General features: G+C 67.7%; 52 protein-coding genes and 1 pseudogene (2 of these 53 only partly in view). 28 read left to right on the top strand and 25 right to left on the bottom strand.

The window, feature by feature from the left end; all coding sequences use genetic code 11:
* Positions 1-628 carry the 3' portion of an NAD(P)-dependent oxidoreductase gene (locus G539_RS0104800; protein WP_029074194.1) on the top strand. The gene continues 17 nt to the left of window position 1, outside the view, so 628 of the gene's 645 nt are visible here — the last part of the coding sequence; its start codon lies off the left edge, out of view; its stop codon occupies positions 626-628.
* Between the two features lie 64 nt (positions 629-692).
* On the opposite strand, the gene G539_RS0104795 is transcribed toward G539_RS0104800, so the two are convergent.
* Positions 693-1862, bottom strand: coding sequence for an Mrp/NBP35 family ATP-binding protein (locus G539_RS0104795; protein ID WP_029074193.1), 1170 nt, complete (start codon positions 1860-1862; stop codon positions 693-695).
* 696 nt (positions 1863-2558) lie between these two features.
* On the opposite strand from G539_RS0104795, the gene G539_RS26040 reads away from it, so the two are divergent.
* The 4 genes from G539_RS26040 (at position 2559) to G539_RS0104775 (ending at position 7133) form a co-directional block, all read left to right on the top strand.
* Positions 2559-3842, top strand: coding sequence for a porin (locus G539_RS26040; protein WP_051231081.1), 1284 nt, complete (start codon positions 2559-2561; stop codon positions 3840-3842).
* Positions 3843-4174: 332 nt separating this feature from the next.
* Entirely contained in the window at positions 4175-4924 is a 750-nt protein-coding gene (gene recO, locus G539_RS0104785) for a DNA repair protein RecO (protein ID WP_029074191.1), read from the top strand.
* Positions 4925-5083: 159 nt separating this feature from the next.
* Positions 5084-5533: a redox-sensitive transcriptional activator SoxR gene (gene soxR / locus G539_RS0104780; protein WP_029074190.1), complete on the top strand. Its 450-nt coding sequence runs from the start codon at positions 5084-5086 to the stop codon at positions 5531-5533.
* Positions 5534-5654: 121 nt separating this feature from the next.
* Complete coding sequence (locus G539_RS0104775) at positions 5655-7133, top strand: MFS transporter (RefSeq protein WP_051231080.1); 1479 nt, start codon at positions 5655-5657, stop codon at positions 7131-7133.
* A gap of 64 nt (positions 7134-7197) precedes the next feature.
* On the opposite strand, the gene G539_RS0104770 is transcribed toward G539_RS0104775, so the two are convergent.
* A complete protein-coding gene (locus G539_RS0104770; protein WP_029074188.1) occupies positions 7198-7518 on the bottom strand; it encodes a hypothetical protein in 321 nt (106 codons plus the stop codon).
* 210 nt (positions 7519-7728) lie between these two features.
* Between G539_RS0104770 and G539_RS0104765 the strand changes: the two genes are divergently transcribed.
* The 3 genes from G539_RS0104765 (at position 7729) to G539_RS23685 (ending at position 10214) form a co-directional block, all read left to right on the top strand.
* Complete coding sequence (locus G539_RS0104765) at positions 7729-8424, top strand: DUF1045 domain-containing protein (protein WP_029074187.1); 696 nt, start codon at positions 7729-7731, stop codon at positions 8422-8424.
* The gene (locus G539_RS0104760; protein ID WP_156911799.1) at positions 8421-9560 is read left to right on the top strand and encodes an alpha-D-ribose 1-methylphosphonate 5-triphosphate diphosphatase; all 1140 of its coding nucleotides are present in this window, start codon (positions 8421-8423) and stop codon (positions 9558-9560) included. The genes G539_RS0104765 and G539_RS0104760 overlap by 4 nt, the downstream gene beginning before the upstream one ends.
* Before the next feature lie 204 nt (positions 9561-9764).
* Positions 9765-10214, top strand: coding sequence for a nuclear transport factor 2 family protein (locus G539_RS23685; RefSeq protein WP_084639817.1), 450 nt, complete (start codon positions 9765-9767; stop codon positions 10212-10214).
* A gap of 43 nt (positions 10215-10257) precedes the next feature.
* On the opposite strand, the gene G539_RS0104750 is transcribed toward G539_RS23685, so the two are convergent.
* Both G539_RS0104750 and G539_RS0104745 read right to left on the bottom strand, forming a co-directional pair.
* Positions 10258-10734: a L,D-transpeptidase gene (locus G539_RS0104750; RefSeq protein ID WP_029074185.1), complete on the bottom strand. Its 477-nt coding sequence runs from the start codon at positions 10732-10734 to the stop codon at positions 10258-10260.
* A 166-nt stretch (positions 10735-10900) separates the two neighbouring features.
* Entirely contained in the window at positions 10901-11350 is a 450-nt protein-coding gene (locus G539_RS0104745; RefSeq protein ID WP_029074184.1) for a L,D-transpeptidase, read from the bottom strand.
* A gap of 287 nt (positions 11351-11637) precedes the next feature.
* On the opposite strand from G539_RS0104745, the gene panB reads away from it, so the two are divergent.
* The 4 genes from panB to G539_RS23680 all read left to right on the top strand — a co-directional run bounded on the left by panB (position 11638) and on the right by G539_RS23680 (position 16067).
* Positions 11638-12456, top strand: coding sequence for a 3-methyl-2-oxobutanoate hydroxymethyltransferase (gene panB / locus G539_RS0104740; protein ID WP_029074183.1), 819 nt, complete (start codon positions 11638-11640; stop codon positions 12454-12456).
* A 214-nt stretch (positions 12457-12670) separates the two neighbouring features.
* Entirely contained in the window at positions 12671-13348 is a 678-nt protein-coding gene (locus G539_RS0104735; protein WP_029074182.1) for a tetratricopeptide repeat protein, read from the top strand.
* 136 nt (positions 13349-13484) lie between these two features.
* The gene (gene der / locus G539_RS0104730; protein WP_029074181.1) at positions 13485-14897 is read left to right on the top strand and encodes a ribosome biogenesis GTPase Der; all 1413 of its coding nucleotides are present in this window, start codon (positions 13485-13487) and stop codon (positions 14895-14897) included.
* A 60-nt stretch (positions 14898-14957) separates the two neighbouring features.
* On the top strand, positions 14958-16067 hold the full coding sequence (locus tag G539_RS23680; protein ID WP_051231078.1) for a hydroxyacid dehydrogenase: 1110 nt from the start codon (positions 14958-14960) through the stop codon (positions 16065-16067).
* Positions 16068-16229: 162 nt separating this feature from the next.
* Here the strand turns inward: G539_RS23680 and G539_RS0104720 are convergent, their stop codons facing one another.
* The 5 genes and pseudogenes from G539_RS0104720 to alr form a co-directional block, all read right to left on the bottom strand.
* Positions 16230-16967: an SDR family NAD(P)-dependent oxidoreductase gene (locus G539_RS0104720; RefSeq protein ID WP_029074180.1), complete on the bottom strand. Its 738-nt coding sequence runs from the start codon at positions 16965-16967 to the stop codon at positions 16230-16232.
* Positions 16968-17062: 95 nt separating this feature from the next.
* The gene (purF, locus tag G539_RS0104715; protein ID WP_035829991.1) at positions 17063-18529 is read right to left on the bottom strand and encodes an amidophosphoribosyltransferase; all 1467 of its coding nucleotides are present in this window, start codon (positions 18527-18529) and stop codon (positions 17063-17065) included.
* Positions 18530-18749: 220 nt separating this feature from the next.
* A pseudogene (locus G539_RS0104710) lies at positions 18750-19307 on the bottom strand (CvpA family protein); the annotation flags it as partial.
* A gap of 54 nt (positions 19308-19361) precedes the next feature.
* Positions 19362-20819 carry a DNA repair protein RadA gene (gene radA, locus G539_RS0104705; protein ID WP_029074177.1) on the bottom strand — a complete coding sequence of 486 codons (1458 nt, stop codon included), beginning with the start codon at positions 20817-20819 and terminating at the stop codon, positions 19362-19364.
* Entirely contained in the window at positions 20819-21949 is a 1131-nt protein-coding gene (alr, locus tag G539_RS0104700; protein ID WP_029074176.1) for an alanine racemase, read from the bottom strand. Before alr ends, radA begins: the two co-directional genes overlap by 1 nt.
* A 182-nt stretch (positions 21950-22131) precedes the next feature.
* Here alr and G539_RS0104695 point away from each other — a divergent pair, with 182 nt between their 5' ends.
* Positions 22132-22536 (top strand): VOC family protein, encoded by a 405-nt coding sequence (locus G539_RS0104695; protein ID WP_029074175.1) that lies wholly within the window; start codon positions 22132-22134, stop codon positions 22534-22536.
* Between the two features lie 8 nt (positions 22537-22544).
* Here G539_RS0104695 and G539_RS0104690 read toward each other — a convergent pair whose 3' ends face one another.
* The 6 genes from G539_RS0104690 to rpsF form a co-directional block, all read right to left on the bottom strand.
* Complete coding sequence (locus G539_RS0104690) at positions 22545-24032, bottom strand: replicative DNA helicase (protein ID WP_035829988.1); 1488 nt, start codon at positions 24030-24032, stop codon at positions 22545-22547.
* A 228-nt stretch (positions 24033-24260) separates the two neighbouring features.
* A complete protein-coding gene (locus G539_RS0104680) occupies positions 24261-25520 on the bottom strand; it encodes a cyclopropane fatty acid synthase (RefSeq protein WP_029074173.1) in 1260 nt (419 codons plus the stop codon).
* 222 nt (positions 25521-25742) lie between these two features.
* Positions 25743-26300, bottom strand: a complete 558-nt coding sequence (gene rplI / locus G539_RS0104675) for a 50S ribosomal protein L9 (protein WP_029074172.1) — start codon at positions 26298-26300, stop codon at positions 25743-25745.
* Positions 26301-26337: 37 nt separating this feature from the next.
* The gene (locus tag G539_RS0104670) at positions 26338-27288 is read right to left on the bottom strand and encodes a DUF2232 domain-containing protein (RefSeq protein WP_156911797.1); all 951 of its coding nucleotides are present in this window, start codon (positions 27286-27288) and stop codon (positions 26338-26340) included.
* A gap of 181 nt (positions 27289-27469) precedes the next feature.
* The gene (rpsR, locus tag G539_RS0104665; RefSeq protein WP_029074170.1) at positions 27470-27733 is read right to left on the bottom strand and encodes a 30S ribosomal protein S18; all 264 of its coding nucleotides are present in this window, start codon (positions 27731-27733) and stop codon (positions 27470-27472) included.
* Positions 27733-28191, bottom strand: coding sequence for a 30S ribosomal protein S6 (gene rpsF, locus G539_RS0104660; RefSeq protein WP_029074169.1), 459 nt, complete (start codon positions 28189-28191; stop codon positions 27733-27735). The genes rpsR and rpsF overlap by 1 nt, the downstream gene beginning before the upstream one ends.
* Before the next feature lie 330 nt (positions 28192-28521).
* Between rpsF and G539_RS0104655 the strand changes: the two genes are divergently transcribed.
* From G539_RS0104655 to G539_RS0104640, 4 genes are all read left to right on the top strand, one after another.
* Entirely contained in the window at positions 28522-30276 is a 1755-nt protein-coding gene (locus G539_RS0104655) for an alkaline phosphatase (RefSeq protein WP_029074168.1), read from the top strand.
* 286 nt (positions 30277-30562) lie between these two features.
* On the top strand, positions 30563-31024 hold the full coding sequence (locus G539_RS0104650) for a hypothetical protein (protein WP_029074167.1): 462 nt from the start codon (positions 30563-30565) through the stop codon (positions 31022-31024).
* 8 nt (positions 31025-31032) lie between these two features.
* The gene (locus G539_RS0104645) at positions 31033-31722 is read left to right on the top strand and encodes an ABC transporter ATP-binding protein (protein WP_029074166.1); all 690 of its coding nucleotides are present in this window, start codon (positions 31033-31035) and stop codon (positions 31720-31722) included.
* Positions 31719-32984: an FtsX-like permease family protein gene (locus tag G539_RS0104640; RefSeq protein ID WP_029074165.1), complete on the top strand. Its 1266-nt coding sequence runs from the start codon at positions 31719-31721 to the stop codon at positions 32982-32984. Before G539_RS0104645 ends, G539_RS0104640 begins: the two co-directional genes overlap by 4 nt.
* Positions 32985-32992: 8 nt before the next feature.
* Here the strand turns inward: G539_RS0104640 and G539_RS0104635 are convergent, their stop codons facing one another.
* The gene (locus G539_RS0104635) at positions 32993-33334 is read right to left on the bottom strand and encodes a hypothetical protein (protein ID WP_245576793.1); all 342 of its coding nucleotides are present in this window, start codon (positions 33332-33334) and stop codon (positions 32993-32995) included.
* Between the two features lie 293 nt (positions 33335-33627).
* Here G539_RS0104635 and G539_RS0104630 point away from each other — a divergent pair, with 293 nt between their 5' ends.
* The 6 genes from G539_RS0104630 (at position 33628) to mltG (ending at position 40057) form a co-directional block, all read left to right on the top strand.
* Positions 33628-34848 carry an MFS transporter gene (locus G539_RS0104630; protein WP_029074163.1) on the top strand — a complete coding sequence of 407 codons (1221 nt, stop codon included), beginning with the start codon at positions 33628-33630 and terminating at the stop codon, positions 34846-34848.
* A 293-nt stretch (positions 34849-35141) separates the two neighbouring features.
* Positions 35142-36080: an ACP S-malonyltransferase gene (gene fabD / locus G539_RS0104625; protein ID WP_029074162.1), complete on the top strand. Its 939-nt coding sequence runs from the start codon at positions 35142-35144 to the stop codon at positions 36078-36080.
* 35 nt (positions 36081-36115) lie between these two features.
* Positions 36116-36853 (top strand): 3-oxoacyl-[acyl-carrier-protein] reductase, encoded by a 738-nt coding sequence (gene fabG, locus G539_RS0104620; protein ID WP_029074161.1) that lies wholly within the window; start codon positions 36116-36118, stop codon positions 36851-36853.
* A gap of 270 nt (positions 36854-37123) precedes the next feature.
* Positions 37124-37360, top strand: coding sequence for an acyl carrier protein (locus G539_RS0104615; RefSeq protein WP_018184237.1), 237 nt, complete (start codon positions 37124-37126; stop codon positions 37358-37360).
* 72 nt (positions 37361-37432) lie between these two features.
* Entirely contained in the window at positions 37433-38695 is a 1263-nt protein-coding gene (gene fabF, locus G539_RS0104610) for a beta-ketoacyl-ACP synthase II (RefSeq protein ID WP_029074160.1), read from the top strand.
* A gap of 96 nt (positions 38696-38791) precedes the next feature.
* Positions 38792-40057 carry an endolytic transglycosylase MltG gene (mltG, locus tag G539_RS0104605; protein WP_029074159.1) on the top strand — a complete coding sequence of 422 codons (1266 nt, stop codon included), beginning with the start codon at positions 38792-38794 and terminating at the stop codon, positions 40055-40057.
* A gap of 250 nt (positions 40058-40307) precedes the next feature.
* On the opposite strand, the gene G539_RS0104600 is transcribed toward mltG, so the two are convergent.
* Together G539_RS0104600 and G539_RS0104595 are read right to left on the bottom strand one after the other, a co-directional pair.
* Entirely contained in the window at positions 40308-40727 is a 420-nt protein-coding gene (locus G539_RS0104600) for a GFA family protein (RefSeq protein WP_029074158.1), read from the bottom strand.
* A 140-nt stretch (positions 40728-40867) separates the two neighbouring features.
* Positions 40868-42532: an FMN-binding glutamate synthase family protein gene (locus G539_RS0104595; protein ID WP_051231077.1), complete on the bottom strand. Its 1665-nt coding sequence runs from the start codon at positions 42530-42532 to the stop codon at positions 40868-40870.
* A gap of 176 nt (positions 42533-42708) precedes the next feature.
* Between G539_RS0104595 and G539_RS0104590 the strand changes: the two genes are divergently transcribed.
* The 3 genes from G539_RS0104590 (at position 42709) to G539_RS23675 (ending at position 44704) form a co-directional block, all read left to right on the top strand.
* Positions 42709-43596, top strand: a complete 888-nt coding sequence (locus G539_RS0104590; RefSeq protein ID WP_029074156.1) for a YicC/YloC family endoribonuclease — start codon at positions 42709-42711, stop codon at positions 43594-43596.
* A gap of 10 nt (positions 43597-43606) precedes the next feature.
* The gene (gmk, locus tag G539_RS0104585; protein WP_029074155.1) at positions 43607-44251 is read left to right on the top strand and encodes a guanylate kinase; all 645 of its coding nucleotides are present in this window, start codon (positions 43607-43609) and stop codon (positions 44249-44251) included.
* A gap of 87 nt (positions 44252-44338) precedes the next feature.
* Entirely contained in the window at positions 44339-44704 is a 366-nt protein-coding gene (locus G539_RS23675; RefSeq protein ID WP_051231076.1) for an MliC family protein, read from the top strand.
* Positions 44705-44754: 50 nt separating this feature from the next.
* Here the strand turns inward: G539_RS23675 and rsmA are convergent, their stop codons facing one another.
* From rsmA to lptF, 6 genes are all read right to left on the bottom strand, one after another.
* Positions 44755-45525 (bottom strand): 16S rRNA (adenine(1518)-N(6)/adenine(1519)-N(6))-dimethyltransferase RsmA, encoded by a 771-nt coding sequence (rsmA, locus tag G539_RS0104575; protein WP_245576803.1) that lies wholly within the window; start codon positions 45523-45525, stop codon positions 44755-44757.
* A 62-nt stretch (positions 45526-45587) separates the two neighbouring features.
* Positions 45588-46643, bottom strand: a complete 1056-nt coding sequence (gene pdxA, locus G539_RS0104570; protein WP_029074153.1) for a 4-hydroxythreonine-4-phosphate dehydrogenase PdxA — start codon at positions 46641-46643, stop codon at positions 45588-45590.
* Positions 46644-46649: 6 nt separating this feature from the next.
* Positions 46650-47573 carry a SurA N-terminal domain-containing protein gene (locus G539_RS0104565; RefSeq protein WP_029074152.1) on the bottom strand — a complete coding sequence of 308 codons (924 nt, stop codon included), beginning with the start codon at positions 47571-47573 and terminating at the stop codon, positions 46650-46652.
* A gap of 122 nt (positions 47574-47695) precedes the next feature.
* Positions 47696-50119, bottom strand: a complete 2424-nt coding sequence (locus tag G539_RS23670) for an LPS-assembly protein LptD (protein WP_210162779.1) — start codon at positions 50117-50119, stop codon at positions 47696-47698.
* Positions 50119-51285, bottom strand: a complete 1167-nt coding sequence (locus G539_RS0104555) for an LptF/LptG family permease (RefSeq protein ID WP_029074151.1) — start codon at positions 51283-51285, stop codon at positions 50119-50121. Before G539_RS0104555 ends, G539_RS23670 begins: the two co-directional genes overlap by 1 nt.
* Positions 51286-51288: 3 nt before the next feature.
* Positions 51289-52476 (bottom strand): LPS export ABC transporter permease LptF, encoded by a 1188-nt coding sequence (lptF, locus tag G539_RS0104550; protein WP_029074150.1) that lies wholly within the window; start codon positions 52474-52476, stop codon positions 51289-51291.
* A gap of 318 nt (positions 52477-52794) precedes the next feature.
* Between lptF and G539_RS0104545 the strand changes: the two genes are divergently transcribed.
* Both G539_RS0104545 and G539_RS0104540 read left to right on the top strand, forming a co-directional pair.
* On the top strand, positions 52795-54300 hold the full coding sequence (locus G539_RS0104545) for a leucyl aminopeptidase (RefSeq protein ID WP_029074149.1): 1506 nt from the start codon (positions 52795-52797) through the stop codon (positions 54298-54300).
* Positions 54301-54370: 70 nt separating this feature from the next.
* Positions 54371-54820: a DNA polymerase III subunit chi gene (locus G539_RS0104540; protein ID WP_029074148.1), complete on the top strand. Its 450-nt coding sequence runs from the start codon at positions 54371-54373 to the stop codon at positions 54818-54820.
* A gap of 232 nt (positions 54821-55052) precedes the next feature.
* Here G539_RS0104540 and G539_RS0104535 read toward each other — a convergent pair whose 3' ends face one another.
* Positions 55053-55837 carry the final stretch of an ABC-F family ATP-binding cassette domain-containing protein gene (locus tag G539_RS0104535; RefSeq protein WP_029074147.1) on the bottom strand. Its footprint extends 1105 nt past the window's final position, so 785 of the gene's 1890 nt are visible here — the last part of the coding sequence; the start codon falls outside the window, past its right edge — the gene reads right to left on this strand; it ends in the stop codon at positions 55053-55055.

Raw genomic sequence — 55837 nt, 5'->3', positions numbered from 1 at the left:
CGGCGCGACCGGTTTCGTGGGACAGGCCGTCGTCGCCGAGGCCTTGGCGCGTGGCCATCAGGTCGGCGCCATCGCCCGCCATCCGGAAAAGCTCGCAGACGCCCCGGGCCTCGCCCGCATCGCCGGCGACGTGCGCGACGCCGATGCCGTGGCGAAGCTTGTCGCGGGATATGACTATGTCGTCAGCGCCTACAACCCCGGCTGGACCAATCCCGATATCTACAAGGACTATGTGAAGGGCGCGGCGGCGATCGTCGCGGGCGCGAAGCAGGCCGGCGTGTCGCTGCTCGTCGTCGGCGGCGCCGGCAGCCTCGAGGTTTCGCCCGGCGTGCAGGCGGTCGACCTGCCGGAATTCCCGGAAGCGTGGCGCGCGGGCGCGAAGGCGGCGCGCGACGGCTTGAACGCGATCCGCAAGGAGACGGTGCTCGACTGGACCTTCCTGTCGCCGGCCGCGATCATCGAGCCGGAGGCACCGCGCACCGGCCGCTACCGGCTTGGCGCCGACAACCCCGTCGTCGACCCGGCCACCGGAACCTCGCATGTCGCGCTCGCCGACCTCGCGGTCGCGATCGTCGACGAGGTGGAGCAGCGCCGCCATGTCCGCCAGCGCTTCACCGTCGGCGTCTGACAAGAAAGAAAAGGCCGTCCGGAGCGATCCGGACGGCCTGAACTGCCTATAAGGGGCCGCCGCCCTATTCGATGACGATCGCCGGCGCCGGGCGGGCGCCGCCCTTCGCGTTTTCCCAGACCTTGGTGGCGATCGCCTTGTAGATCGCCGCATGCGGGCCGTCCGGATCGGTCGCCACGACCGGCTTGCCGGCATCCGACGTCTCGCGGATCACCATTTCGATCGGCACGGCGCCGAGGAACGGCACACCAAGCCGGGCCGCCTCGCGCTCCGCGCCGCCATGGCCGAAGATGTCGTAGCGCTTGCCCGTATCCGGGGCGATGAAATAGCTCATGTTCTCGACGATGCCGAGGACGGGCACGTCGACCTTCCTGAACATGGCGAGGCCCTTGCGCGCATCGATCAGCGCCAGGTCCTGCGGCGTCGAGACGATGACGGCGCCGGCGAGCGGCACCTGCTGCGCCATGGTGAGCTGCGCGTCGCCCGTGCCGGGCGGCATGTCGACGATGAGCACGTCGAGCGGCGCCCAGGCGACCTCGCGCAGCATCTGCGTCAGAGCCGACATCACCATCGGCCCGCGCCAGATCATCGGCGTCTCCTCCTCGACGAGGAAGCCCATCGACATCGCCTTCAGCCCATAGGCCTCCATCGGCTTCAGCGTCCGGCCCTCGATCGCCTCGGGCCGGCCGGAAAGGCCGAGCAGGCGCGGCACCGACGGGCCATAGATATCGGCGTCGAGCAGGCCGACCTTCAGCCCGTTGGCGAGAAGGCCGAGCGCCAGGTTGACCGCCGTGGTCGACTTGCCGACGCCGCCCTTGCCGGAAGCGACGGCGATGATCGCGCCGACGCCGGGAATGCCGGGCTTGGCCGACGAGCCCGGCTGCGGCGCCGGGCGCGGCGGATGGGCGGCGGGTGAGGAATGGGCGTGGGCGCGAGCCGGCGCCGGCCGGGGCGGCGGCGCCGAGGTCGCCATGCTGTTTCCCCTGCGCTCGGCGGTCAGGATGACGAGCGTGCTCTCGACGCCGTCGATCGCGTTCACGGCGGCGGCTGCCTTCGCCCGCAATGGCTCCATCTCATGCGCGCGCGCCGCGTCGACGGTGATCGAGAACATCACCTTGCCGCCATTGATCAGGATGTCGGAGACGAGCCCGAGGCCGACGATGTCGCCCGTGCCGTCCGGGCCGGCGACGGCGCGGAGGCTGGCGAGGATCCTCTCTTGGTCGAGGGCGGTCATGGCGGCGTGTCCTTCTTCTTGTGGTGGCGCCCGCCCTTAAAGCACAGCCGGCGCGCCGGCGCACCGGTTTCGCGCCGAAGCGCGGACCGGTCGCTCGCCCAGGTCCGGTTGGCCGTCGAATCCCGGCGCAAGAGGAGTGGCGCAAGACTACTGGGCCGGAAGCCGGGAGGCGGGGCCGCAAGGCTGCGCATCCGATCGCGAAGCGCCCTGCGCGGTCGGGGCGGTGCGTCACATTTCGAGCGTGGAATCAGGCGCGAATCCGGCGCTGCGAAGGCCGGGATATCAGCGCAACGGGCTGGCGCGGCGCGCGCCCCAGCAAATGCGGGGATCCTCGGCGGTCCGATCGATTGCCCCGATAGTCGAATGAAAACAAGTCTCTAGCCGGGGGCTGTCGGCTCAGTTCTTAACGAGGCCTTAACCACAGGCGTCACACGGAAGCCATGCTGTGTGGCATTTCTGTCATAGCGCCCGATCACGCTTTCGCTATGATCCAACTCACGGAATCACGAGAAGAGATTCCGGCCACATCTGCCGGCCACCCTGGGGTGGGGGTCAATAAAAAGTAGATGGGGCTGAAACGGGGATTAGGACGGACTTCATACGAGCTAGCGAGAAGGGGTGATCCGAAAGGGTCTACTCGATAGCGACGAGAAGAATGGAATACTCTCCTGGTTTTACCTTTTTGGAGGTCAGGATATGAACTTTAAGACCCTTCTCCTCGGCTCTGCGGCCGCCATGCTCGTGGCTGGCAGCGCTCAGGCGGCGGATCTCACGGTCGCCGAGCCGGTCGACTACGTGAAGGTCTGCGACGCTTTCGGCACGGGCTTCTTCTACTCCCCCGGCACCGACACCTGCATCAAGGTCGGCGGCTACGTCAAGTTCGGCACGTCGTTCGGCGACCGTTCGGACCTCTACAAGCGCAATGGCGACCCGATCCGCTTCAACGGCGCCTATCCGGACAGCAACTGGGGCAACTTCTACACGGAAGCCTCGGTCCAGCTGACGGCTTCGTCGGTCACCGAATACGGTAACCTGACCGGCTTCCTCGACTTCCGCGCTGCCACCAGCAATTCGCCGGGCAACAGCGGCCAGACGATCGATCAGTACCTGAACAACACGACGAAGTCGGCTTACGTCGACAGCGCCTACCTCGAGCTCGGTCCGCTCAAGGCTGGTTACTTCACGTCGCTGTTCGACTTCGGCCGTGGCTATAACGACACCGGCATGTTCGGTTCGGACTCGACCGTCGACCACATCCAGCTGACCTACGCCGTCAACGGCTTCGGTCTGGCGATCTCGGTCGAAGACAGCCGTGACCGTGGCCAGTTCGCCAACGGCGTCGTCAATGACCCGGACTTTGGTTTTGTCGGCTACGACCTCGAGACGGACAACGTTCCGGACGTCGTCGGTGCTGTCACCTACGCTTCGGGCATCTTCTCGGCCAAGGTCGCTGCCGCCTACACCAACCAGGCGGTTACGGCTGACTACGCCAACGGCATTCTCGATGGCGACTCCGGCTGGGCAGTCGGCGGTGGTCTCGAGATCGCTCTCGACAGCTTCTCGGCCGGCGACCGCTTCTTCGTGTCGGCTGCCTATGGCGACGACGCCAACTCGTACACCGGCATCGCCGGCGGTACCTCTGTGGCGGGCTTCGCTGGCGTCGGTCTGAACGCTGTTGCAAGCGCTCTTCCGGGTTCGAGCTGGTCGGCCCTGGCTTCGTACAAGCATGTTTGGACCCCGCAGCTGTGGTCGTCGCTCTCGGGCGGCTATGCCAGCTATGATGGCTCGGACTTCATGGACGGGACCACCCTCGACGCCTGGCGCGTTGGCTTCACCACCGCCTACACCCCGGTCAAGGGCCTCGACATCGTCGGCGACGTCTTCTACACGGACATCGACCTCACGGACGATTTCGACTCCGACAACAACGCCGACGGCAATGGCTGGACGTTCAACCTGTTCCTGAAGCGCTCCTGGTAATCCCAGGCTCGATTGAGTGACACGAGGCCCGGCGGAGAAATCCGCCGGGCCTTTTCGTTTTCAGGCATGCGCTTTTGGCTTCGGATTGGCCGCGCGGTGGCAGGTTCCTTCACCTCTCCCTGAGGGAGAGGTCGGAGCGAAGCTCCGGGTGAGGGTTTAGGGAACCATCCGGTGAGGCTGTAAACCCTCACCCGCCGGCCAGCGGCCGTCGACCTCTGCCTCAGGGAGCGGTGAAGGAAGGGTGTCCCGGAAGTTATGAGCCAGATACTCAGGAAGGCCGTCGCCCCATCGCCATGCGTGAATCTTCCCTTCGCACCCGCTAGAATGCGCCGATGGAATGGACCGATCAGGGCCTGGTGCTGGGCGTGCGCCTGCATGGCGAGACGAGTGTCGTGCTCGAGCTGATGACGCCCGCGCGCGGGCGGCATCTCGGCCTCGTGCGCGGCGGCCGGTCGCGCCGGCTTGCGCCCGTGCTGCAACCGGGCAACAGCGTCGCCGTCACTTGGCGCGCCCGGCTCGACGAACATCTCGGGCTCTTCACCGTGGAGCCGCTGGTCAGTCGGGCCGCCCGACTGATCGGCGATCCCGGCACGATCTTCGCCTTGCAGACGCTGACCGGTCATCTCCGCCTGCTGGCCGAGCGAGAGCCGCATCCGGCGCTGCATTCGGCCGTGGAATCCGTCCTCGATCTCGTCGCCGCGACCGAACATCCGCAACTCCTCGATCTAGCCGCCTTCATCGCCCGCTTCGAGCTCGTGTTGCTCGAGGAGCTCGGCTATGGCCTCGAATTGTCCGCCTGCGCCGCGACGGGCGCGCGTGACGAACTCGCCTATGTCTCGCCGAAATCCGGCCGTGCCGTCAGTCGGGCGGGAGCGGTCGGCTACGAGGATCGCCTGCTGCCGCTCGCGCCGTTCCTGACCGGCGGCCCCTCGAATGGCGGCCCGGAGGAGCTGCGCGATGCGTTCCGCCTGACCGGGCATTTTCTCGCGCGTCATGTCTATCGTCCGCGCGGCCTCGCCGAGCCGGTCGCGCGCCGCGAATTCATCGGCCAGATCGATCGTTTGGCCACACTGACGGCGTAAGGGCCGCGCGCCCATCCGGCGTGCTCCATCTTCATCGTCCCTGCGAGATGGCACTCGGTCTCCCAGATCGCGGCCGCATGGCGGAGCAGGGGAAGGTCCGGCCGCTTGCTCATTTCGTGGATCCGGTCGAGACTATCCTCGATATTGATCGAGGTTTCGATGAGCGCTCAGAACGACGTCCTGACGGTCGGCGACGTGGCGCGGCGCAGTGGCGTCGCGGTCTCGACCGTGCATTTCTACGAGGCGAAGGGCCTCATTGCTGGCTGGCGCACGGCCGGCAACCAGCGTCGCTATCATCGTGCCGTGCTGCGTCGCATCGCCATCATCCGCATCGCCCAGCGCGCCGGCATCCCGCTCGTCGCCATCCGCGAGGCGCTGGCCGACCTGCCGGATGACCACGTGCCGAACGCGCGCGACTGGCGACATTTCACGGAAACCTGGCGAGACATGCTGGAAGCGCGCATCCTCGCGCTGATGCAATTGCGCGACCAGATCTCGAGCTGCATCGGCTGCGGCTGCCTGTCGCTGGAAGAATGTCCCCTGCGCAATCCGGACGATGCGCTGGGCGCGGACGGACCGGGACCGCGCCGGCTGGTGCCGCGACCCTGATCGGGATCCGCGTCGCCGGAGCTTCCGAGGTGACCGGGGCAGGGCGCTTGACCTAAACCATGCTTTAGGTTCTATAAGCCGAGTCGGCTGGCGACATTCGATCGCCTGATGGAGTGCCGATATGAAGGAAGACCTGGAAGATCCGCGCCTGTTCGAGGCGGCGGGAACCGCGCTCGTGGTGGTGGCGCCGGCGCCGGCGGCCGCTCCGGCCGGATGGGGCGAGCTGCTCGGCGGCCGCAATGGCGTCTATGCGCTGGCGTTGGCCGGCGGCGTCACGCTGCATGCCGTCAACATCTATATCGCGACGACGGTGATGCCGACCGTGGTGGCCGAAATCGGCGGTCTCGATTTCTATGCCTGGACGACGACGCTGTTCGTCGTGGCGTCGATCCTCGGTGCCGCGCTGACGGCCCGCCTGCTGCAATCGGCCGGGCCGCGCGGCGCCTATGTGGCGGCGACGCTGATCTTCGCGGGCGGTACGCTGGTCTGCGCGTTTGCGCCCTCCATGCCGGTGATGCTGGTCGGGCGCAGCGTGCAGGGGCTCGGCGGCGGGTTTCTCTATGCGCTGGCCTATGGCCTGACGCGGCTGGTGCTGCCGGCGCGGCTCTGGGGCCGTGCCATCGGACTGGTCTCGGCGATGTTCGGCATCGCAGCGCTGATCGGTCCGGCCATCGGCGGTCTCTTTGCCGAATATGGCGCCTGGCGCGCCGCCTTCTGGTCGCTGGTGCCGGTGGCGCTGCTGTTCGCGGCGATCGCACTCGCCATGCTGCCGCGCCGCAGCCCGGATCGTGACGAGCGATCGGCGATCGCGCTGCCGCAGCTGGTGTTGCTGACGGCCGCCGTGCTGGCCGTTTCGGCCGGCAGCCTCGCGACGAGCCTGGCCTGGAATCTCGCCGGCCTCGCCGCTGCGCTCGTGTTGATCGGGCTGATCGCGCTCGTCGAGGCGCGGGCGAGCGCCCGCCTGCTGCCGGCGGGATCGTTCAGCCTGGCGACGCCGCTTGGCGCGGTCTATCTGACGATCGCCTTCCTGATGCTCGGCATGCAGCCGGAAGTCTTCGTGCCGTACCTGCTGCAGGTCCTGCATGGCCAGTCGCCGCTCTTCGCCGGCGCGCTGGCGGCGCTGATGTCGATCGGCTGGACGGCCGGGTCGCTTTCGAGCGCGCGCTGGCAGGAGGCGCATGGCGGGCGCCTGCTGGTCGCCGGGCCGCTGATGGTGCTGGTCGGCCTGGTGCTGTTCGCGCTCTTCATGCCGGTGCACGGCGCTGGCGATCTCCGCCTTCTGGCCGCGCTCTGCGTCGGGCTGGTTCTCGTCGGCTTCGGCATCGGCGTGGCGTGGCCGAGCCTGGTGACGCGGGTCTACCGCTTCGCGCCGCCGACCGAACAGGATCTCGCTACCGGCGGCATGACGACGGTGCAGCTCTTCGCCATCGCCTTCGGCACGGCCGGCGCCGGCATGGTGGCGAATTTCGCCGGCATCGTCGATCCCGGCGGCATTGCCGGCGCGTCGCGCGCGGCGCTTTGGCTCGCCGGCGTGTTCGCCGTCGCGCCGGTCCTGACGGTGCTGATGGCGGCGAGGCTCGGCCGCTTGTCGGTCACCTGAAAGCGAAACGGCCCGGCGCATCGCGCCGGGCCGTTTTCCGTCTCGACAAGGTCGAATCGCGGGCTCAGCGCGCCCAGCAGAAATCGCGAACCTTGGGCGAATAGCGGAACGGGTTCAGCGCGATGTCCTGGCGGCAGCGGTTGTAGATCGCCTGCTGGGTCCAGGGCGAGAGCGATGCCTTGAAGGCGGCGAGCGAGGCGGTATCGTCCGGCACGCTGGAAAGGTCGAAGCCAAACACCTTCCAGTCGGGGATCGGGCCGGAGTCGATGCCGCTGGTCGAGAAGTCGTTGGCGCTGACGGCTGCCGCGGGCGAGGCCGAGAACACCGCCGGGGCGGCGAGTAGCGCCAGGGCGACGAAACCGAAGGCGGTCTTGGTCAGGCTCATCTTGAAACCTCATGCGAGCGAACGGCTGGATGATGCGTATATAGACCGGATATCGTTCTCCGGTTGCAATTTTCCAATGCCATGGCTTCCGAAACGTTGCTTTCGCGCGACAATTCGTGATCGCGGGGCCGCGGCATTGTCTCCGTTCCGCCATCTGGGCCGGGTTAGACTGGCGGCCCGCGATTCGGACGCCAATAGTCGAGATCATCCTTGCGCTACGCCATTTACGCCACGCCCTCCGCTGACCATCCCCTGACCGACGCCGCGGCGCGCTGGCTCGGCCGCGACGCGTTCACCGGCGCGGATCATCCGCTGCCGGTGGTCAACGGCTTCTCCGGCGGGGCGATCGAGGCCTATCTCGCCGATCCCGCCCGCTATGGCTTCCACGGCACCCTGAAGGCGCCGTTCACCCTCGCCGAGGGCCAGACCGAGGCCGCGCTGATCGAGAGCCTCGAGGCCGTCGCGGCGACCGCCGGGCCGGTGACGGTGCCGGAGCTCGTCATCCGCCGCCTCGGGCGCTTCTTCGCGCTTGTGCCGAACGAGCGCGTCGATGCGCTTGATGCGCTCGCCGGCCGCCTCGTCGCCGATTTCGAGCCCTTCCGCGCGCCGCTGTCGGAGGCCGACATCGCGCGCCGCCGCGCCGCCGGGCTGACGCTGGACGAGGAGACCAATCTGATCCGCTGGGGCTATCCCTACGTGTTCGACGCGTTCCGCTACCACATGTCCCTGACCGGCCGCGTGCCGAAGGAGGACGCCGAGGCGATGGAGGCGGAACTGAAGCGGCATTTCGCCGAGTTCGACGGAAAGCCCTATGTGCTGGACCGGCTGGCGATTTTCGTCGAGCCGGAGCGTGGCGCGCCGTTCCTTGTCCGCCACGTGGCCATGATGCAGGGAGGCGCCGGCTGATGGGCGAGCAGATCTTCACCAATGCCCGCATCGTCCTCGACGACGAGGTGATCGAGGGCAGCCTCGCCGTGCGTGACGGGCTCATCGCGGATTTCGACAGCGGCGCGAGCCGCCATGGCGAGGATTTCGGCGGCGACCACCTGGTGCCCGGCTTCGTCGAGCTTCACACCGACCATCTCGAAAACCACTACGCGCCGCGCCCCGGCGTGCGCTGGAACGCGATCGCGGCCGTGCAGTCGCATGATGCGCAGGTCGCCGGCGCCGGCATCACCACCGTGTTCGACGCGCTGCGGGTCGGCATGGACGAGGATGCCCGCACCTCGACGGCCGAAATGCAGCAGCTCGCCGGCGCGATCGAGGTCGCCAAGCGCGAGGAGCGGCTGCGCGCCGAGCATCTGCTGCACCTGCGCTGCGAGGTCTCGGCGCCGGACGTGCTCGACGGGCTCGCCGGCTTCCTCGACGTGCTGCCGGTCCGGCTCGTTTCGCTGATGGACCATTCGCCGGGCCAGCGCCAGTTCGCCAGCCTCGACAGCTATCGCGCCTTCTACCAGGGCAAGATGGGCATGTCGGACGCGGCCTATGAAGCCTTCGCGTCGAAGCGTATCGCCCAGGCAGAGCAATATTCGGCCCGGCATCGCCGCGAGATCGTCGATCTCTGCCATCCGCGCGGGATCGCGGTTGCGAGCCACGACGACGCGACATCGGCCCATGTCGCCGAGGCGGCTGCCGATGGCGTCTCGATCGCCGAGTTCCCGACCACGATCGAGGCGGCGGCTGCGTCGCGCGACGCCGATATCCGCGTGCTGATGGGCGCGCCCAATCTCGTGCGGGGCGGTTCGCATTCCGGCAATGTCTCGGCCGTCGTGCTGGCCGAGGCTGGTCAGCTCGACATCCTGTCGTCGGACTATGTGCCGTTCAGCCTGATGGTCGCGGTGTTTGCCCTGCCAGAGCTGGTGCCGGCGATCAGCCTGCCGCAAGCGGTGCGGCTGGTGTCGCGCGCGCCGGCCGAGGCGGTCGGGCTCGAGGATCGCGGCGCGATCCGGCCGGGGCTGCGCGCCGACCTGGTGCGCGTGCGCGCCGGGGACGGGGTGCCGGTGGTGCGCAGCGTCTGGCGCGAGGGCATCCGGGTTTCCTAGGGCCTTGCGAGCGGGCCCGATACCGGTTCGCGACGAGAAAAGCGCGGCGGAACAGAGGCTTGGCGCTCTTCATTGTTTCCGTGTGGCGACAAGGGGCTCGGCTTGAGCCGGCCCGATCGCGCAGATGTGCGCGGTCGCGGACGCGGTGGCGTCCTATGCTGGCAAGTTCGGGCGGAACCGCCCGGCCAGCCAGGGAGGCCGATCATGGCCACGCATCAAACTTCACATCCGCATGCCGCGATGACCCCGACGGTGCGAAAACTCGCCGACGAGCTTCAGCCGCTGCTCGACACGCTCGCCGCCTGCATGGACCGTGGCGACGCCCGCGGGGCGGCGGCGCTCTTCGCCGAGGACAGCAATCTCATCAGCCCGTCCGGCATGATCGGAACGGGAGCCGCTGGCGTGCAGCGGGTGATCGCCGCGGATATGCAGACCATCCTGAAGGCATCGCACAGCCACTTCACCATCGACAGCGTCCGGCCGCTCGGCGACATGGCGTTCGTGGATGCGACGCACGAGATCTCCGGCGGGCAGGCCGGCGCCGCCGGCACCCTCGAGGTGCATGTCGTGCTGCTCGCGCGCAAGCAGGGTGCTGGCTGGAAGCTGGCGGAGGCGCGGCCCTATCTCTTCGTGACGCCGCCGACCAAGCATTGAACGTTGGCCGGGTCGCGGGTCGGCGCGAGACTTGGGCGCCGGCCTATTTTTCGACGTAGATCGCCGTGCGCATCATGCCGACCTCGGCCACGGCGCGGAAGAACGTCTCCGCGTTCGCCTTGTCGAGGCGGACGCAGCCATGCGAGGCGGGCCGGCCTAGATGCCGGATCTCGCTGGTCGCGTGCACGGCGATGCCGTCGTTGAAGAACACCGAATAGGGCATCGGCGCATTCTCGTATTTCGACGAATAGTGCATCTCGTCGAGGTAGTCGGGACGGAACTGGCCGGGCGGCGTCTCGAAGCCCTTGCGACCGGTCGACACCTTCCAGCTGTAGGTTTCGCGGACCCCGTTGCCCCGGTTGATCACGACGTCCATCTGCTGCCTGGCGAGGCTGATCGTGGCGCGGACGCCGGCCGGGGCGGGGAACAGCGAGCCGGCCTGGCTGGCGGCCGGCGGCGCGACGAGCGCGGCGGCGACGGCGAGGGGGGCGACGAGGCGGCCGAACAGGCGGACGGACATGGCGAGGCTTCCGGACGGCGGGCCGGCGCCGGGAAAGGCGCGGCCGGAGGATGCTGGGATCGGCGCGGCGCGGGATGGCGGCGCAGCCTGAGGCTCTTCTTAGCGCGCGGCCGGGTTGAAGTCAGTGACCTTCGTCACGGATGCCGGGGGCGCCCCTACGATTTTCTCAACGTGTGATCACGATGCGCGTGTTGGCCATGCCGCGCTGGCCGACCAGCTGGTAGAGCGTGCGGGCATGGGCCGGAGCGAGGCGGATGCAGCCATGCGAGGCGGGGCGGCCGAGCGAGCGGACATGCGGCGTGCCGTGGATCGCGTAGCCGCCGCGGAAGAAGATGGCGTTCGGCATCGGCGCCAGGTCGTATTTGCGCGAATACCACATCTTGTGCATCCGGCTCGGCCGATAGGATCCGACCGGTGTGCGATAGCCCTTCCGGGCGGTCGAGACGAGCCAGTCGTAGCGCGGCTGGCCGTCGACATAGACGATCATCTGCTGCGACGAGAGGTCGACCCGCGCGACGACCTGCGCGGCTTCGGCCGAGATCGGCGCGAGGCCGAGCATCGCCGCCAGGACAAGGGCGGCCAGGGACAGTCCGGGCACGGCGAGCGGGCGGCGCATGAGCGAGAACTCCGGAAGACGATCCATCACCCTGCCGCAAGGTTAGCAGATAATCCTGAACAACCGGTAATGCGGATCACACCCGCCCTGCCCATGCGTGGTTGCAGGGGCAGGGTTGCGGCCGGCGCAGGCATTGGAAGTCGGGTTTCGGTCGAATGGCGGGGCGAACCATGCTAGCAAGCCGCGGTCGGGTGGCCCCGGGAAGGCTCGCGCGGGCGAGAGGGGGGCGACGTCCGCCCGTCGTGTCCGGAGCCGGCCGCGGCGCCTGCCTTGAGAGGAGAGCATTCATGTCCGTCGTGGCCCAGACCCGTCGCCTGACGGCGATCGATATCGGAAGCCGCAAGGGTGGCACGCCGATCGTCTCGCTGACCGCCTATCATGCCCACACCGCCTCGATCATGGACCAGCACGTCGATTTCATGCTGGTCGGCGATTCGCTCGGCATGGTCATGCACGGCCTCGAGACCACGGTTCCCGTGACGCTCGACATGATGATCCTGCAGGGCCAGGCGGTGATGCGCGGCTCCAAGCGCGCCCTCGTCGTCGTCGACATGCCGTTCGGCTCCTACGAGGAGAGCCCGCAGGCGGCGTTCCGCTCCGCCGCGCGGATCATGAAGGAAACCGGCTGCGGCGCCATCAAGATGGAGGGCGGCGTCCACATGGCCGAGACCGTCCGCTTCCTGACCCGGCGCGGCATTCCGGTGATGGGCCATGTCGGCCTGACGCCGCAGTCGATCAACACGATGGGCGGCTTCAAGGTTCAGGGCAAGAACGACGAGAGCGCGGCCGCGGTGATGGCCGACGCCCAGGCGATCGCCGAGGCGGGCGCCTTCGCGATCGTGGTCGAGGGCGTGATCGACACGCTGGCGCGCGAGATCACGCAGAGGGTCGCCGTGCCGACGATCGGCATCGGCGCGTCGGCGGATTGCGACGGCCAGATCCTCGTCCTCGAGGACATGCTGGGCCTGTCGCCGCGCGTGCCCAAATTCGTGAAGAAGTTCGGCAATCTCGGCGCGATGATCGAGGAATCGGTCGCCGCCTATGCCGATGCGGTGAAGACGCGCGCCTTCCCGGCCCCCGAGAACACCTACACCAAGAAGGTCTAGGAGCGGCTTCGACCTCCACGAACGCGCGTCGGAACGCGGGTTTTCGCGCCTCGGCCTATCCGTGTCGGCACGATCGACGGGGGACGGAAAAGGAAGGACTTTCCGCCCTGCCGCGCGGCGTGGATAATCTCGTCCGCGCCGGCGAGCATCGATTTGCCAGCCGAGGGGCGCTTCGTTATGGTGCGCGCCGCTGACCGGAGCCGGAAAGAAAAGCATGACCGATATTTTCCACGAAGTCGAAGACGACCTTCGCCGCGAGAAGGCGAAGCGTCTTTGGGCGCGCTTCGGACCCTACGTCCTTCTGGTCGCGGTGCTGATCGTGGTCGGCGTCGGCGGCTGGCGCGGCTGGGAATATTGGCGTGAGCAGCAGGCGGCGGCCGAGGGCGACCGCTTCGTCGCGGCGCTGAAGCTCGCCAGCGAGAACAAGCATGACGAGGCGATCACGGCGCTGAACGAGATCGCCACGACCGGCGGCGGCGGCTATCCGGTGCTCGCCAGCTTCCGCGCGGCTTCCGAGCTCGCCGCCACCAAGAAGACCGACGAGGCCGTGAAGGCCTTCGATGCGATCGCCGCCAAGCCCGGCACGCCGGCGCTGCTGCAGCAGATGGCGCGCCTCCGCGCCGCGCTGCTCGTCGTCGACACCGCCGATCTCGCCCAGATGAAGAGCCGCATCGGCGATCTCGCCGAGACCGGCAATCCGTGGCGCCACAGCGCCCGCGAGCTGCTCGGCCTGACGGCCTGGCGCACCGGCGACCTGGAGGCGGCGCGCGGCTATTTCCAGTCGATCGCGGACGATCCCGAGACGCCGCAGTCGATGCAGAGCCGTACCCAGCTGATGCTGGACCTGATCCGTTCCAAGATCGGCGCGCCGGCCGCACCGGCCAAGAGCTGATCGAGCTAGAGCGGATCCTCACCGTTTCGTCGTTCCGGGGCCACGCGGGGCGTATTAGCCGGAACCTGGACGTGGCAGAATTTCGGGAAGTCGCGGACGCCGCGGCTTCCCGACGTCATTTGGGGCCGAACCTGTCATGACCTTCACCGTCGCCATCATTGGCCGTCCCAATGTCGGCAAGTCGACCCTCTTCAACCGCCTCGTCGGCCAGAAGATCGCGATCGTCGACGACACGCCGGGCGTTACGCGCGACCGCCGGCCCGGCGAGGGCCGGATCGGCGATCTCCGCTTCACGATCATCGACACCGCCGGTCTCGAAGACGCCGATCCCGAGAGCCTCGAGGGCCGCATGCGCGCCCAGACCGAGCTGGCGATCGAGGACGCCGACGTCTCGCTGTTCCTGATCGACGCCCGCGTCGGCGTCACGCCGGTCGACGAGCATTTCGCCGAGCTGCTGCGCCGCGTCGGCAAGCCGGTGGTGCTGGTCGCCAACAAGGCCGAGGGCAAGCTCGGCGAGAACGGCGTCCTGGAGGCCTACGGCCTCGGCCTCGGCGAGCCGATCGCGCTCTCCGCCGAGCACGGCGAGGGCATGGCGGATCTCTTCGCGGCGCTGCTGCCGTTCGAGCGTGACGAGGACGACCTGTTCGACGATGTCGACGACGCGCCCGTGACGCTCCGGGTCGATCCGGAGACCGGCGAGGAGGTCGAGGTTCCGCTCGACATCAAGCGTCCGATCCGTGTCGCCATCGTCGGACGGCCGAACGCCGGCAAGTCGACCCTGATCAACACCATGCTGGGCGAGGACCGCCTGTTGGTCGGCCCGGAGGCCGGCATCACGCGCGATTCGATCTCGGTCGACTGGACCTGGCGCGACCGCCAGATCAAGCTGTTCGACACGGCCGGCATGCGCAAGAAGGCGCGCGTCGAGACCAAGCTCGAGAAGCTCTCGGTCGGCGACACGCTGCGCGCCATCCGTTTCGCCGAGGTTGTCGTGCTGATGCTCGACGTCACCATCCCGTTCGAGAAGCAGGACCTGCAGATCGCCGATCTCGTCGCCCGCGAGGGCAGGGCACTGGTGATCGGCCTCAACAAGTGGGACCTGGTCGAGGATCGCCAGGCCAAGATGGCGGAGCTGCGCGAGATGGCCGAGCGCCTGCTGCCGCAGGTGCGTGGCGTGCCGCTGGTGCCGCTCTCCGGCCTCACCGGCTCCGGCATCGACAAGCTGATGGGCGACCTGCTCAAGGTCTACGAGGCCTGGAACCGGCGCATCCCGACGGCGGCGCTGAACCGCTGGCTGGCGAGCGTGCTCGAGCACCATCCGCCGCCGGCCGTGTCGGGCCGCCGCGTCAAGCTCCGCTACATGACGCAGCCCAAGGCGCGGCCGCCGACCTTCGTCGCCTTCTGCTCGCGCCCCGAGGCATTGCCGGACGCGTACACGCGCTATCTGCTGAACGGCATTCGCGAGACGTTCAAGCTGACCGCCGTGCCGCTCCGCCTGCAGCTGCGCAAGGGCGAGAACCCGTTCGAGAACAAGGCCAAGAAGCGGTAGGCCCACGACCCGACCGGGCACTCGACCGGCGGTCCAGCCGACAGATCAGGAAACGACGCCATGCGCCCGCCCATCCATGTCCTGATGACGGGCGATGATCTGCTGGAGCCGGCATCCCGGATCCTCCGGCCGATCGGCGCGACGATCGAGACGATGAGCGGCCCGATCGACCGGGCCCGCATGGTCGCGACGCTTTCGGCGCGCCGGTTCGACGCCATCCTGGTGCGGGCGAACCCGCCGCTCGACGCGGGCGTGATCGAGGCCGCGCCGGGCCTCGCTATGATCTCGAAGATGGGGGCAGGGGTCGACAGCGTCGACCTCGCCGGCGCCACGACGCGGAACATCCCGGTGATGACGGCTGGCGACGCCAATGCCGACGCGACGGCGGAGATGGCGATCGCGCTGATCCTGGCGATCCGGCGCGACGTCGTGCGCCTCGACGGTCGGCTGAAGGCGGGCATCTGGGATCGCGGCCGCTATGTCGCGACCGAGCTGCGCGGCCAGACGCTCGGCATTGTCGGGCTCGGGCGCATCGGCCGTCGGGTCGGCGAGATCGCCCGCGCGCTCGGGATGCGCGTCATCGCCTCCGGCAGGCCCGGCGCGGCGGTCTTACCCCAGGCCGGCTTCGCCATCGTGCCGTTGGAACGGCTCCTCGCCGAGAGCGATATCGTCAGCCTGCACTGCCCGATGAATACAGCCAATCGCGGCTTCTTCGATCGCGAGACCATCGCGCGGATGAAGCCGGGGGCGCTGCTCGTCAACACGGCGCGCGGCGGGCTCCTGAACGAGGCCGATGTCGCCGAGGCGCTCGCCTCGGGACGCCTCGGCGGCGCCGCGCTTGATACGCTGGCGAAGGAGCCGCCGGAACCCGGCAATCCGCTGCTCACCGCGCCGAACACGATCATCACCCCGCATATCGCCGCCGAGACGGCGGCAACGATGGAGCGCATCGCGGTGATGGGGGCGGAGAACGTGCTGAACTGGTTCACCCGGCGCGAGATCCTCGTCGACCGCTGGTCAACCGCGCGGTGCTGCCGCGTCTGCAGGGCGTCTCGATCGTCTGAGCGGACGGCGGTTCGACGGGAACCGCCTGCGCGGCATCCGTGGCGCCGTCTCCCGGCACGCACGTTCGTTGCTAAGCCCTTCGCAAAGCCCAGCCCGTCATCCTGAGGCGCCCGGCAAAGCCGGGCCTCGAAGGAGGATCCAGGGAGCGCCTTTCATGGGGCTCACCTGACCGCCGCAGCCAGTCGAAGCGCTCCGCTGGACCCTCCTTCGAGGCTTCGCTGAAGCGAAGCACCTCAGGATGACGGCGGAGGCGTCTATTCGCACGCGCTACGCCAGGAACCGCGTGACGTTGCGCGTCGGAAACTCGAAGCGCGTGCCGTTGTCGGTGAAACCGGGCGCGATCATGCGGACGATGTCGGCCGCCACGACGCGCGGATGCTCGAGCGTCTCCGGATCCTCGCCGGGGCGTGCCTTGGCGCGCATCTGGGTGCGCAACGGGCCGGGATCGAACAGGTTGGCGCGGACGGTGCTGGAGTCGATTTCCGCCGCATAGGTGCGCACGAGCGCTTCCAGGGCGGCCTTCGAGGCGGAGTAGACGCCCCAGTAGGGCCGGCAGGTGACGGCGGCGCCCGAGCTCAGGAACAGCGCGCGGCCGGCATCCGACTGGCGCAGCAGTGGATCGAGCGAGCGGATCAGGCGGTAGTTGGCGGTCACATTGACCGTCATCACCGTGTCCCACTCCTTCTGGTCGAGGTGAGAGACCGGGGTGATCAGGCCGAGCTGGCCGGCATTGCCGACGAGGCCGTCGAGCTTGCCCCAGCGCTCGTAGATCGAGTAGCCGAGCCGGTCGATCGCCTCGAGATCCTTCAGGTCGAGCGGCACCAGCGTGGCCGAGCCGCCCTTGGCCTGGATAGCGTCGTCCAGCTCCTCCAGCGCGCCGACCGTGCGGGCGATGGCGACGACATGCGCGCCAGCCTCGGCGATGGCGAGCGCCGCGTTCCAGCCGATGCCGCGCGAGACACCGGTGACGACGACGATGCGGCCGGAGAGATCGGGAGTGGTCACAGGGTCAGTCCATTCAAGCTTCGGGAGGGAGCCCGGTCGGGGCTAGCGGTCCGGCGCCTGGGCGCCGGACGGGGCGTTGGGAGAGGGGGCGTGGCTCAGCTCGCCTCGGCGAGCCGCGCCAGGGCCTGCACCTGGCCGCGATCCTCGAAATCGGCGAGGCGGGTCGGGTATTCGCCGGTGAAGCAGGCATCGCAGAACTGCGGCGCGCTGCCATCGCGCTTCGCTTCGCCGACGGCGCGGTAGAGACCGTCGATCGACAGGAAGGCGAGGCTGTCGGCCTTGATGTAGTCGGCCATCTCCTGCACCGACATGTGCGAGGCGATCAGCTTGGATTTCTCCGGCGTGTCGACGCCGTAGAAGCAGGAATCCTTCGTCGGCGGGCTGGCGATGCGCATGTGCACCTCGGCGGCGCCGGCTTCGCGCACCATCTGGACGATCTTCATCGAGGTGGTGCCGCGGACGATCGAATCGTCGACCAGCACGACGCGCTTGCCGGCCAGCACGCCGGTATTGGCGTTGTGCTTCAGCTTCACGCCCATGTGGCGGATCGCGTCGGTCGGCTCGATGAAGGTGCGGCCGACATAGTGGTTGCGGATGATGCCGAGGTCGAACGGAATCCCGGCGGCCTCCGCGTAGCCGATCGCGGCCGGCACGCCGGAATCCGGCACCGGTACGATGACGTCGGCGGCGATGCCGCTCTCGCGCGCGAGTTCGGCGCCGATCTTCTTGCGCACCTCGTAGACGCCGCGGCCGTCGACGGCCGAATCCGGACGGGCGAAGTAGACATATTCGAAGATGCAGAAGCGCGAGCGCTGGCGCTCGAACGGGAAGAAGCTGTCGATCCCCTCGTCGGTGATGACGACGACTTCGCCCGGCTCGATGTCGCGCACATAGCGGGCGCCGATGATGTCGAGCGCGCAGGTCTCGGAGGCGAGGATATGGGCGCCGTCGAGCGAGCCCAGCACCAGCGGGCGCACGCCGAGCGGGTCGCGGCAGCCCATCATCTTCTTTTCGGACAGCGCCACCAGCGAATAGGCGCCCTCGATGCGGCGGATCGCGTCGATGAAGCGGTCGAGCAGGCGGCCGTGGATCGAGGTGGCGATCAGGTGGATGATCGTCTCGGTGTCGGAGGTCGACTGGAACAGCGAGCCGCGGCGCTGCAGGTCGCGCTTCAGCGTCATCGCGTTGGTCAGGTTGCCGTTATGCGCGACGGCGAAGCCGCCGCCGGCGAATTCGGCGAACATCGGCTGGACGTTGCGCAGGCCGGCGCCGCCGGTCGTCGAATAGCGGTTGTGGCCGATGGCGCGCCGGCCCGGCAGCCGGTCGATCACGGCCTTGCGGGTGAAGTTGTCGCCGACGAGGCCCATGTGGCGCTCGATCGAGAACTGGCGGCCGTCATGGGCGGCGATGCCGGCGGCCTCCTGGCCGCGATGCTGGAGCGCGTGCAGGCCGAGCGCCGTCAGCGCCGCGGCGTCGTCATGCCCGAAAACGCCGAAGACGCCGCACTCCTCGTGGAGGTGATCCTCGTCGGCAGTCATTGGCAGCATCGAAAAATCATCCATTTCCGGTCCTCATAACCCTGAAAGGCGCCCCTGCGGGAGCGCCTCAGGGATTGGTGGTTCCCCCGGTCATTCCGGCGCCTGGCTATTGCTCCGGTCCATCGGCCGGCGCTTCGCCGCTATTGTCGAACAGGTTGTCGAGGCCCTTGCGTTCCTCGGACCCGTAGCTCGGCGTTGCCTGCTGCGGCGCGCCGGGCTGCTGGGCAGCCGGGGCTCCGGCCTCTGGCGCGTCATCGGCCGGTGCCTCGGTCGGGGCGGCCGCGTCCTCGCTGCCACCGTGCAGCCGGTCCTGTATGGTCTTCTCGATGTCCTCAGGCAAGGCCGCGACCAGCCTGTCGGCCAGAGACTTCAACATAGGAGCGCTTTGCGCATCCGCAACCCAGGCCGGCTGGCGATCGGAGAGGATCCAGGACAGGAAGGCGAAAGCGATCACGACCAGCAGCACGCCGCGCGCGAGGCCGAAGAGGAAGCCGAGGATGCGGTCGAGCAGGCCGACGCGGCTGTCGATCACGAAATCCGAGATCTTCATCGCGATGTAGGAGGCGATGATCAGCGCGACGAAGAAGATGCCGGCGGCGGCGGCGATGATCGCCACGTTCTTGTTGGCGATGTAAGGCTCAACGAAGGGCAGCAGCGGCTTGTATAAGAAGAAGGCGGCCCCGGCCGCCAGAACCCAGGATGCCACCGACAGGACTTCACGGACGAAGCCGCGCACCATGGCCAGCATGGCCGAGATCAGCACGACCACAAACACAACACCGTCGAGAATCGTGACCGGCATTCCTATGATGACCCCTTCAGCGCTGCCCCAAGCCTGCGGTTTAGCCCGTCGCGCTCACGAATCCAATGCCTCATCGGCCACAGTCTGGCGGCGTCTTTCGGCCGGGTCGGGCACGGCGCGACGCTCGGGCCTCGTGCCGGAGGCGGCGATCGTCGCGACCAGGGCGGTCAACTGGTCGATCCCCTGCAGTCCGGAACCGCCGCCGGCATCCTTGTCGATCGAGGTGGCGGGCATGACGGCCCGCGCGAAACCAAGCTTTTGCGCCTCTTTCAGCCGCTGCGACGCCTGGGAAACCGGCCGCACCGCCCCGGAAAGACTGACTTCGCCGAAATAGACGCAATCGGCCGGCAGGGCAATACCGGAGAGCGAGGAGACGAGCGCCGCGGCGACTGCGAGATCCGCAGCCGGCTCGGTAATTTTCAGCCCGCCGGCGACGGCGAGATAGACGTCGTTCGGACCGAGCTTCACGCCGCAATGCGATTCGAGCACGGCGATCACCATGGAGAGGCGGCCGGAGTCCCAGCCGACCACGGCGCGGCGCGGGGTGCCGAGCGGCGAGGGGGCGACGAGCGCCTGGATCTCGACCAGCACGGGACGGGTTCCCTCCATGCCGGCGAAGACGGCGGCGCCGGGCGAGGCGGCGTTGCGTTCGCCCAGGAACAACTCGGACGGGTTCGGCACCTCGCGCAGGCCGCTGCCGGTCATCTCGAAGACGCCGATCTCGTCTGTGGCGCCGAAGCGGTTCTTCACCGCGCGCAGGATACGGAAGTGCTGGCCGCCTTCGCCCTCGAAATAGAGCACCGCGTCGACCATGTGCTCGACGACGCGCGGGCCGGCGATCTGGCCGTCCTTGGTGACGTGGCCGACGAGGACCACGGTCGCGCCGGAATGCTTGGCGTAGCGGATCATCGCCTGCGCCGAGGCGCGCACCTGCGACACGGTGCCGGGCGCGGATTCCGCCAACTCCGTCCACAGCGTCTGGATCGAGTCGATGATGACGAGCGCCGGCACGGGCCCCGCCTGCAGCGTGGCGAGGATGTCCTCGACGCTGGTCTCGGCGGCGAGCGCGACCGGCTTGTTGGCGACGCCCATGCGCTCGGCGCGCAGCCGCACCTGCGCCACGGCTTCTTCGCCCGAGATGTAGACGACGCGTTCGCCCCGCGCCGCCAGCGCGGCGGAAGCCTGGAGCAGAAGCGTCGACTTGCCGATGCCGGGATCGCCGCCGACCAGCAGCGCCGAGCCGCGCACGAAGCCGCCGCCGGTGACGCGGTCGAGTTCCGCGATGCCGGTCGGGATGCGGGGCGCCTCGTCGCTACCGCCGGAGAGCGGCTGCAGCTCGACGATGCGGCCGCGCTTGCCGCCGGTAGCCTTCGCGGGGCCGCCGCCGATGCCGCCAGTGGCGCTTTCCTCGACCAGCGTGTTCCACTCGCCGCAGGCCTCGCAGCGTCCCTGCCAGCGCGGGCTGGTGGCGCCGCAGTTCTGGCAGACGAACTGGATCTTCGCCCGCGCCATCACGCGCCTCCGACGTAGCGCCGGTGATAGCGGCCGCCGAGGCTGGTCAGGAACTCGTAGCTGATGGTGCCGGCCGCTTCCGCGACCTCGGCGACAGGCATGTTCGGCCCGAACAGCTCGACCCAGTCGCCACGCGCCGCCTGCGGCAGGTCGGTGACGTCGATCGCCGCGAGGTCCATCGAGACGCGCCCGAAGAGCGGCGCGCGGCGGCCGTGCAGCACGACTTCGGCGCCAGGGCGCTGATCGGTGGAGCTGGCCGCGCGGTGATATCCGTCGGCATAGCCGGTCGACAGGATGGCGATCCGGCTCGGCCGGCGCGTTGTCGCGGCGGCGCCGTAGCCGACCGTCTCGCCGGCCGGCACGTCGCGGACCTGGATGATGCGGGCCTCGGCCGTGACGACGGTCTCGAGCGGCGGGCGGCCGGCGATGAAGGGGCCGCCATAGAGGCCGATGCCCGGCCGGACGAGATCGAAATGATAGGCCGGGTCGAGCGCGATGCCGGCGGTGTTGGCGAGCGAGACGGCGAGTCCGGGGAAGAGCGCCTTGACGTCGCGCATGGTCGCGAGCTGACGGGCGCTCAAGGGGTGCGCCGGGGTGTCGGCGCAGGCGAGATGGCTCATCACCAGCGACAGGCCGAGGCGTTCGGCCGCCTCCGGATCGGCGGCGAGTTCGCGCGCCTCTGCGAAGGTCAGCCCGAGCCGGTTCATGCCGGTATCGACATGCAACGCCGCGCGGCCCGTGCCGCCCTGCGCGCGATAGGTGGCCCAGTCGGCCAGTTCCTCCGTCGAGCCGATGACCGGCCGGAGATTGCCGGCGGCGAGCCCGGGCGCCTGGTCGCGCGCGAGACCGTTCAGCACGTAGACCGTCGCGTCGGTCGCGACGGCGCGGGCGCGAAGTCCCTCGGCCGGGAGGGCGACGAAGAAGGTCCGGCATCCCGTCGCGGCGAGCGCGGCGACCGCCGGCTCCAGGCCGATGCCATAGCCATTGCCCTTGACGGCGGCGGCCGTCTCGGCGCCGGCGGCGATCCGTGCCATCGCCTGCCAGTTGCGGGCCAGGGCGGACAGGTCGATCGTCAGCCGGTTGCCGGCCGTGATCGGGTTCTCGACGGGAGTGGAGGCGGACTGTTCCATCGGGGGAGGGTACGCGATTCTGTTGCTGCCGCGCGGCGGGGCATGGGCGGGACCGTGCTGCTTCCGGTGTCCCCGATTTTCGCGGCGATCTCAAGGCCAAAGGGATGATCGCGGCCGAGGCTGGCCGGCGGGGCCGGGAACGGCTAGGCCTGTCGGTGATTACGAAACGGCGGGAGCGGGGAATGACGACGTCGGCAGGGCGATATCTCGGCTGCATCGCGGTGGTGGTGCGCGACTATGACGAGGCGATCGACTGGTACACGCGATCGCTCGGCTTCGTCCTGGTCGAGGACAAGCCGCTCGCTGACGGCAAGCGCTGGGTGCTGGTCTCGCCGTCGCCGGCGAGCGAGACCCGCATTCTGCTGGCGCGAGCCGTCAACCCGGATCAGATGGCGGCGATCGGGCGCCAGTCGGGCGGGCGCGTCTTCCTGTTCCTCCACACCGACGATTTCGCGCGCGACCACGAGGCCTTTCGCGGGCGCGGCGTTCATTTCATGGAGGCGCCGCGCGACGAGCCCTATGGCCGCGTCGCGGTGTTCGAAGACCTCTATGGCAACCGCTGGGACCTGCTCGAGCCGCGCGGCTGAGCCGGCGGCTACTCGAACGATTCGGGCAGGTGGTCGCGCTTGGCGAGGTTGGAGAAGCGGGTGATCTCCGCCTCGAACTGCAGCGCGACGGTGCCGGTCGGACCGTGACGCTGCTTGCCGATGATCACCTCGGCGACGCCGGCGACCTGTTCCATCTCGGCCTGCCACTTGAAGAAGTCCTCGGTGCCTTCCTTCGGCATCTTGCCCTTTAGGTAGTATTCGTCGCGATACACGAACATCACGACGTCGGCGTCCTGCTCGATCGAGCCGGATTCACGCAGGTCGGCCAGCTGCGGCCGCTTGTCGTCGCGCGCCTCGACCTGACGCGACAGCTGCGACAGCGCGATCACCGGCACGGCGAGCTCCTTGGCGAGCGCCTTCAGGCCGGTGGTGATCTCGGTGATTTCCTGCACGCGGTTGGCCTGGCCCTTGCCGGAGCCCTGCAGCAGCTGGAGGTAGTCGATGATCAGCAGATCGAGGCCGCGCTGGCGCTTCAGGCGGCGCGCGCGGGCGGTCAGCTGGGCGATCGAGAGACCACCGGTCTGGTCGATATAGAGCGGGATGCGCGCCATCTCGCGCGAGGCCTCGACGACCTTGGCGAACTGGCGCTCGTCGAGCGAGCCGCGGCGGATATGCGAGGACGAGACGCCGGACTGCTCGGCGACGATACGCGTCGCGAGCTGCTCGGCCGACATTTCGAGCGAGAAGAAGCCGACGATGCCGCCGTTCACGGCCTTGGTCGAGCCGTCGGGCTGCAATTCGCCCTTGTAGGCCTTGGCGATGTTGAAGGCGATGTTGGTGACGAGCGAGGTCTTGCCCATGGCGGGGCGGCCGGCGAGCACGATCAAGTCGGAGGGCTGCAGGCCGCCCATCTTGTGGTCGAGGTCGTCGAGGCCCGTCGAGATGCCGGAGAGATGGCCGTCGCGCTGATAGGCGGCGCTCGCCATGTCGATGGCGGCCTTCAGCGCTTCCTCGAACGAATGGAAGCCGCCGTCGTAGCGGCCGGTTTCGGCAAGCGCGAACAGGCGGCGCTCCGCGTCCTCTATCTGTGCCTTCGGCGGCATGTCGATCGGCGCGTCGAAGGCGATGTTGACGACGTCCTCGCCGATGCCGATCAGGGCACGCCGGAGCGCCAGGTCATAGACCGAACGGCCATAGTCCTCGGCGTTGATGATCGTCGTCGCCTCGGCGGCGAGGCGCGCCAGGTACTGCGCCGGATTGAGCTCGCCGATGGCGAGGTCCGCCGGCAGGAAGTTCTTCAGCGTGACCGGATTGGCGATTTTATTCTGGCGGATGATCTGCGCGATGATCTCGTAGATCTGCTTGTGCACCGGCTCGAAGAAATGGCCGGGCTCCAGGAAGTCCGAGACGCGGTAGAAAGCCTCGTTGTTGACGAGAATGGCGCCGAGCAGCGCCTGCTCCGCCTCGATGTTGTGCGGCGGCTGCCGGTAGAATTCGGCTGCCTGCGGCTCAACGGCTCGCGCTGGAAGATTCATGGTCAAACGTGCTCTCGGTCGCGGAAGGCTCCAGTTAGGCGCAGCCTGGGTCGGGAGCCAAATGTTCACTCGAGTCGTGCCCGTTATCCAATGGCACGGCTCGGCGTTAACTTTCTCGCTTGCGCGCAGCGTTTCTGCGACAGGCGAGAAAGCATCGCACGATTCGACCTTGAGTGGTTGCAGGATGGGGCAGAGGCGGGCGAGGCGGATGAGACGGAGACGCTCCGTTCACCCGCCCGCGATCTTCAGTGACGGACGATGTCCGGCCTGGTCGCGCAGACGCAGCGCGTCCTCGGCCCGCCAGATGTAGTCGCGCGCCAGCGGCAGGGCGTTCTGGTCGCGGACGATCTGGATCTGGAAGATCATCATGTCCTGGAAGCGGAACGCCGTTTCGGAGGCGGCGAGATAGAACTCCCACATCCGGCAGAATGCCTCGTCATAGAGCGCCACCGCCTCGTCGCGCCGGGCCATGAAGCGCTCGCGCCAGGCCTTCAGCGTCTCGGCATAGTGCAGGCGCAGGATCTCGACGTCGGTGACTTTGAGGCCCGCCTTCTCGATCGCCGGGAACACCTCGGACAGCGCCGGGATGTAGCCGCCGGGGAAGATGTATTTCTGGATCCAGGAGTTCGTCTCGCCGGGCATGTCGAAGCGGCCGATGGCATGCAGCACCATCACGCCGTCGTCGGCCAGCAGTTCCCGCGACTTTTGAAAGTATTCGTCATAGTAGGCGATGCCGACATGCTCGAACATGCCGACCGAGACGATGCGGTCGAAGCGGGTCTTGAGCGAGCGGTAGTCCTGAAGCAGGAAGCGCGCGCGATCCGCGAGGTTCTGCGTCGCGGCGCGGGCGTTCGAAACCTTGTGCTGCTCTTCCGACAGCGTCACGCCGGTGACGTCGACATCGGCGTGGTTGGCGATGTAGAGCCCGAGCCCGCCCCAGCCGGAGCCGATGTCGAGTACCTTCTGCCCGGGCGCCAGCGCGAGCTTCGCCGCGAGATGGCGCTTCTTGGCGACCTGCGCTTCTTCGAGCGTCGTGTCCGGCGTCTCGAAATAGGCGCAGGAATATTGCTGGTCGCTGTCGAGGAACAGCGAGTAGAGCCGGCCGTCGAGATCATAGTGATGGGCGACGTTCTGACGGGCGCGGAACGGCGTGTTCCACTGGCGGAAGCGGCGGGTCAGCACGCGCAGGCGATAGAGCGCGCGCATCCACCAGGAGCGGCCGCCGCCGCCGGTGTTCTGCAGCACCACGGCGAGGAGGTCGTAGATCGAGCCCTGTTCGACGACGAAGCCGCCGTCCATGAAGGTCTCGCCGAGCTTGAGCTCGGGGTTCATCATCACCGCGCGCTCCGCGGCGGCCGAGGTGAAGCGGGCCCTGACGGGAGTGCCGCTGCCGTCGCCGAAGCGGTGCAGCCTGCCCTTCGCGTCGATGATTTCGAGAGATCCGTGTTTCAGTATGCTGGCGAGATAGTTGACGAGCAACCGGTTCATCGTGATCCGCTGCCCCCTCCTGAATGGCTTGGTTGACCAAGGCAGGTTGCGACATTGGCGGTCGGTCCCCCCGGCCGTCGAACCAAGCTAACTCCGATATCGTCGCGTTATCAAGCTAGTACGCGACCAAGTGACGCTGGTGCGACAGTCAAAGAAAAAGGGCGCCGCGCGGTGCGCGACGCCCTTCCAGAAAATAAGGCCCCCTTGGGGTCTTAAAGTCGATCAGATCTCTTCGTCGACGCCGGCGAAGCCTTCGCCCTCGGGCAGCGGCTCGAGCTCGAAGTCGTCCTGGACCGCCGACAGGTCTTCGCCCTGCGACTGGCGGGCGGCCTCGTCGACCGAACGCGCGACGTTGATCTGGATCGTGGCCTCGACTTCCGGGTGCAGCGCGACGACGATGTCATGCAGGCCGATCGACTTGATCGGAACCTCGAGCACGACCTGGCTGCGGCCGACCGAGAAGCCGTTCTGGCTGACCAGCTCGGCGACGTCGCGGCTGGAAACCGAACCGTAGAGCTGGCCGGTCTCGCCGGCCTGGCGGACGACGATGAAGGACTGGCCGTTCAGGGCCTCGGCGATCTTCTCCGCCTCGGACTTGCGCTCGAGGTTGCGAGCTTCGAGCTGGACCTTCTCGGCCTCGAAGCGCTTCTTGTTGGCCTCGTTGGCGCGGAGCGCCTTGCCCTGCGGCAGCAGGAAGTTGCGCGCATAGCCGTCCTTGACGCGGACGATCTCGCCCATCTGGCCGAGCTTGGCGACGCGTTCCAGAAGAATGACGTCCATTGGGGTTACTCCTTCGAAGTTTGAACTGTATCGGGACTTACGAGAGTCCGGGTCGCGCCGCGAAGCGACGGGCCCGGTATTGCAGCGCCGTGTCGGCCAGTCCGACCACGGCCATGATGCCGAGCGGCAGCAGGATGACGAAGCTGACCGCATAGACGAGGAAGAGCAGGAACGGCCGCGCCGCCTTGCCGAGCAGCACGGCGTGCAGCAGGCCGAAGCCGGTCAGCGCGAAGGCGAAGCCGGTTGCGCCGGCGATGGCGCCGGCGATCTGGCCGGGCACGCCCGGAATCAGGCTGGCGACGAAGGCGATGCCGAAGATCAGCGCCGCCGGCTGCGGCAGCACGACGGTCCAGAGCGGCGTCCATTCCCGCTGCAGCAGACCCGACATGCGGGCGATGCGGGCGCCGAGCCAGAGGGCGAGGATCAGGATGCCGACGACCATGGCGGCCGAGGTGAACGGCATCAGCGCGATGTTGAAGCGCACCAGCGGCTCGATCTCGGCCTCGGTCGGCGCGCCGCCGCCGGAGGGAGACTGCGCCAGCCAGGCCTGCAGCACCTTGACCGTCTCGGCGATCAGCGCCTCGGGATCATAGCCGAGCGCGAAACCGGCGATCACCACGGCGATGCCGGCGGCGAGCGCGGCGCGGGATAGCACGATGTCGAGCGGGAACCACTGCCGGCCGGCGGGCGCCGCCTCGTCAGGCCGCGACAGGCCGACCAGATGCGCGGCCCAGGCGACGGGCGCGGCGAACAGGACGAAATAGAGGCCGGCGGCGATCGGCCCGATCGTGAAGCCGATCAGCGCCGAGGCGGTGATGGCGGCGGCGACGCCAGACAATGTGCCGAAAGCGAGGCCGGCGATGGCGATCGGCAGCGGCGAAATCAGGAAGAGCGGGAAGGCGAGCGCGGTGCCGCTGATGAGGCCGGCGAACAGAAGCGCCGTGGCCATGCCGGCGCCGAGGCCGATCAGGATGTTCCGCATGCTCATCTCGCTGTCCCGCTTCGAGAGCGGTTAGAGGCAGGTCACGGATGATCCGGCCGACCCCAACCAAGTTTTCGCCATAGGCGATCGAAAATCGTGCCCCGGAGGGCGTGTCGGGCCGGCGCGAGGTCGGCCCGACGAATTCGGACGGTCGCATCTTGGAACCGAAGTCCCGGCGACCGTGGTCTTACTTGATCACGTAGGGGATCAGGCCGAGGAAGCGGGCGCGCTTGATCGCCTGGGCGAGCTCGCGCTGCTTCTTGGCCGAAACGGCCGTGATGCGGGACGGAACGATCTTGCCGCGCTCGGAAATGTAGCGCTGCAGGAGACGGATGTCCTTGTAGTCGATCTTCGGCGCGTTCGGGCCCGAGAACGGGCAGGTCTTGCGACGGCGGAAGAACGGACGGCGCTGGCCGCCGCTGGACGTGCTGGTGGTGCCGATCTCAGCCATTATTCAGCCGCTCCTTCAGATTCTTCCGAGCGCGGACGACGCTCGCCACGGAAACCGCCGCCGGCGCCACCGCCGAAGCCGCCACGCGGACGGTCACCACGGTCGCCGAAGCGGCCGCCGCGGTCGTCGTCACGGTCGCGCTTCTGCAGCATGGCCGACTGGCCTTCCTCGTGCTCCTCGACCTTGAGGGTCAGGATGCGGAGGATGTCCTCGTTCATGCGCTGCTGGCGCTCCAGCTCGGCCACTGCGGCCGCCGGGGCGTCGATGTTCATCAGCGTGTAGTGCGCCTTGCGATTCTTGCGAATGCGGAACGCAACCGACTTCAGGCCCCACTGCTCGATCTTGCCGACCGAACCGCCATTGGCCTCGATGAGACCCTTGAACTGCTCGGTGAGCGCCTCGACCTGCTGTGCGGACACGTCCTGTCGCGACAGAAATACGTGCTCATAAAGCGGCATGATTGCCCTTCCTTATTTTGATCCCGGCGCCAAGCCTCACCGAAGCCTTCGAGAAAGGCCGATCGGTACAACTTCGAGAGCGGAGACACGGGAAGACGGGATCTGCGATCCCTGCGGCTCGCGCCGCCTTCCGTTCAACCCCCGGCCGGGTGTCGTTACGACGGGCGGTGCATATACGCATGCCGTCCGGAAAGCAAGCCCGAAGCCGGCTTCACGGCCGCCGCGCCGGGTCATCGAAACGTCGTCAAGCTTTCACATCGACGTCATGGGTAGGTCTTAGCCCCGGGGATGTCGACCGCCTGGCGGTCACTCCAATGCATGAGGTTTCCGATGCGCAAAGTGCTGCTCGCCCTGGCGGCGACGACGATGCTTGCCGGCGCGGCCCAGGCCGCGACCGTCTATCCGCTCGATCGCGCCACGATCCTGGCCGGCTCGCCCTTCGACTTCAAGGTCGAGTTCGACGCCTCCGTGAAGCCGGAGGACGTCAAGGTCACGGTCAACGGCCAGGACTACAAGGCGGTGTTCGGCTCCGAGGCCAGCTTCGTGGCGGAAGAGAAGGGCAAGGACGACAAGGTGCTCGGTTCGGCCCTGATCCTGCGCGACCTCGTGCTGGCGACGCCGGGCGACTACACGATCGAGGCCGTGGCCGGGCCGGAGAAGAAGGCCGTCACCTGGACGGTCTATGGCACGGCCGACCAGGCCAAGGCCAAGAATGTCATCTTCCTGATCGGCGACGGCCTCTCCGTCGCGCACCGCACCGCGGCGCGGATCATGTCCAAGGGCATGACCGAGGGCAAGGCCAATGGCCGCCTCGCCATGGACGATCTCGACCGCATGGCCTTCATCGGCACCGCCTCGACCGAGGCCGTCGCCACCGACAGCGCCAACACGATGTCGGCCTACATGACCGGCCACAAGACGGCGGTGAACGCGCTCGGCGTCTATGCCGACCGCACGCCGGACACGCTCGACGACCCGAAGGTCGAGACGCTGGCCGAGGCGCTGCGCCGCCAGACCAAGAAGTCGATCGGCATCGTCGCGACCTCGGAGATCCAGGATGCGACGCCGGCCGCGGTCGTCGCCCATACCCGCAAGCGCGCCGACAAGGCCCAGATTACCGGCATGATGCTCGACGTGCAGCCGGAAGTCGTGCTCGGCGGCGGCTCGGCCTACTTCCTCGGCAAGGACACGCCGGGCTCCAAGCGCAAGGACGACAAGGACTACATCAAGGCGTTCCAGGATGCGGGCTACACGCTCGCGACCGACAAGGACGAGCTCGTCAAGGCGGCCGGCACCAATACCGGCAAGATCCTCGGCCTGTTCCACACCGGCAACATGGACACCGCCCTCGACCGCAAGTTCCTGAAGAAGGGCACCGTCGAGAAGTTCCCGAACCAGCCGGGCCTGGTCGAGATGACCGAGCTGGCGCTCGGCGAGCTCTCGAAGAATCCGGAAGGCTTCTTCCTGATGGTCGAGGCGGCGAACATCGACAAGATGTCCCATCCGCTCGACTGGGACCGCGCCGTGGTCGACACGATCGAATTCGACAAGGCGGTCGCCGCGGCGCGCGCCTTCGCCGAGAAGAACCCCGACACGCTGATCGTCGTCACCGGTGACCACACGCATGGCGTCTCCATCATCGGCACCGTCGATGACGAGAAGGAAGGCGACGAGATGCGCGCCAAGGTCGGCACCTATGCCGACGCCGGCTTCCCGAACTATGCCGACGCCGACGGCGACGGCTACCCGGACAAGATCGACGTGTCGCGCCGCCTGTTCCTCGCCGGCAACAACGGCCCGGACCACTACGAGACCTTCCGCCCGAAGCTCGACGGCCCGTTCGTGCCGGCCGTGCAGAACGAGAAGAAGGAATATGTCGCGAACGAAGCCTACAAGGACGTTCCCGGCGCCGTGCTCGTGACCGGCAACATCCCCAGGGACGGCGATTCGGGCGTGCACTCGGTCGACGATGTCGTGCTGCAGGCCGGCGGCCCCGGCTCCGAGGGCTTCAAGGGCTACATGGAGCAGAGCGACGTCTACCGCGTCATCGTCGACGCGCTGGCGCTCGCCCCCGCCAAGCCCTGATCCGACGGCATCCGCCATATCCTGAAAACAGGCTTCGGGCGTCCGCGCCCGAAGCTATCTCTAGATTGGCTCGGTCCGCGCAGTTCTTGCCTTCACCTCTCCCTGAGGGAGAGGTCGGCTCGCAGAGCCGGGCGAGGGTTTAGGGAACCATCCGGATGGAACTCGAGGGACCGCTGCTCCGGCGTCTGGCCGGTAAAGCCGTAAACCCTCACCCGCCGGCCTTTGGCCGTCGACCTCTCCCTCAGGGAGAGGTGAAGGGCAGGCCAGCCTTCGATAGGAGAGAGCGATGACGCTCATACGGATTTCGCGGCGCGACGCGCTGGTCGGAAGTCTCGCCGCACTGGCCGCGCCCGCATTTCTCGCACCGCCCGCCCTGGCCGCGCCGATGCTGACCTTCGACGATCTCTACGGATCGGTCGGCGTGCTCGGCCTGGCCTTCTCCGACAAGGTCAAGCAACTGGCCGGGCAGGAAGTGACGATGCGCGGCTTCATGGCGCCGCCATTGAAGGCCGAGGCGGCCTTCTTCGTCCTCACCGAAATCCCGATGTCGATCTGTCCGTTCTGCTCGTCTGATTCCGACTGGCCGGACAACATCGTCGTCGTCTATCTCGACGCAAAGCAGACCTTCGTGCAGCCGAACACCGTGATCGAGGTAAGCGGTACACTGGAGTACGGCCCCTGGACCGATCCGGAGACCGGCTTCGTCAGCCTGCTGCGCCTGCGCGGCGCCCGCTTCAGCGCCGTCTAGGAGGCGTCATGCTTGGCCTTCGTCTCGCCGGCGTAGAGGTTTCGTTTCCGGGCCTCCCGGTGCCGGTCCTGTCGCTGCCCCGGCTCGAGATCGCGCCCGGCGAACGGGTCGCCGTCACGGGCCCGTCCGGCTCGGGCAAGAGCACGCTGGTCAATATCGTCACCGGGCTGGAGCGCGCCGCGAAGGGCGCGGTGCGCTGGGGCGACGTCGATATCGCGCGGCTCTCGGAAGGCGCCCGCGATGCGTGGCGGGCCGAGAATGTCGGGCTCGTCATGCAGGACTTCCATCTCTTCCCGGGCCTCTCGGCGCTGGACAACGTGCTGCTGCCGGTGCGGTTGCGTGGCCGGGGCGCCGCTGCGCATCGCGCGCGCGCCCTTGAACTCCTGGAGCGCGTCGGCCTCGGCCGGCCGGACCAGTCTGTCGCCACCATGTCGCGCGGCGAGATGCAGCGCGTCGCCGTCGCCCGCGCGCTGCTCCGGAAGCCCGGCATCCTCATTGCCGACGAGCCAACCGCGAGCCTCGATCCCGAGAGCGGCGCCGGCGTCGCGGCGCTGCTGCTCGAACTCGCGCGCGACGAGGGCGCCACGCTCGTCGTCGTCTCGCATGACGCGGCGTTGGTCGACCGTCTCGATCGCCGCATTCGCCTGGTCGCCGGCCGCATCGCCGTAGAGCCGGCCGCCGGAGACCTCGCCGCATGATCCGTTTCGTCCTCGCCGATCTCCGCCGCCTCTGGGCCGGCTCGCTGGTCGTCGTCCTGCTCGTCGCGCTCGCCACCGCGCTCGGCGTCGCCGTCACGCTGCAGGAGCGGGCGCTCCGGCTCGGCAGCGCGCGCGCCGCAGACAGGTTCGATCTCGTCGTCGGCGCGGCCGGCAGCGAGACGCAGCTGGTGCTGTCGTCGATCTTCCTGCAGCCGTCGCCGCTGCCGCTCGTGCCGGGCAAGGTGCTGCATGATCTCGCCAGGGATCCGCGCGTCGCCTGGGCGGCGCCGGTCGGCTTCGGCGACAATGTCGACGGCTATCCGCTCGTCGGCACCACCGCCGCGCTGATCGACGGCGCCGGCGGCGGGCTGGCCGAGGGCCGCGCCTTCGCCACCCGGGCCGAGGCCGTCGTCGGATCGGCGGTGCCGTTCCGCCTCGACCACGAATTGAAGCCGATGCACGGCCTCGCGGGGGAGGGCGGCCACACCCATGACGAGATCGCCTACCGCGTGGTGGGCCGCATGGCACCGACCGGCACGCCCTGGGACCGCGCCATCCTGGTGCCGATCGAGGCGGTGTGGGGCGTGCACGGCATGGGCGCGCATGCGGATCAGGATCACTCGGCCGGAGGCGAGGGGGCGCATGACGGGCGCGACCCTGCGCATGACCACGACCACGCCGAAGATCTCGCAGCTGCCGCGCTGGGCGGGCCGTGGAGCGCAGAGGCTCCCGGCGTGCCCGCCATCCTGGTCAAGCCGAAGACCTTCGCCGACGCCTACAAGCTGCGCGGCGAATATCGTTCGGGCGCGACGCTCGCCGTCTTCCCGGGCGAGGTGCTGACCGCGCTCTATGCGACCCTCGGCGACGCCAAGGCGGTGCTCGGCGCTGTCGCGATCGGCGCGCAGGCGCTGGTGGCGGCCGCGATCCTGCTGGTGACCGTCGTGCATGTCAGCCAGAGGCGGCGCCAGATCGGCGCGCTGCGGGCGCTCGGCGCGCCGCGGCTGGCGCTGTTCGGCATCGTCTGGACGGAACTGTTCCTGCTGGTCGGCGGCGGCATCCTCATTGGCATCGGCCTCGGCTATGGTGCCGCGCGGGTTCTCTCGGGGCTCTTTACCCGCGAGAGCGGCGTCGTGCTGCCGGTCGAGTTCGTGCGCGGAGATCTCAGCCTGCTTGTCGGGCTGCTGGCCGTGTCCGCGCTCCTGGCGGCGCTGCCGGCCTTGCTGGCCTATCGCCAGCCGCCGGCCGCCGGGCTCCGGGCCTGAGCGGAGACTCAGGCGGGGACGGCGTTGACGAGGATCACCATGGCGATGCTGACGGCTGTCACCAGCAGCCCGGCCAGGAAGCGATTCTTGGCGCGGACATAGACCGGCAGCTCGAGCGAATTGGGCTCCAGCATCTCGGCCATCGCCTTGATCTGCAGGATGATGCCGATGGCGAGCGCGCCGGCGGCGACATAGTCCGAGAGATGCCATGGCGAATCGTCGGTCGCCCATTGCGCCGTGAAGCCGAGCGAAAAGCCGAGGATGATGCTGATCGCGGTCAGCGACCCGCCGCGGAAGGTGGGATCGATTCGCGGCGTTGGGTCACGTCCGGTGTCGGGTTCCATCTGCATCGGCGAAGGTCTCCGGCGAGTGGATGTGGCCATGTTTTCCGTAGCGGCCGGCGCGGGTCAAGCTGGGAAGGTCACGAGCGGACGGGGTTGCGCGCGTTCGGGTGCAGATCTCGGGGCGCGGACTGCGTCCTTTCCCAGGATCCATCAGCCTTGGTGAACTGAATTATCAATAATTCTGTCCTTCCCTTCCGGGAAGGTCGGCGTCATAGTGGCCACGTTCCATCGGACCTCCGGAACCGCTGCTGTCTCGGCTTGCCCTTCCCCAGGTCAATCTCATTCAAGGACTTCTGGAAGTGAGCGAGAGCGCGCAAGCCTTGCCCGCGTCACCCGGACGCGGAATCGTCGAGCGGACATCGCTCGGCATCCTGGTCGCCATCAGCGTCTCGCACATGCTGAACGACCTCATGCAGTCGGTCATCCCGGCGATCTATCCGATCCTCAAGGACGAGTTCGCGCTGAGCTTCGGCCAGATCGGCCTGATCCAGCTGGCCTTCCAGCTGACGGCCTCGATCCTGCAGCCCGTGGTCGGAATCTATACCGACAAGCGCCCGCAGCCCTTCTCGCTGGCGATCGGCATGGGCGTGACGCTCTGCGGCCTGCTGATGGTGTCGATGGCCTCGTCCTATCCGATGCTGCTGCTCGCCGTGGCGCTGATCGGCATGGGGTCGTCCATCTTCCATCCCGAGGCCTCGCGCGTCGCCCGCATGGCCTCCGGCGGGCGGCATGGCTTCGCCCAGTCGCTGTTCCAGGTCGGCGGCAATTTCGGCTCGGCGATCGGCCCGCTGCTGGCCGCCGTCATTGTTCTGGCGCGCGGGCAGGCGAGCGTCGCCTGGTTCTCGCTCGTCGCGCTGGCCGGCATGCTGATCCTGACGCGGGTCGGCTTCTGGTATCGCGATCATCAGCGCGAGCGGGCCAAGAAGGCGGCGCCCCCCGTCATCCAGACCCTGCCGCACAACGTCGTCGTGCGCTCGGTGGTGATCCTGGGCGTGCTGATCTTCTCCAAGTTCTTCTACATGGCGGCGCTGACGAGCTACTACACCTTCTACCTGATCGAGACCTTCGACGTTTCGGTGAAGGATTCGCAGCTCTACCTGTTCGTCTTCCTCGCCGCCGTCGCGGCAGGCACCATCGCGGGTGGACCGATCGGCGACCGCTTCGGGCGCAAGTTCGTGATGTGGTTCTCGATCCTCGGCGTGTTGCCGTTCACGCTGCTGCTGCCGCACGCCAACCTGTTCTGGACGGCGGCGCTGTCGGTGGTGATCGGCTTCATCCTGTCGTCCGCCTTCCCGGCGATCATCGTCTATGCGCAGGAACTGGTTCCCGGAAAGGTTGGTCTTGTCTCCGGCCTGTTCTTCGGCTTCGCCTTCGGCATGGGCGGCATCGGCGCCGCCGCGCTGGGCGAGCTGGCCGACTGGACGTCGATCACCTTCGTGTTCCAGATCTGCGCCTTCCTGCCCGTCCTGGGCCTGCTGACGGCATTCCTGCCGAACATCCGGAAGCCGAAACCCGCCTGACGAACGGATTGCTGGTGGATAAGCGGGCGCGCGCCGAGGACGGTGGGCGCCCGTTTCGTTTCCTAAGGGCGAAACGACAGGCCGCCGCGACGTTTCCGCCCGGGTGTGGCGGGGGAGGCGGGTGGGGCCCGGCGCGTGAGGCGGCAAAGCAAAACGGGCCGCTCGAGGCCCGTTCTCAGCACCGATCCCGAGCGGCTTCCGCAGCGCGAGGCTTGACTCGGCCGCCGTTCCGGAGGATTAGCCGCCGCCAAACCCGCGCCGATCGGCGCATCACATTTCGTGCGGGGCCAGCCATGACGATCGCTCTCACATTTCCCGGACAGGGCAGCCAGGCCGTCGGCATGGGCAAGTCGCTCGCCGAGAATTTCGCCGAGGCGCGGGCCGTGTTCGACGAGGTCGACGCGGCGCTCGGCGAGAAGCTCTCGGCCGTCATGTGGGACGGCCCGATCGAGACGCTGACGCTGACCGCGAATGCCCAGCCGGCCCTGATGGCCGTGAGCCTCGCCGCGCTGCGCGTGCTCGAGGCGCAGGGCTTCCAGGTCTCGAAGGCGGCCTATGTCGCGGGCCATTCGCTCGGTGAATATTCGGCGCTCGCCGCCGCCGGCAGCCTGTCGATCGCCGATGCGGCGCGGCTGCTCCGGATCCGCGGCACCGCCATGCAGGCCGCCGTGCCGGTGGGCGAGGGCGCCATGGCGGCGCTGCTCGGCCTCGATTTCGACACGGCAAAGGCGGTCGCGGATGAAGCGGCCCAGGGCGAGGTCTGCGAGGCCGCGAACGACAACGGCCCCGGCCAGGTCGTCATCTCCGGCGCCAAGGCCGCCGTCGAGCGGGCGCTCGAGATCGCCAAGGCCAAGGGCGCCAAGCGCGCGCTGCTGCTTCCCGTCAGCGCGCCGTTCCATTGCCGCCTGATGCAGCCCGCCGCCGACGTGATGGCCGATGCGCTCGCCAAGGTGACGATCAACGCGCCGGTGGTGCCCGTTGTCGCCAACGTCCTCGCGGCGCCGGTCACCGATCCCGCCGAAATCCGCAACCGCCTGGTCGAGCAGGTCACCGGCATGGTGCGCTGGCGCGAGTCGATCGGCTGGCTGGCGGCGAACGGCGTCGATCTTTTTGCGGAAATCGGCGCCGGTAAGGTGCTTTCGGGGCTTGCCAAGCGTATCGCACCCGAGGCACAGACGCTGAATGTCGGCACGTCGGACGACGTCGCCGCCGCTATCGAGCGCCTCGTCTGAGCGCTCCCGAACCGGGTAACCAGAAGGAAGTCGTCATGTTCGATTTGACCGGCAAGCGCGCGCTGGTGACGGGCGCGAGCGGTGGCATCGGCCGGGCGATCGCCCAGGCTTTCCACAAGCAGGGCGCCACCGTCGCGATCTCCGGCACGCGCCGCGACGCGCTCGACGCGCTGGCGACCGAGCTCGGCACCAATGTGCATGTGCTGCCGTGCAACCTGTCCAAGGCCGAAGAGGTCGAGACGCTGATCCCGCGCGCCGAAGAGGCGATGGGCGAGCTCGACATCCTGGTCAACAATGCCGGCATCACGCGCGACATGCTGTTCGCCCGCCTCTCCGACGAGGCGTGGCAGGAAGTGCTCGACGTCAACCTGACCTCGGCCTTCCGGCTGACCCGCGCCGCGCTGCGCGGCATGATGCGCCGCCGCACCGGCCGCATCATCTCGATGACCTCGATCGTCGCCGTCACCGGCAATGCCGGGCAGGGCAACTACACGGCGTCGAAGGCCGCGCTGATCGCGATGTCGAAGTCGCTGGCGCAGGAAGTCGCCAGCCGCAACATCACCGTCAACTGCGTCGCGCCCGGTTTCATCGAAACCGCGATGACCGACGCGTTGAACGAAAAGATTCGGGCGGCTCTGCTTGAGCGCGTTCCGGCGAAGCGTCTCGGCTCGGCCGACGACATTGCCGCCGCCGTCGTCTACCTTGCCTCTGACGAGGCTTCCTACGTGACGGGACAAACCCTGCACGTGAACGGCGGTATGGCTATGATCTAATTGAGGAATTTGCGTTCGCGCAAACCTCTTGGAATGGGGTGTCACGCCCCTTCGCGGCGTCTGGTCAAGGTTCTTAAACTATGTTAGGACCGCGCAATATCAGGGCCGCGTCTTTGCCGCTTTTTGCGGTGGCGTGAGTGTGGATTGACGATCGCCGAAGACTAGTGACGATATCGCGGTGCGTTTTCGGGGGATTGCCGATACGTCCGGGTTTCCAGCGCGCGAGAAGTCGCGGAAATAGTAGACAGAGAACAATCGAGGTTTTGAGACATGAGCGACATCGCTGAGCGGGTTAAGAAGATCGTCATCGAGCATCTCGGCGTTGAGGCCGACAAGGTGACCGAGGGCGCCAGCTTCATCGACGATCTGGGCGCTGACAGCCTGGACACGGTCGAGCTGGTCATGGCGTTCGAAGAAGAGTTCGGCGTCGAGATCCCCGACGATGCGGCCGAGACGATCCTGACCGTCGGCGACGCCGTCAGCTTCCTCGAGAAGAACGCCGGCTGATAGCCGTTCGTTCGATCCAGTAAGCGCAACTAAAACGGCCGGGCCCATATGGGTCCGGATCGGGGGAATGGTATGAGACGTGTCGTTGTAACCGGGATGGGGATGGTGACGCCGCTCGGTTGCGGCGTCGATGCCAACTGGGCCAACATTCTTGCCAGCAAGAGCGGTGCCCAGAAGGTCACGAGCTTCCAGGTCGATGACCTGCCGGCTCAGATCGCCTGCCTGATTCCGCACGGCGACAAGGCCGACGGCAAGTACAATCCTGACGACTGGATGGACCCGAAGGACCAGCGCAAGGTCGATGATTTCATCGTCTTCGCCATGGCCGCTGCCGACCAGGCCGTCCGTGATTCGGGCTGGCAGCCGACCGCCTATGAGGACCAGATCCGCACTGGCGTGCTGATCGGCTCCGGCATTGGCGGCATCCAGGGCATCGTCGAGGCCGGCTTCACGCTGCGCGACAAGGGCCCGCGTCGCATCAGCCCGTTCTTCATTCCCGGCCGTCTGATCAACCTCGCCTCCGGCCAGGTCTCGATCCGCTACGGCTTCAAGGGCCCGAATCACTCCGTCGTCACGGCCTGCTCGACCGGATCGCATGCGATCGGCGACGCGGCGCGTATCATCGCGCTCGATGATGCCGACGTCATGATCGCCGGCGGCACCGAGGGTTCGGTTTCCCGCATCGCGCTCGCGGGCTTCGCCGCCTGCAAGGCGCTGGCCACCAGTTTCAACGACCGCCCGGAAGAGGCTTCGCGTCCGTATGACCGTGACCGCGACGGCTTCGTCATGGGCGAGGGCTCGGGCATCGTCGTGCTCGAGGAGCGCGAGCATGCGATTCGTCGCGGCGCCAAGATCTATGGCGAAGTGATCGGCTACGGCATGTCCGGCGACGCCTATCACATCACCGCCCCGTCGGAAGACGGCGACGGCGCCTATCGCTGCATGGTCGCGGCGCTGAAGCGCGCCGGACTGACGCCGTCCGACATCGACTACGTCAACGCGCATGGCACGTCGACCATGGCGGATGGCATCGAGCTGAAGGCCGTCGAGCGCGTCGTCGGCGACGCGGCGTCGTCGATCTCGATGTCCTCGACCAAGTCGGCCACCGGCCATCTGCTCGGCGCGGCCGGCGCCGTCGAGGCGATCTATTCGCTGCTGGCGATTCGCGACAATGTCGCTCCGCCGACGATCAACCTCGACAATCCGTCCGTCGAAACGCCGATCGACCTTGTCCCCAAGGTCGCGCGCAAGCGCAAGATCGACGTCGCCCTGTCGAATTCCTTCGGTTTCGGCGGCACCAACGCCTCCCTGGTCTTCCGGCGGCATGCCGATTGAGAGCGCGGCTTCGCGCTTTCGCCATAATCCTCCATACAGTTCGCCTCTCGACAGCGGGATGTGTCCCGCTGTCGTCACGGTAAGAAGTAGGGTGCGATGAACGACACGAACCAACCGGGCGCCAAGGACAAACAGACTGGCGAACCCGGCGATGTCCGGTCGACCGAATTCGGCAATCGCATCAATCCCCGCAGCCCCGGCGACGCCCTCCGCCCGGAGCGCGTGCCGCCGCCGCCGCCGCGCTCGCAGCAGGCGCGCCATCCGATCGTCATCGTGATGAATTTCGCCATGACGATCCTCGTCGTTGGCGTCCTCGGCGCCGTCGGCCTGTTCTTCTTCGGCAAGCTCCGCTTCGAGCAGGCGAGCCATTTCGACCAGCCCCGCTCCGTCTCGATCGAACGCGGCACCGGCCTTCGCGCGATCGCGGAGGAGCTGCATGAGCGCGGCCTGATTTCCTCCAAGTGGATCTTCATCGCCGGCGTGCGGGCCTATCGCCTGCAGGACGACCTCAAATCCGGCGACTACCTGATCGCGGCGCATTCGAGCATGCGCGAGATCATGAACACCCTCGTCGAGGGCAAGGCGATCCTCTACACGGTGTCGATCCCCGAGGGCCTGACCAGCCGGCAGATCGTCGACCGGCTCAATGCCGATCCGGTTCTCGTCGGCGAGATCAAAGAGATCCCCGAGGAGGGGACGCTTCTTCCCGACACCTACCGCTATTCGCGCGGCGACAGCCGGCAGAACATCATCGACCGCATGCTGCGCGAGCATGCGCGGGTGATGACCGCCGTCTGGAACAGCCGCGACAAGGACCTGCCGATCGAGACGCAGGGCGATCTGATCACGCTCGCCTCGATCGTCGAGAAGGAAACGGGCATCGCCGACGAGCGCAGCCGGGTTGCCGCCGTGTTCATCAACCGGCTGCAGAAGAACATGCGCCTGCAGTCCGATCCGACGGTGATCTACGGCATCTATGGCGGTTCGGGCCTGCCGTCCGGCACGCCGATTCGCCGCTCCGATCTCGACGCGGTCAACGACTACAACACCTACAAGATCAACGGTCTGCCCAAGGGCCCGATCGCCAATCCCGGCAAGGCGGCGCTTTCCGCCGCCGCCAATCCGTCGCGCACCAAGGACCTGTACTTCGTCGCCGACGGCACGGGCGGCCATGCCTTCGCCGAGAACTACGCCGACCATCGCAAGAACGTGGCGCGTTATCGCAAGTGGCTGGCCGAACAGAAGGCGAAGGGCGACACCTCGGCCGCCGGGCAGAGCGCTGGACCGGGTGACGCCGAGGAAGAGCCGGACGCGCCCGCCGACGAGGCCGCTGCCGCCCCGGTTCCCGCTCCGAAGCCTTAGAACCTGCAGACGGCCTGTCTTCACCTCTCCCATCGGGGGAGGTCGGAGCGAAGCTCCGGGCGAGGGGGTAGGGCAGAGGTGTCGGCCCGGCGGAGGCCGGGGCCCATAGACCCCGATCCAGCCGACCCCGGTCCTGATTTCTCGTCATCGATCGGCGCGTCTGGATCGCGGCCTCCGTCGGGATGACGCCGGAGGGCTCCCTCTTCTGCGCGAAGCTCTCGTCAGGCGGAGATGTTGGGCGGCGGGTGACTCAACCGGGCAGGCCGTCGCAGCGCGGCACGGTTTCCAGATGATCGTCCCAGTCGGTGCGGCTTGCGACGAAGATATGCGCATTCGGCCGGATCCCGGTCGGGCCGTCGAGGCTGCCGGCCGTAACCACGAGCAGCGCGCCATCCATCTGCAGTCCGGGCAGCGCGGAGCCGCACTCCGCGCGGAAGCTCCGCTGGTGCCGTGAACCGGGCAGGCGGAACGTCCTGATCCTGTCCTCGCCGGACAGCCAGGCGAGCCGCGCCGTCGTCGAGAACAGGTTGGCGGCATGCGCCGAGCCCGTGTCCTTGCGACAGCGGGCGCAGTGGCACAGGAAGAAGCTCTGGAAATCACCTTCGACGGTGTAGCGGACCGCACCGCAGAGGCAGGAGCCAGTGTGGCTCCGTTCCGGAGGCGTGTTCATGGATCGGTTCCCGAGGGGGCGCCTATGTGCCTCGGGCGGGCCCCGCCGCCGTTCCCCGACGCATGCTCAATCGCGCTTCATAGGCCGCATGCGCAGCCTTCCGTCAAGGGAAGGCTGCCCCGTTCCGGTCGCAAAACTCCTCAGCTCGCCCTGCGCAGTTCGCCCTGGATCGAGAAGCTTTCCGCAGAGGCGAGCGTCCAGGCCTGGCGATAGAAGGGGTGGGAGTTGTCGTCGCGCAGCAACTCGCCCTCGGCGAGATAGGGGAAGAGCTGAGAATAGAGGCGGATCTCGTTGGCGCTGACCCGGCGGGCGAGATGGTGCGGGCGGAGGTCGGACGGGTGTTCGAGACCCGCCGCCGCGAGCAGCTCCGCGAGCGCATGCAGCGAGTTGCGGTGAAAGCTCGCGACGCGCTCGCCCTTGTCCTCGACGACGAGGGCGCGCTGGCGCAGCGCGTCCTGCGTCGCGACGCCGGTCGGGCACCTGTTGGTGTGGCAGCTGCGCGACTGGATGCAGCCGATGGCGAACATGAAGCCGCGGGCCGAATTCACCCAGTCGGCGCCGATCGCCAGCACGGCGGCGATGTCGAAGGCCGAGACGATCTTGCCGGCGACGCCGATCCGGATGCGATGGCGCAGCCCCGCGCCGACCAGCGTGTTGTGCACCAGCAGCAGCGCCTCGCGCATCGGCACGCCGACATGGTCGCTCAATTCCACCGGCGCGGCGCCGGTGCCGCCCTCCGAGCCGTCGACGACGACGAAGTCGGGCACGATGCCGGTCTCGAGCATGGCCTTGACGATGGCCATGAACTCCCAGGGCTGGCCGATGGCGAGCTTGAAGCCGACCGGCTTGCCGGCCGAAAGTTCGCGCAGGCGGGCGATGAAGCGCATCATCTCGACCGGCGTCGAGAAGGCCGAATGGGCGGCGGGCGATATGCATTCGCGCCCGACGGGGACGCCGCGCGTCTCGGCGATCTCGGGGCTCACCTTGTTGGCGGGCAGGATGCCGCCATGGCCGGGCTTCGCACCCTGGCTCAGCTTCAGCTCGATCATCTTGACCTGATCGTCCGCGGCCTGGGCGGCGAATTTCTCGGCCGAGAAGGTGCCATCTGAATTGCGGCAGCCGAAATAGCCCGATGCCACCTGCCAGACGAGGTCGCCGCCATGGCGACGGTGATAGGGGCTGATCGAGCCTTCGCCGGTGTCCTGGTCGAAGCCGCCGAGCTTGGCGCCCTTGTTCAAGGCCATGATCGCGTTGCCGCTCAACGCGCCGAAGCTCATGGCCGAGATGTTCAGCACGGAGGCGGAGTAGGGCTTGCCGCACTGGTCGTTGCCGATCGTGATGCGGAAACTCCGGGGATCCTGAATCGGAGCTGGACGAACCGAGTGGCCGATGAACTCGTAACCATTGGCATAGGTGTCGACGATCGTGCCGAACGGACGCTGATCGGGCTCGTTCTTGGCGCGCTGATAGACGAGCGACCGCTCGGCCCGGGAGAAGGGCAGGCGATCGGAATCCGATTCGAACAGATACTGGCGCAGTTCCGGCCGCACCGCCTCGAATAGGAAGCGCAGGTGGCCGATGACGGGATAGTTGCGCGTGATCGCGTGCCGGCTCTGGATCAGGTCGAACACGCCGAGCCCGCTCAGGCCGGCGAAGATGGCGAAGAGGATGAGGTTGAGCGGCCGGTCGATCTGCAGGAAGGGCAGCAGCAGCGCGGCGACGATGCAGAGCGCGAAGGCGCTGTAGCGGGAGATCAACGAGAACTTCAGGATCGATTGCAAGGGGGACTCCTTCGTCGCTCTCATTGGGTCGCTTCGGCCGGCACTAGAGCAAATCGATCCCGCCGCCGCCAGCCATCTCGGCCGATCGCGACAATTCGGCCGGAGCGACCGCCGGATAGAGCGGCCGATGCCCTTGAGCGCTACCGGCGCGCGCATTACTGTCGCCGCTCCGAAGCGCGGGCGAGACCGGGAGATATTTCATGGCGTTGACGAGCATGACCGGATTCGCGCGGGCCGCCGGCTCCGGCCACGGCTATCGCTGGACCTGGGAAGTGCGCAGCGTCAACGGCAAGGGCCTCGACATCCGCCTGCGCCTGCCGCCCGGCTTCGATCATCTCGACCAGCCGGTGCGCGAGCGCGTCGGCAAGGCCGCCCAGCGCGGCAGCATCCAGATCGGCCTGAACCTGCAGCGCGAGACCAGCGTCTCGGCGCTGCGCGTCAACGAGGAACTGCTCGGCCAGGTACTCGATCTCGTGCGCCGGGTCGGCGGGCAGATCGACGCCGCGCCGCCGACGCTCGACGGCATCCTGTCCATCCGCGGCATTCTCGAGACCGTCGAGGCCGAGGACGATCCGGACATGGCGGTCGCGCTGGCGGCCGACCTTCTGGCCTCGCTCGATGCGGCGCTGGCCGAGCTGGTTGAGGTGCGCATGCGCGAGGGCGCCGCCATCGGCGCCGTGCTGCTCGCGCGCATGGACGAGATCGAGCGGCTCAAGAACGCGGCCGAACATGCGCCGGCGCGCACGACCGAGGCGATCAAGAAGCGCCTGGCCGAGCAGGTCGCCGCGCTGCTGGAGGCCTCGTCGACGCTCGATCCCGCGCGCCTGCACCAGGAGGCGGTGCTGCTGGCGACCAAGGCGGACATCCGCGAGGAGCTCGACCGGCTGACCGCCCATGTCACGGCGGCGCGCGCGCTGCTCATCGAAGGCGGCCCGGTCGGCCGCAAGCTCGATTTCCTCGCCCAGGAATTCAATCGCGAAACCAATACGCTCTGCGCCAAGGCGAATGATCGCTCGTTGACGGCGATCGGCCTCGATCTGAAGGCGGCCGTCGACCAGCTGCGCGAGCAGGTCCAGAATCTCGAATAGGAACGTTTGAATGTCGGTTGCCGGAAATTCACCCTCGCGGCGCGGCCTGATGCTGGTGCTGTCCTCGCCGTCCGGCGCGGGCAAGTCGACCATCGCCCGGCACCTGATGGCCGAGGACAAGGACATCGTCCTCTCCGTCTCGGTGACGACGCGCGCGCGCCGTCCCAGCGAGATCGACGGCGTGCACTATCACTTCATCGACCAGCCGACCTTCAACCAGCTGCGTGACAAGGGCGATCTGCTCGAATGGGCCGAGGTCCACGGCAATTGCTACGGCACGCCGCGCGCGCCGGTCGAGGCCTGGCTGACTTCCGGTAAGGACGTGCTCTTCGACATCGACTGGCAGGGCGCCGACCAGGTCGCCAAGGCGATGCCGGAGGATCTCGTCCGCATCTTCGTGCTGCCGCCGACCATGGCGGAGCTGGCGTCGCGCCTCGTGCGACGCGCCGAGGACGCGCCGGACGTCATCGCCAAGCGCCTCGCCAATGCCCGCGCCGAGATCCAGCACTGGCGCGACTACGACTACGTCCTGATCAACAAGGACCTGCAGACCTCGCTCGAGAAGGCGCAGGCGATTCTCTACGCCGAGCGCATGCGCCGCGCCCGCACCACCTGGCTGGAAGGCTTCGTGGCGGATCTGCTGCAGCAGTCCTGAGGGGGGCGTTGCGTCGGGGTATCGATTGCCCCCGGCGCGAGACCCTGCGAGGATCGGGCCGAGTCCTGTTCTGACTGGAGACGCTCGATGATGCTTCGCCACCGTTGCCTCGCCCTGGCCCTCGCTTTCGCGCCGATGCCGCTCGCGGTTTCCGTGGCCCTGGCCGCCGATATCGAACCGGCCGCCGTCGAGGCGCCCGCCGACGCGACCGCCAAGACCTTCGCCTATCAGTGCGAGGATGGCACGCGGCTGACGGCGAGCTTCAGCCCGCCGGAGGCGGCGCAGGGCTCGGCCGAAATCGTGTTCGCCGATGGCGACAAGGTCACGCTGACGCAGGCCGTCTCCGCCGACGGCGGGCGTTATGTGAAGGACGACATCGAGTTCTGGATCAAGGGCACGGGCGCGATGCTGACCATTGCCGAAAAGACCACGAACTGCGCCACCAGCGACTGACCGGGACAGGCCGGGGCCGTACGCACGGTTCCCGGCTTCCTCGAGCGTGGTCAGGGGAGCGCGTTCGCCAGCCGGACGAAGCCAGCCACGTCGATCTCTTCCGCGCGCGCCGTCTCGACGATGCCGGCGGCCGCCAGCAGCGGCAGCGGATCGGTGCCGAGGCTCTTCAGGCTCTGGCGCAGCATCTTGCGGCGCTGGCCGAAGGCCGCCGCCGTGACGCGCTCCAGCTTGGCGCGGTCGCAGGCGAGCGGCGCCTGGCGCGGGACCAGTTCCACCACCGACGACACGACCTTGGGAGGCGGCGTGAACGCCTTGGGCGAGATGTCGAACAGAATGCGCGCCTCTGCGCGCCAGCCGCTGATCACGCCCAGCCGGCCATAGGCGTCGTCGTCGGGCGTCGCCACGATCCGCTCGGCCACCTCGCGCTGGAACATCAGCGTCATTTTCTCGTAGAAGGGCGGCCATGGCTCGCTCTGCAGCCAGCCGATCAGAAGCGGCGTCGCGATGTTGTAGGGCAGGTTGGCGGCGATGCGCACGCGTCCGGTGGCGAGCTTCGCCATGTCGACCTGCATCGCGTCGCCCTCGATCACCTCGAGGCGGCCGGGATAATGAGCGGCGATCTCGGCCAGCGCGTCGAGGCAGCGGCGGTCGCGCTCGATCGCGATCACCTTCTCGGCGCCCTCGGCGAGCAATGCCCGCGTCAGACCGCCGGGGCCGGGGCCTACCTCGATCACGGTCACGCCTTCGAGCGGGCCGGCGGCGCGCGCGATCCGGCCCGTCAGGTTCAGATCGAGCAGGAAGTTCTGGCCAAGCGCCTTCATGGCCTGCAGGCCATGGGCGGCGATCACCTCGCGAAGGGGAGGCAGCCCGTCCTGTGCCAGGGTCACGAGGCGGCGCCCGCCGTTTCGTGCTGGCGATATTCGGCCTCGTGGCGCGCCAGTTCGTCGGCGAGGCGAAGCGCGGCGGCGAGGCTCGAAATATCGGCCTTGCCGGTGCCTGCGATGTCGAACGCGGTGCCGTGGTCCGGCGAGGTCCGCACGAAGGGCAGACCGAGGGTGACGTTGACCGTCTCGGCGAAGGCCACCGTCTTGGTCGGGATCAGCGCCTGGTCGTGATACATGCAGAGCGCGACGTCGTAGCGGGCGCGCGCCTCGGCATGGAACATCGTGTCGGGCGGCAGCGGGCCGAACGCGTCGATGCCCTCGGCGCGGAGCGCCGCGACCGCCGGACGGATGACGGCGTCGTCCTCGGTGCCCATGACGCCGCCTTCGCCGGCATGCGGATTGAGCCCCGCGACGGCGATGCGCGGATTGGGAAGGCCGAACCGGCGCCGCATGTCGTGGTCGATGGTGCGGGCGGTGCGGATCAGCATCTCTTCGGTGAGCAGGCCCGGCACGACGGAGATCGGCACGTGGATGGTGGCCGGGACGGCGCGAAGGCCGGGGCCGGCGAGCATCATCACGGGATGGGCGGGCGACCCGCTCCAGGCGGCCGACAGCATGCCGAGGAACTCGGTGTGGCCGGGATGCTGGAAGCCGGCGTCGAACAGCGCCTTCTTGTTGATCGGGTTGGTGACGAGGGCCGAGGCGAGCCCCGCCCGCACGTCGCCGACGCCGCGGGCGATCGCCTCGATGACGCCACGCGCGGCGGCCGGATCGGGTCGACCCGGCGCGGCGAAGGCCGCCGATTCGAGCGGTACCACCGGCAGAACGCGATCAAAGGCGCCGACGGCCTCGGATGCGCTCATCGTCTCGATCGGGATGTTGAGGCCGAGCAGGGCGGCGCGACTGCGCAGGGTCTCCGCATCGGCCAGGACATAGAAGGGCGGCAGCCGACGCTCGCGGCGCTCGGCCCATACGGCGAGCGTGACGTCCGGCCCGATCCCGGCCGGCTCGCCCATCGTCAGTGCCAGCGGCCGGGAGAGATCGCGCTCAGCCATCATGCGTCACTTGTACGAGATCTTGGCGTTCTCGCGCAGCTCCGCGACGAATTCCTTGCCGAGATTCTTGTTCTGCTCGGTGGCGAGCTTTTCCTCGATCTCGGCGCGAACGCCGGCCGTGCTACGGATTTCCTTGACGTCGCAGACGGCGATCACCTCGACGCCGCGCTCGGTCACGTCCGGCTTCAGCGTGCCTCCGACCGGGGTCGACTTCAGCGCGTCGCCAGCCGGGCCCTGGATCTGGGTGCTGTCGCGGCGGCCCATGTTGAGCACGACGACGCCCTTCAGCGCCTTGGCCTGGGCGAGGCTGGCGTCGCAGCCGCCGAAGCGCTTGCGGAAGGCCTCGGCCTCGCGCTGGCGCTGGCCGACATAGCCGGGCGACGAGCCCTTGGGAACGACGAAGACGATCTGCTGGAGCTTGAACTCCTTGATCGTGGCGTTCTCGGTCGAGATGCCTTCCTTCTGGATCTGCGCCTGAACGTCGGCCTCGCTGACCTTGACGCTGCGGGCGCGCGCCTTGATCACCATCGCGCCCGTCATCTGCGCGCGCAGGAAGCGGCGCAGGGAATCGGCCTGCACGCCCTGCGAGCCGAGCGCCTTGACGAACTGCGCCGGCGGCAGCTTGACCTGCTTGGCGATGCCGTTGAAGCGCTCGTCGACCATCGCGTCGGACACGTTCATGCCGCGCCGCTTCGCGACCTGGTCGAGCAGCGTCTCGTCGATGAGTTCGTCGAGCGCCTTCTTGTCGCCCGTCGGCTGGCGGAACAGCGTCATCAGCTTGACGCGCTGATTGACGTCATAGGACGTGATCGCCTGGTCGTTCACGGTGGCGCGCACCTTCGACTGGGCGAAGGCCCCGGCCGGAAGGCCGAGGCTGCCCAGGCTGATGCCGAGGGCGAGCGCGGGGAGGAAGAGAGACTTCAAACGCATGGCGTGATCCGAACCCTGTCAGATGCGGTGGGGCCGGGCTTCGGCGTGCCGAACCGGCCGTCCACCACGACGGCGAGTATTACGAAAGGGTAAACCCTGCAAATCCGGCGAAACCATGAAGATCAATTGTTGCTCGTCAGCTCGCCGACATCGCTGCGCAGCTTGGTGCCACCGAGGGTCCTCAGCTCGAGCCGGACCATCAGCTGCTTCGAGGTCTGCAGATCCGTGTAGTCGTCGCGGATCTCGCTATAGGCGATCGAGAACGTCGTGCACTCGTCGTCATAGGCGATGCCGAGGCCGCTCGAGGCCATCTGGTCGCCCTCGATGTCCCAGGCGACCGAGCCGAACACGCGCCAGGTGTCGGTCATCTGCCACGAGGCGCGGGCGCTGATCGTGTCGGTCCGCTCGTCATTGCCGATCGCCGGCTGCTCGCGCATGAACAGGTACGACGCCGAGGCGGTGACGTCGCCGAACTTGCCCGTCGCGGTGACTTCGGCGCGGTTGACGTCGAGATTGGCCTCGTCGAAGCGGCCGCGGGCCGCCAGGAAGTAGCCATAGCCGGTGTCGAGCGTGACGCCGGCGACGACGTCGGAGACGTCGGTCTCGAGGCCGGAGACGGCGCCGGTGGCGCTCAGGTCCTCGACGGCGAAGGAGTTCAGCCCCGCGACCTGGTAGGACTGGCCGACGACGCCCTGGATGGTCGCGACGGAGCCGACATTGGCGAGATAGCGGAAGCCGAGATTGACGCGTGTGCCGCCCTCGATCCGGTCGTAGCCGGAGAACTTGTCCCAGTCGAACAGGCTCGAATCGTCGAAGACGAGGCTCTGCGCGTCTTCGTTCGGCAGCTTGCCGGCCTTCGGCTCGTCGGGGCGCACGATCATCTGAGCGACCGGCTCGAACAGGAAGCTCGAGGAGAGGCCGGCCGCCATGATCGGCCAGCGCCATTCGAGGCCGACCGCCGGCATGCCGCGGAAGAACGAACCATTGTCGTCGAGACCGTTGATGATCTCGTCCTGGTTGGCATAGATCGCGTCGCCGCGCAGATAGCCGAACGGCTTGAAGACCATGCCAATCGGGCCAATCATGCTGCGCTGCCACGTCGCCTGGCTGCTCAGCCGGTTGTAGTTGCCGGCGAGGCCGAGAATGTGGGCGTCGTCGACCAACTCGCCGCCGACGACGCCCTGCGAGACCTCGATGCCTTGGCCTTGATCGTTGACGATGTCGGTTTCGTCGCGCGACAGGCTGGTCAGGTTCGACTTGATCGAGAGCTGGCCGCCGAGGATCGAGTCATCGAAGATGTAGCTGTGGTCGATGACCGGATGGACGATCGCCTGGCGACCTTGGTCGTACTTGATGTCCTCGTCGTTGGTCAGCACCTGGAAATAGAGCGCGCTCGCATTGAAATAGTTGCGGTCGCTGATGCCCGTCAGGTGAACCTTCGAGACGTTGATGTCGGTATCTTCCGACAGCAAATTGTAGTCGCGGCTGAAGGTGCGATCGCTCAGAAGCGTCGCGTCCCAGCCGAAGGTCCAGTAGCGGTTCAGGTAGAACTCGCCCTGGGTCTTGATGCCGCCGCGCCAGTCGCGCACGCCGGAATTGCGGGTGCCCGAATCGTAGAAATCGTCCGGGTTCAGCTGGTTGATGCCGGCCATGCGCAGCGAGTACTGGCCGTACTCCAGCCGATGGCGCCATTCGACATCCATCAGGAAGCCCTGATTGGTGTAGACGGCCGGCGCCAGCGTCAGGTCGTAATTGGGCGCGAGCGCCCAGAAATACGGCGTCTGCAGGAAGGCGCCCAGCGTCTTCTTGTAGCCGGCCGACGGGAACAGGAAGCCGCTCTTGCGCTTGACCGTCGGGTCCGGCGCCGAGAAGGCCGGGAAATAGGCGACCGGCATGCCCAGGAATTCAAGCTGCGCGCGCTTGAAATAGACCATGTGCTCGTTGTGGTCGACGATGATGCGTGCCGCCTTCACCTGCCAGATCGGCGCCTTTTCGGGCTTCTCGCGGCAGGGTTCGCAGGCGGTGTAGACGCCGCGATAGAAGGTGGTGGTCTTGCCCTGGTCGCGCAGCGCCTTTTCGGCGGCGAAATGGGTCTGCGTCGGCGTGTCGAGGCGCAGCGCCTCGACGAAGCCGGTGGCGAAGTCGTCGGTGATGTCGATCGTGTCGGCGGTCACGACGGCGCCGGTGCGGTCGACGATCTTCACGCGCCCTTCGGCGCGCATCTTCTTGTTCTTCTGGTCGTAGGAGACGCGGTCCGCCTCGAGCGTGTAGCCGTCATAGTAGATTTTGACCGCGCCGACCGCCGACACGGCGGCCTTGTCGTAGTCATAGACCAGCTGGTCGGACTCCAGCACCATCTGCGCGTTGTCGGCAGGGCGCGGCATCGAATCGATGCCGAAACCGAGCGTGCCCGGCTTCGCCTGGGCGAGGGCCTCGCCCGGGATCGCCACGCCGAATCCGACGACGCCGGCAAGCGCCAGCAAGCTCAGGCGCAGCGCGGCCAGCGAGCCGCCGCCTCGTCTTTTCCGGAGAACGGAAACAGCCATCATCCGTCCTCCCGGTGAAGAAGCACTGTGACACTCAACAGGATGGCAATGACAGCGGGAGTCCACGCGGCAATCATCGGTGACACGACGCCGCTCCTCCCCAACCCCCTCGCCAATTCCGTGACAACATAAAGCACGAAGCCCACTGCGACACCAGACAAAATCACCTGCCCGAGATCGCGAGAGCGGGAGAACCGGAGCGACACCGTCGCCGCCACGAAGACCATGGCGAGGAACAGCAACGGCTGCGCCAGCAGGGATTGGAACTGCATTTCGTACGCATCACTCGGAACAGCAGACTTTTTTGATATTTCAACAAGTTGCGGCAGAGACCAGAAGGAAACGGTCTCCGGGTCGGCCAGCCTCTGGCTGACCTGGTCGGCGTTAAGATCCGTCGGCAGCCGAACTTCCGGCTGCGGTGTCGGCCGACTGCCGGCCTGGATCACGGTGGCATCGCGAAACACCCAGTCGCCGTCTTCGAAGTCGGCCGTGGGCGCATCGATTCGACGGTCGAGCGTGCCGTTCGGCTTGAACACGAACGCCGAGACGTCGACGAGCGACAGACCCTGTTTCAGGCTCTCGCGGGCGCCGATGATCGAAGGGCCTTCGCCGCCCGTCTGCCGCATCCAGATCGGCCAGTCCGACCCCTCCGCCGAAGCGATGATCTCGGTGCCCGACGGAGCGGGCGGCGCGGCCGGCTCGTTCGCCGCAGCCTTGGCGCTCTCGATGCGGGTGCGCTCCTGGGCCAGCTGATTGCCCAGCAGGATCGAGCGTTCCTTGAGTTCGGTCGAGATCGGATTGAACACCGTGGTGGCGAAGACGCCGATCATGACCGCGACCAGGCCGGCCGGCAGCAGGAACTGCCAGGCCGAGACGCCGGCGGCCCGCGCCACCACAAGCTCCAGTTGTCGATTCGCCATGACGAAGCTCGCCATCGAGGCGAACAGGATCGTGAAGGGCAGGGCGCGCTCGATGACGTTCGGCACGCGCGCTAGCGAGACCAGCAGATACAGGAACGCGTCGAACCCTTCGCGCCGCGCGGCGCGGCGGGCGAGTTCCAGATAGTCGATGAAGGCCATCAGCACGAAAACGACCGTGAAGATGATCAACGCGGTCTTCAGGAAGCGGCGGCCGAAATAGAGGCTGAGCGTCGGGCTGCGGAACATGGCCTACATGCGCCCCCCGGTGGAGGGGCGCGGGCCGATCCGCAGCCGGCTGGCGATGCGCTGCACGAAATCCGACACCGCTCCGGCGATGCTGTCGGAAGCGGTCAGGCGGAAGGAGCTGTAGACGGCGACGAGCGACAACACGATGAAGCCGATCGGCAGCGCGTAGAGCGCGGGGATCAGGCGCGAGTCGTTGGCCGCGAGGCTGGCGAGGATGAGCCCGCCGATGCGCACGCTGGTCGCGAGCGCGATCGTGCCGAGCACGACCAGGCTGCGCCCCTGGCGGGTCGTCTGCGCCTGGCCCAGCGCCGCGACGGGCAGGATCGCGAAGAAGATGGCGTAGAGCGGCGCCGAGAAGCGATCGTGCAGTTCGGACAGGAAGCTGCCGGGACGCTTCTGATATTCCGGATCGTTCGGGTCGGGCGACATCAGGAAGGTCGTGCTGCGCTCGGCTGCCGTGTAGGCGGGCAGGGTGGTCTTGCTGCCGAAGGTCGACAGGTCGAACGCGTAGGATTCGAACTCGATGATCGACATCGAGGCATTGGTCTCGGACTTCTGCTGGATCGTGCCGTTCTGCATGATCAGGAAGGTGCCGAGCGGGTTCTTCAGCACGACGCCGCGATTGGCGATGTAGACCGAGGTCTGGTCGGCCTGGCGGCCGTCCTGGATGAAGATGCCTTCAAGCGTGCCGTCGGGCTTGCGGTCGCGGACATGGAACACCAGCCGGTTGCCGAGTTCCATGAACTGGCCTTCCTTGACGAAGCTGGTGATGAGGTCGGCGTTGATGCCGGTCAGAAGGCCGCGGAACGCCTGCAGCGAGCGCGGCACCAGATAGAGCGACATGGAGCCGACGATGATCGCGGTGATCAGGCCCATGACGAGCGCGGGCTTCAGTAGCCGCGTCTGCGAGGCGCCGCTGGCGTTGATGACGACCAGCTCCGAATCGGCGTTCAGCTGGTTGAAGGTGTAGATCGCGCCGATCAGCAGGGCGACAGGGCAGACGATCAGGAGCAGGCCGGGGAAGATGAGGCTCGACACGTGAAAGAACGTGCCGAAGTTCTGGCCCTTGCTCGTGATCAGGTCGAGTTCGCGCAAGGCCTGGCTGAGCCAAACCGTTCCGGACAGGCCGCAAAGGCTGAGCAGGAAGGCTGCCAGCATGCGGTTGAAGATGTAGCGCTCGATGAGCTTCATCTTGACGTCGTCGATCCTCGAACTCTGTACACCCCCCGTGTCAAAGACAGCCGTGCCCCTGGCTGCATCAATATGGCGGATCGAACCTCCTCGGCGTCCCGGTGATCGGGGTGGTCCATGGGTGGACCATTTGGGTGAATCAAACGCGAATGAACAGTGTTAATGAAGGGTGAATATCTACCGTGAAGCCCCAGCACTTGCCAGAGACGACCGTCACGGGACACACTGATCCCCTGCAAGGTGTGGCCGAACGCACGCACTTCCCGACCCAGACGGCGCCGCCCGGCGTCGCCCTCAGCTCTTGTCCCGCGAGCCCAAATGACCAGCAATCCTGTCGTTTCCTTCCACAAGACGACCACGAACGAGACGGGGACGCTTGTTGTCCTGACGGACGAAACGCTCGCGCTCGGTCCGGCCGCGCAGGCGCTCGGCGTCGCCGACCTGGTCCAGAAGGCCGCGGCGACCTCCGACTACAAGGGCAAGAGCCTGGCGATTCTCGACATTCTCGCGCCGGCCGGCCTGACCTTCGACCGGCTCGTCGTCGTGGGCCTCGGCAAGGCGCAGGAACTTGTGGAAGGCGACTGGTCGCGGCTCGGCGGCGCCATCATGGGCGCGCTGCGCAAGGCCGAGGCGGCGACCTTGCATTCGGAACGGCCGGACGGCATCGCGATCGCGGGCGAACAGCTGGCCGATATCGGCCTCGGCGCGGTGCTGCGCGCCTATTCGTTCGATCGCTACAAGAGCAAGGGCAAAAAGGGCAAGGACGAGGACAAGGCGCCCAAGCCGCCGGTGACGCTCGACATCGTCGCCGCCGAGGCCGGCAAGGCGAAGAAGGCGTGGGCAGGCCGCTCCGCCGTCGCCGACGGCGCCATCCTGGCGCGCGAGCTGGTCAACGAGCCGGCGAACGTGCTCGGCCCGGTCGAGTTCGCCGAGAAGGCGGCGGAGCTCGAGAAGCTCGGCGTGACGATCGAGACGCTGACCGAGAAGCAGATGAAGAAGCTCGGCATGCGCGCGCTGCTCGGCGTGGCCCAGGGTTCGAGCCGGCCGCCGCGCCTCGTTGCCATGCACTGGAACGGCAGCAAGGCCAAGGAAAAGCCCGTCGCCTTCGTCGGCAAGGGCGTCGTGTTCGATACCGGCGGCATCTCGATCAAGCCCGCTGGCGGCATGGAGGACATGAAGGGCGACATGGGCGGCGCCGCCGCCGTGGTCGGCCTGATGCACGCGCTCGCCGCGCGCAAGGCGAAGGCGAACGTCGTCGGCATCATCGGCCTCGTCGAGAACATGCCGGACGGCAACGCGCAGCGTCCCGGCGACATCGTGGCTGCCGCTTCGGGCGTCACCATCGAGATCATCAATACCGACGCGGAGGGCCGCCTCGTGCTGGCCGACGCGCTCTGGTACGCGCAGAAGACCTATGAGCCGAAGGTGATCGTCGATCTCGCGACGCTGACCGGCGCGATCATGGTTGCGCTCGGCAGCGACTATGCCGGCATGTTCGCCACCGACGACGCGCTGGCCGGCGCGCTGTCGAAGGCGGGCGAGGCGACCGGCGAGAAGGTCTGGCGCATGCCGCTCGGCCCGGCCTACGACAAGATGATCGAATCGAAGTTCGCCGACATCAAGAACACCGGCGGCCGCTATGGCGGCTCGATCACCGCGGCGCAGTTCCTGAAGCGCTTCGTCGACGACGGCGTCGCCTGGGCCCATCTCGACATCGCCGGCACCGCCATGGGGTCGCCGCAGACGGAAGTGAACCGCTCCTGGGCCTCGGGCTGGGGGGTGCGCATCCTGGACCGCCTCGTCGCCGACAATTACGAAGGCTGATCTGCTACAAGGCACGCGACCTCGATCGTCCCGAATGTCTCGGGGCGGTCTGGTCGGGTGAGAAGGCGCGATGACCGAGGTCCTGTTCTACCATCTGCAGAACCAGCCGCTCGAGGCGGTGCTGCCCGGGCTCCTGGAAAAGTGCCTGGAGCGTGACTGGCGCGTCGTCGTCGAGGCGCGCTCGGTCGAGCGCTGCGAGGCGCTCGACGCGCTGCTGTGGACTTACAACGACGAGAGCTTCCTGCCGCACGGCCTGTGGCGGGACGCCGACGCCGCGCAGCATCCCGTCCTGCTGACGCCCGAGGCCGACAATCCGAACGGCGCCAATGTCCGCTTTCTCGTCGATGGCGCGCCGGCCGGCGAACTCGACGGCTATCTGCGCGCCGTCCTGATGTTCGACGGCAACGACCCGGAAGCGCTCGACGCCGCCCGCGCCTCGTGGAAGCGGGTCAAGGCCGCCGGCCACGACGCGACCTACTGGCAGCAATCCGAACAGGGCCGCTGGCAGAAGAAGGCGTGAGGGGGCGGGCGTGAACGATTTCCGGGCGGAAGTAGCCGTCGTCATTGGCGCGCTGTCGTCAGCAACACGCTCGCCGTCATCCCGGCCTCCGAGCCGGGATCCATTCAGCCGGGTTGGCTGACTCGCGAACCTCACGAGCCTTTGGATGGATGCATGGATCCCTGCTTTCGCAGGGATGACGGCGGAGGGTTGGCGAACGGCGGAGCTTGGCTCTTCCTAGGCCGAGGAGGCGTCAGTCCGCCCCGACGGCCTCTTCGTATTCCGCCGACATCTCCAGCCAGGCCTCTTCCCGCTCGCCCAGCGCCTTGACGGCGTCGGAGCGCTGCTTGGCGTAGGTGGAGGCCTTGGCCGGGTCCTTGGTGTAGAGGGCGGGGTCGGCGAGCGCGGTGTCGAGCTTCTGAATCTCTTTCTGAAGCTTCTCCATCAAGGATTCGGTTTCCCTGATCTTTTTCCGCAGCGGCGCGAGCTCGCTGCGCCGCGCGGCGGACTCGCGCCGGCGGTCCTGCGCCGAGGTCTTGCTGGCCGCGTCGTCGTCGGATTTGGCCGAGGTGGTCTCCGGTCCCTTCACGATCAGCTTGCGATAATCGTCCATGTCGCCGTCGAAGGGCGACACGGTGCCGTTGGCAACCAGCAGCAGCCGGTCCACGGACGCCTCGATCAGGTGTCGGTCGTGGCTGATCAGGATGACGGCGCCGGGATAGTCGTTCAGCGCCTGGACGAGCGCTTCGCGGCTGTCGATGTCGAGATGGTTGGTCGGCTCGTCGAGGATCAGCAGGTTGGCGCCGCGGAAGGTCGCTAGGCCGAGCAGCAGGCGCGCCCGCTCGCCGCCCGAGAGCTCGCGCGCCGGCGTGTCCATCTTCGCGGTCGGGAAGCCCATGGCGCCGACGCGGGCGCGCAGCTGCGCCTCGGTCGCATCCGGCATCAGCGGGCGCACATGCTGCACGGCGGTCTCGGCCGGCCGCAAATCGTCGAGCTGGTGCTGGGCGAAGAAGGCGATGTCGAGCTTGTCGGCGCGGC

Origin of the sequence: Kaistia adipata DSM 17808 (assembly GCF_000423225.1) — a bacterium.
Lineage (GTDB): Bacteria > Pseudomonadota > Alphaproteobacteria > Rhizobiales > Kaistiaceae > Kaistia > Kaistia adipata.
This window is presented reverse-complemented; position numbering and strand designations above follow the sequence as displayed.

Coding starts and splice junctions, on each gene's coding strand:
- G539_RS0104615 (WP_018184237.1), top strand. CDS start 37,124: ATGAGCGACATCGCTGAGCGGGTTAAGAAGATCGTCATCGAGCATCTC.
- G539_RS23675 (WP_051231076.1), top strand. CDS start 44,339: ATGATGCTTCGCCACCGTTGCCTCGCCCTGGCCCTCGCTTTCGCGCCG.
- G539_RS23670 (WP_210162779.1), bottom strand. CDS start 50,119: ATGGCTGTTTCCGTTCTCCGGAAAAGACGAGGCGGCGGCTCGCTGGCC.
- G539_RS0104745 (WP_029074184.1), bottom strand. CDS start 11,350: ATGCGCCGCCCGCTCGCCGTGCCCGGACTGTCCCTGGCCGCCCTTGTC.
- gmk (WP_029074155.1), top strand. CDS start 43,607: ATGTCGGTTGCCGGAAATTCACCCTCGCGGCGCGGCCTGATGCTGGTG.
- purF (WP_035829991.1), bottom strand. CDS start 18,529: ATGGATGATTTTTCGATGCTGCCAATGACTGCCGACGAGGATCACCTC.
- soxR (WP_029074190.1), top strand. CDS start 5,084: ATGAGCGCTCAGAACGACGTCCTGACGGTCGGCGACGTGGCGCGGCGC.
- G539_RS0104600 (WP_029074158.1), bottom strand. CDS start 40,727: ATGAACACGCCTCCGGAACGGAGCCACACTGGCTCCTGCCTCTGCGGT.
- fabG (WP_029074161.1), top strand. CDS start 36,116: ATGTTCGATTTGACCGGCAAGCGCGCGCTGGTGACGGGCGCGAGCGGT.
- G539_RS0104640 (WP_029074165.1), top strand. CDS start 31,719: ATGATCCGTTTCGTCCTCGCCGATCTCCGCCGCCTCTGGGCCGGCTCG.
- G539_RS0104690 (WP_035829988.1), bottom strand. CDS start 24,032: ATGAATCTTCCAGCGCGAGCCGTTGAGCCGCAGGCAGCCGAATTCTAC.
- G539_RS0104650 (WP_029074167.1), top strand. CDS start 30,563: ATGACGCTCATACGGATTTCGCGGCGCGACGCGCTGGTCGGAAGTCTC.
- G539_RS0104545 (WP_029074149.1), top strand. CDS start 52,795: ATGACCAGCAATCCTGTCGTTTCCTTCCACAAGACGACCACGAACGAG.
- G539_RS23680 (WP_051231078.1), top strand. CDS start 14,958: ATGCGCCCGCCCATCCATGTCCTGATGACGGGCGATGATCTGCTGGAG.
- G539_RS0104540 (WP_029074148.1), top strand. CDS start 54,371: ATGACCGAGGTCCTGTTCTACCATCTGCAGAACCAGCCGCTCGAGGCG.
- G539_RS0104750 (WP_029074185.1), bottom strand. CDS start 10,734: ATGTCCGTCCGCCTGTTCGGCCGCCTCGTCGCCCCCCTCGCCGTCGCC.
- G539_RS0104695 (WP_029074175.1), top strand. CDS start 22,132: ATGACGACGTCGGCAGGGCGATATCTCGGCTGCATCGCGGTGGTGGTG.
- G539_RS0104595 (WP_051231077.1), bottom strand. CDS start 42,532: ATGAGAGCGACGAAGGAGTCCCCCTTGCAATCGATCCTGAAGTTCTCG.
- rpsF (WP_029074169.1), bottom strand. CDS start 28,191: ATGCCGCTTTATGAGCACGTATTTCTGTCGCGACAGGACGTGTCCGCA.
- mltG (WP_029074159.1), top strand. CDS start 38,792: ATGAACGACACGAACCAACCGGGCGCCAAGGACAAACAGACTGGCGAA.
- alr (WP_029074176.1), bottom strand. CDS start 21,949: ATGGAACAGTCCGCCTCCACTCCCGTCGAGAACCCGATCACGGCCGGC.
- pdxA (WP_029074153.1), bottom strand. CDS start 46,643: ATGGCTGAGCGCGATCTCTCCCGGCCGCTGGCACTGACGATGGGCGAG.
- rsmA (WP_245576803.1), bottom strand. CDS start 45,525: ATGAAGGCGCTTGGCCAGAACTTCCTGCTCGATCTGAACCTGACGGGC.
- panB (WP_029074183.1), top strand. CDS start 11,638: ATGTCCGTCGTGGCCCAGACCCGTCGCCTGACGGCGATCGATATCGGA.
- G539_RS0104635 (WP_245576793.1), bottom strand. CDS start 33,334: ATGCAGATGGAACCCGACACCGGACGTGACCCAACGCCGCGAATCGAT.
- G539_RS0104680 (WP_029074173.1), bottom strand. CDS start 25,520: ATGAACCGGTTGCTCGTCAACTATCTCGCCAGCATACTGAAACACGGA.
- G539_RS0104770 (WP_029074188.1), bottom strand. CDS start 7,518: ATGAGCCTGACCAAGACCGCCTTCGGTTTCGTCGCCCTGGCGCTACTC.
- fabF (WP_029074160.1), top strand. CDS start 37,433: ATGAGACGTGTCGTTGTAACCGGGATGGGGATGGTGACGCCGCTCGGT.
- G539_RS0104795 (WP_029074193.1), bottom strand. CDS start 1,862: ATGACCGCCCTCGACCAAGAGAGGATCCTCGCCAGCCTCCGCGCCGTC.
- fabD (WP_029074162.1), top strand. CDS start 35,142: ATGACGATCGCTCTCACATTTCCCGGACAGGGCAGCCAGGCCGTCGGC.
- lptF (WP_029074150.1), bottom strand. CDS start 52,476: ATGAAGCTCATCGAGCGCTACATCTTCAACCGCATGCTGGCAGCCTTC.
- rpsR (WP_029074170.1), bottom strand. CDS start 27,733: ATGGCTGAGATCGGCACCACCAGCACGTCCAGCGGCGGCCAGCGCCGT.
- G539_RS0104735 (WP_029074182.1), top strand. CDS start 12,671: ATGACCGATATTTTCCACGAAGTCGAAGACGACCTTCGCCGCGAGAAG.
- G539_RS0104565 (WP_029074152.1), bottom strand. CDS start 47,573: ATGCGTTTGAAGTCTCTCTTCCTCCCCGCGCTCGCCCTCGGCATCAGC.
- der (WP_029074181.1), top strand. CDS start 13,485: ATGACCTTCACCGTCGCCATCATTGGCCGTCCCAATGTCGGCAAGTCG.
- radA (WP_029074177.1), bottom strand. CDS start 20,819: ATGGCGCGGGCGAAGATCCAGTTCGTCTGCCAGAACTGCGGCGCCACC.
- G539_RS0104555 (WP_029074151.1), bottom strand. CDS start 51,285: ATGTTCCGCAGCCCGACGCTCAGCCTCTATTTCGGCCGCCGCTTCCTG.
- G539_RS0104775 (WP_051231080.1), top strand. CDS start 5,655: ATGAAGGAAGACCTGGAAGATCCGCGCCTGTTCGAGGCGGCGGGAACC.
- G539_RS0104590 (WP_029074156.1), top strand. CDS start 42,709: ATGGCGTTGACGAGCATGACCGGATTCGCGCGGGCCGCCGGCTCCGGC.
- rplI (WP_029074172.1), bottom strand. CDS start 26,300: ATGGACGTCATTCTTCTGGAACGCGTCGCCAAGCTCGGCCAGATGGGC.
- G539_RS0104655 (WP_029074168.1), top strand. CDS start 28,522: ATGCGCAAAGTGCTGCTCGCCCTGGCGGCGACGACGATGCTTGCCGGC.
- G539_RS0104645 (WP_029074166.1), top strand. CDS start 31,033: ATGCTTGGCCTTCGTCTCGCCGGCGTAGAGGTTTCGTTTCCGGGCCTC.
- G539_RS26040 (WP_051231081.1), top strand. CDS start 2,559: ATGAACTTTAAGACCCTTCTCCTCGGCTCTGCGGCCGCCATGCTCGTG.
- recO (WP_029074191.1), top strand. CDS start 4,175: ATGGAATGGACCGATCAGGGCCTGGTGCTGGGCGTGCGCCTGCATGGC.
- G539_RS23685 (WP_084639817.1), top strand. CDS start 9,765: ATGGCCACGCATCAAACTTCACATCCGCATGCCGCGATGACCCCGACG.
- G539_RS0104670 (WP_156911797.1), bottom strand. CDS start 27,288: ATGAGCATGCGGAACATCCTGATCGGCCTCGGCGCCGGCATGGCCACG.